Raw genomic sequence first — 56,878 nt, forward strand, 5'->3', positions numbered from 1 at the left:
GCTCGACTTGCATGTGTTAAGCACGCCGCCAGCGTTCGTCCTGAGCCAGGATCAAACTCTCCAAACAATGTCTGTCCGGATGAATCATCCAAGCAAAACCGTCAATAATGACGGGGTCATACATGTGATGCACATGCACTGGCTTTTAACACACTGTTGAGTTCTCAAGAAACGGACGCGTACATCCCCACCAGGATCTCTCGAGATCCAAGTGTGGAGGCTCCTCACACTTCGTTTCCTTTAGACTACCAGACTCGGACGAATCTTGTCAAACCGCCCGTTCCGGGAGCTTCCGGACTTGCCTGTCTTCGAGGCAACCCTGCTAACTTACCCTGACTTTCGGCTCTTGTCCAACCGCGTGGTGGACGCGACCCGAAGCCGGGGTTCGTTCTGAGGGATGCCAGGGCCGACCAGCCCTGCGTTGAAAACTGTAGCAGCCTCAACGGCGTGGAAGGTCCATCTTCGGTAACGAATGGACCTTCCCATCGTACGTACGGTTCAAACCCCGAGCCCGGAGAGCTGTGTCTCCAGCCGCGCGATGTCGGCGGAGGCCTGCTCGGCCCGGCTCCTGACCTTGGCCACCACGTCGTCCGGCGCCTTGGCCATGAACTGCACGTTGCCCAGCTTGGCGGCCACCTGTGCGGCCTCCTTGCGCGCGGTGGCCAGATCCTTCTCCAGCCGCTTGCGCTCGGCCACGACGTCGATGGCGCCGGCGGTGTCGATTTCCACCGTCACGTCGCCCACCGAGAGCCGCGCTGTGGCGTTGAACGACTCCGTCGGCGGCGTCAGGCGCAGCAATGCGCGGGTGGCCGTTTCCTGATCAGCCAGCGGCGTGCCGGCGAGCCCGAGCCGGGCGGCCACCTTCTGGCCCGGCTTGAGGCCCTGGTCTGATCGGAATCTGCGGACCTCGGTCACCAGCTCCTGCAGCGCACCGATCTCCGCCTCGGCGGCGGCGTCGGAGTATCGAGAGTCGGCCACCGGCCACGGCGCCACGACGATCGACTCGCCCCCCGTGACGGCCCGCCACAGCTCCTCGGTCACGAACGGCACCAGCGGATGAAGCAGCCGCAACAGTGCGTCGAACACGTGGCCCAGCACCAGCCGCGTGTGCTCGAGCCCCTCGCCGAGCTGGATCTTGGCCAGCTCCAGGTACCAGTCGCAGACCTCGTCCCACGCGAAGTGGTAGAGCAGGTCGGCCGCCTTGGCGAACTCATAGTCCTCGAAGGCGGCGTCCGCGGCCGTGACCACGGTCTGCAGGCGCGACAGGATCCACCGGTCGGCCGCGGTCAGGTCGGCACCGTCGAGCGACCCGACAGCGGCGCCGTTCATGAGCGCGAATCTGGTGGCGTTCCAGATCTTGTTGCAGAAGTTGCGTGAGCCGGCCGCCCACTCCTCGCTCACCGCGACGTCGGCGCCGGGGTTGGCACCGCGCAGCAACGTGAAGCGGGTGGCGTCGGCGCCGAAGCGCTCGATCCAGTCGAGCGGGTCGACCACGTTGCCGAACGACTTGGACATCTTCTTGCCGTACTGGTCGCGGACCATTCCGTGCAGCGCCACGACACGGAACGGCGGCTCGCCGTCCATGGCGTACAGCCCGAACATCATCATCCGGGCCACCCAGAAGAACAAGATGTCGTAGCCGGTGACGAGCACGGAGGTCGGGTAGAAGCGGGCCAGCGCCGGCGTGGCGTCCGGCCAGCCCATCGTCGAGAACGGCCACAGCGCGGACGAGAACCAGGTGTCCAGGACGTCGGAGTCCTGCGTGTAGCCGGCGGGCGGCTCCTCGTCGGGGCCCACGCACACGACCTCGCCGTCAGGTCCGTACCAGACCGGAATGCGATGCCCCCACCACAGCTGGCGGGAGATGCACCAATCGTGCATGTCGTCGACCCAGTCGAAGTAGCGCTTGGCCAGCTCCGGCGGGTGAATGCGGGTGCGCCCGTCGCGAACGGCGTCACCGGCCTCCTTGGCCAGCGGCCCGACGTTGACGAACCACTGCAGCGACAGCCGCGGCTCGACGACGGTCTTGCAGCGCGAGCAGTGGCCGACCGAGTGCAGGTAGGGGCGTTTCTCGGCGACGATCCTGCCTTCCGCGCGCAGCGCGGCGACGACGGCCGGCCGGGCCTCGAACCGGTCGAGCCCCTGGAACGGCCCGTGCGCGGTGATCACGCCGCGCTCGTCCATGACGGTCAGCGACGGCAGGGAATGACGCCGCCCGATCTCGAAGTCGTTGGGGTCGTGGGCCGGCGTGACCTTGACCGCGCCGGTGCCGAAGGACGGATCGACGTGCTCGTCGCCGACCACGGGGATCATGCGGCCGGTGAGCGGCAGCTCGACCAGCGTGCCGATCAGGTGGGCGTAACGCTCGTCCGAGGGGTGGACGGCCACGGCGGTGTCGCCGAGCATGGTCTCGGCTCGCGTGGTGGCCACGACGATCTCGTCGGAGTAGCGGATCGAGACCAGCTCGCCGTCGTCATCGCTGTGCTCGACCTCGATGTCGGACAGCGCGGTGAGGCAGCGCGGGCACCAGTTGATGATGCGTTCGGCACGGTAGATCAGCCCGTCGTCGAACAGCCGCTTGAAGATCGTCTGCACCGCACGCGACAAGCCGGTGTCCATCGTGAAGCGCTCGCGTGACCAGTCGACGCCGTCGCCCAGCTTGCGCATCTGGCCGAGGATCCGGCCGCCGGACTCCTCCTTCCACTGCCAGACCCGCTCGACGAACGCCTCGCGTCCCAGGTCGTGCCGCGACAGCCCCTGCTTGGCCAGCTCGCGCTCGACGACGTTCTGTGTGGCGATGCCCGCGTGATCCATGCCGGGCAGCCAGAGCGTCTCGCGCCCCTGCATGCGGGCGCGGCGCGTGAGCGCGTCCTGGATGGAGTGGTCGAGCGCGTGCCCGATGTGCAGCACGCCCGTCACGTTGGGCGGGGGCAGGACAATGCTGTACGGCTCGCGCGAGCTGCCCGGGTCGGCGCCGAAGTAGCCTTCGGATACCCAGCGGTCGTAGCTCCGGGTCTCGACGTCGGCAGGTGTGTATTGCGTAGGCAGCTCTGGCGTTGTCACAGTGACCAATTCTAGGGAGGCGAGCGAGCGGAATACGCCCCAAGCCCCGAAGCCTGGCCGCGACCAGCCCTCTTTCAACCGCTCCACGCCCCAAACCACGTCACCGCCCATCGCAGCCTCACGGGTTCGGCGGCCCCCATCGCCCACAAGGGCCTCTCACTCCCAGCGCCACCACGGCTCACACCGGCACCACGCCACACCCTTGCCCCGCCACATCCCCACGCGCCGCGATCGGTACGGCCCGCAGCAAAGGGCCTGCCGGGGTCGGAGAGGCGCCGGCGACGAGTCAGCTCGACACGGTCGGCGTGATCGTGTGCGCGCCCCGGCTCAGCGTGGCGGCCGACAGCGCGTTCGGTACGCCGAGGGCACGTTCAACGCGTCGGAAACGCCCAACTCGCCCTGACGTCCGAGGGTGCGTTCAGTACGCCGAGAACGCGTTCCACGCGTGAAACGCCCATGGCGACGTGCGCCGCTCCTGGGCTGAAAGCCCATGGCGACGTGCGCCGCCCCTGGGCTGAAAAGGGTCCTCAATACGCCGAAAGCGCCCGCGTGGCGGGGGCCACGGGGCGCTCGGTGTGCGAGGAAGGCGGCTCAGGCCGACTTCTCGCGAGGTGTGCGTTGCTGCTTCGCGGCCAGCTGGTCGCGTGGTACGAGCGTCGGGATCGCGTGCTCGAGCACCGACTCGCGGGTGATGACCACTCGGGCGACGTCCTGCCTGGAGGGCACCTCGTACATGACCGACTGGAGCACCTCCTCCAGGATCGCGCGCAGGCCCCGGGCGCCGGTGCCGCGCAGGATGGCCTGGTCGGCGATGGCCTCGAGCGCGCCGTCGGTGAACTCCAGCTCCACGCCGTCGAGCTCCAGCAGCTTGCGGTATTGCTTGACTAGCGCGTTGCGCGGCTCGGTGAGGATCTGGATAAGGGCCTCGCGGTCGAGGTTGTGCACCGAAGTGATGACCGGCAGGCGCCCGACGAACTCGGGGATCATGCCGAACTTCAGCAAGTCCTCCGGCATCACATCGCCGAAGATGTCGGCCGTGTCGACCTCTTCCTTCGACCGGATGATGGCGTTGAAGCCGATGCCCTTCTTGCCGATCCGCGACTCGATGATCTTTTCCAGACCCGCGAACGCGCCACCGCAGATGAACAGCACGTTGGTCGTGTCGATCTGGATGAACTCCTGGTGCGGGTGTTTGCGGCCGCCCTGCGGAGGCACCGAGGCAGTGGTGCCCTCCAGTATCTTCAGCAGCGCCTGCTGAACGCCCTCACCTGAGACGTCACGCGTGATCGACGGGTTTTCGCTCTTGCGGGCGATCTTGTCGACCTCGTCGATGTAGATGATGCCGGTTTCGGCCTTCTTGACGTCGTAGTCGGCGGCTTGGATGAGCTTGAGGAGGATGTTCTCCACGTCCTCGCCGACGTAGCCCGCCTCCGTGAGCGCTGTGGCGTCGGCGATGGCGAAGGGGACGTTGAGCATCTTCGCGAGGGTCTGCGCCAGCAGCGTCTTGCCCGAGCCCGTCGGCCCGAGCAGCAGGATGTTGCTCTTGGCCAGCTCCAGACCGTCGTCTCTACCCCGGTCGCCGGACTGCACCCGCTTGTAGTGGTTGTAGACCGCCACCGAGAGCGCCTTCTTCGCCTTGTCCTGACCGATGACGTAGGCGTCGAGGAACTCGTAGATCTCCCTCGGCTTGGGCAGGTTGTCCCACTTGAGTTCGGAGGACTCAGACAGCTCCTCCTCGATGATCTCGTTGCAGAGATCGATGCACTCATCGCAGATGTAGACGCCTGGACCGGCAATGAGCTTCTTGACTTGCTTCTGGCTCTTCCCGCAGAAAGAGCACTTCAGCAGGTCTCCCCCGTCGCCGATGCGTGCCACCCCAGATACTCCTTTGCGTGGGACCGCCCTGCTCTTGCGAGCAGTGTCTCCGGACATCCTCCGGACTTGGCCGAACCGCTCAGGTTTCGACGTTACCGTCTTCTGGGCCCTCAGTGAGCCCCCTAGCGGCGAGTCGCACCGGAACGTGCCCTATTGGGCAGCGCCCCGGTGCGTCACGTCTCGTCTAGGAAGCTACGGCCTGAGCTCGTTTCTTCCTGGACGGGATGATGTCATCGATCAGACCATACGCCTTCGCCTCGTCCGCGTTGAGAATTTTGTCGCGTTCGATGTCCTTGCGGACTTCGGCGGAGGTCCTGCCCGTGTGCTGGGCCACGATGTCCTCGAGGAGAGTCCGCATGCGCAGAATCTCCCTGGCCTGGATCTCGATGTCGCTGCCCTGGCCGCCGCCCTCGGTGGACGGCTGGTGGATCAGCACCCGGGCGTTCGGCAGCGCGAACCGCTTGCCCGGGGTGCCGCCGGACAACAGCACGGCCGCCGCGGAGGCGGCCTGACCGAGGCAGACGGTCTGGATCTCCGGCCGGACGAACTGCATCGTGTCGTAGATCGCCGTCATGGCCGTGAAGGAGCCGCCGGGCGAGTTGATGTAGATGCTGATGTCACGGTCGGGATCGAGCGACTCCAGCGTCAGCAGCTGGGCCATCACGTCGTTGGCCGACGCGTCGTCGATCTGCACTCCGAGGAAGATGATGCGGTCCTCGAAGAGCTTGTTGTAGGGGTTCATCTCCTTCACGCCGTATGACGTGCGCTCGACGAAGGAGGGGAGAACGTAACGGCTCTCGATGTTCATGTCAGCTCCCCCTAGGAAACCGGGCCCTGTGAGGGCACCTGTCGTGCGCTACGGACGACGTGGTCGATGAAGCCGTAATCCTTGGCCTCCTCGGCCGTGAACCAGCGGTCGCGGTCGGAATCGGCCTCGATCTGGTCCAGCGACTGCCCCGTGTGGAAGGCGATCCGCTCGGCCAGCGTCTTCTTCACGTAGAGCATCTGCTCGGCCTGGATGGCGATGTCGGCAGCGGTGCCACCGATGCCGCCGGACGGCTGGTGCATCATGACGCGGGCGTGCGGCAGGCCGAAGCGCTTGCCCCTGGCCCCGGCGGTGAGCAGGAACTGCCCCATCGAGGCCGCCATGCCCATCACAACCGTCGATACGTCGTTCGGCACGTATTCCATCATGTCGTAAATCGCCATGCCTGCGCTCACCGAGCCCCCCGGCGAGTTGATGTAGAGCGTGATGTCGCGCTCAGGGTCGTCGGCCGCGAGGAGCAGCAGCTCGGCGCAGATGCGGTTGGCGATCTCGTCGTTGACCTCCTGCCCGAGCACGATGATGCGCTCCCTGAGCAGGCGCTGGTAAAGCTGGTCTTCAAGCCGGAAGGCGGAGCCGTTCTCACGGCCTCGAGACTCAGGCTGATAGAAGGTCGGCGGGCTGGTCACAGCGTCACCTTCCGATGCGTCGTAATCGATTGGCTTTGCTTGTGACCCTAACGCGCGCCGCACACAGGTCATGCCCGGTCCCCCGTACTGTTCGCTGACGGCGCATGTTCGGGCTTTCCGCCCGGCCATCGGGGCCACGCGGCCCGCCGGCAGCCCCCCGGCGCGCCCTCAGAAGGCCGTCCTCGCGGGCCGCAAGGCGGTGGGCGGCCGGAAAGCGACCTCGCACCCTCAGCGCTCCTCCTGGGCCGTCTGAGCGCCCCCAGCGCCGCCCGGAGACGCCCGTCGCCCCAGCGACCCGTCGGGGACAGACCTCTTCTGCACCTGCCAGCGGCGGCGTCCCCGCAGCACGCCGGCCCACAGCACGCCAGCGCGGGCACGACGACCCGCAGCACGCCAGCGGGGGGCACAGCGGCGGCAGGCCGGCACAACTCCGATCGGCAGCACCCCAAGCGGCAGGCAGCGGTGATCAGCGGCGTGGCGGTGACACCCAGCAGCGCCACACCGGCAGGCGGCGGTGGCCGGCGGTGGGACCCCCGGCAGCGCCATACCGGCGGTCAGCGGTTGCCCTGGCGCCGCGGCGCGTGCTCTGGCAGCACGGGCCCTGGCAGCGCGGCGGTGGGCGGCGCCTCTGCGGTGATCCGCGGTGCAGCATCCTCGGGGCACGACGACAGGACGGCACGGCGACAGGCCGATGCTACACCGACCCGTGGCACCGCCTGCGGCAAGTCGCGGCGACGGCCAGGCGAACGGCGCCAGCGGATCATGGGGCGACGCCGGAAGGGCCAACGCACCGCGGAAAAGCGGCGGTGCAGCGCAAAGACGGACACACCACGGAAAAGGCGGTGGTGCTGCGAAAGGGCGGCGGGGCCGGGGAAAGCGCCGCCCGCGGAGGCGGTGGGTGGGCCGCGAAAGCGCCGAAGCCCTCGGACCGTTTCGATCCGAGGGCTTCGTGTAGCCCGGCAAGGCGGGAGGCTTACGCCTCGGGCTTGTCCTCGGCCTCGGCCTCTTCCTGAACAGGCTCTTCGCCGTTGATCTCGGTGTAGATCGCCTTGAGGTCGACCTCGTTGCCCTCGGTGTCCACGACCTTGGCGGCGTCACCGAGCACGGACTTGGCCTTGTCGCGGACGATCTCGACCATGGCCAGCGTGAGCTGGTCGTTGTCGGCCAGGTGCTTGGCCAGCTCGTTGGGCTGGACGCCCATCTCCATGGCGCGGCGCACCACGAAGTTGGTCAGCTCCTGCTCGGAGACGCCCAGCTCCTCGGACTTGACGATCTTGTCGAGCACGAAGCCGACCTTGAGCGCGCGGGCGGAGTTCTTCTCGAACTCGGCGAGGCGCTCCTCCTCCGTCGTCTGGTAGAGGCGGAAGAAGGCGTCGCGGCTCAGGCCGCTCTCGGCCACCTGGTGGTCCAGGTTGTGCTTGCGGGCGTCGATCTCGGCCTTGAGCGCGCTCTCCGGCAGCGGGATGTCGATCTGGTCGAGCAGCGCGTCGAGCGACTTCTCGCGGGCCTGCACGACCTGGTCGATGAGCTTGTTGCGGCGGGCCTGCTCGCGGATGCTGGCCTTGAGCTCGTCGAGCGTGTCGAACTCGCTGGCCAGCTGGGCGAACTCGTCGTCCAGCTCCGGCAGCACCTTCTCCTTGACCGACTTGACGCTGATGATCACGTCGGCTTCCTCGCCGGCGTTCTCGCCGCCGACCAGCTCGGTCTTGAAGCTCTTGTCCTCGCCGGCGGACATGCCCTCGAGCGCGGCGTCGAGGCCCTGCAGCACAGAGCCGGCGCCGACCTCGTAGGAGACCTCGCTGGCCTGCTGCTCCTCGATGTTCTTGCCGTCGATCTCGGCACGCAGGTCCATGACGACGAAGTCGCCGTTGGCGGCCGCGCGCTCAACGCCGGTCAGCGTCGCAAAGCGCTGGCGCAGCGCGTCGAGCTGCGTGTCGACGTCCTCGTCGGAGACCTCGGCGGAGTCGACCGTGATCTCGATGCCCGCGTAGTCGGGCACCTCGAAGTTGGGCCGGATGTCGACCTCGGCGGTGAACTCGATCTGCTCACCGTCGTCGATCTTCGTGACCTCGATGTCGGGCTGGCTGACGGGGAAGACGTCGACCTCGTCGACGGCCTGGCCGTACAGCTTGGGCACCGCGTCGTTGAGGGTCTCCTCCAGCACTACCGCCCGGCCGAAGCGCTGCTCGATGATGCGGGCCGGAACCTTGCCAGGCCGGAACCCGGGGACGCGCACCTGCTGCGCGACCTTCTTGTATGCCGCATCCATGCTCGGGCGCAGCTCGTCGAACGGCACCTCGACAGTGAGCTTGACCCGCGTGGGGCTGAGCTCCTCGACAGCGGTCTTCACGGAATGGTCTCCTTGATCAAGCTACGAGTGATCGCGGGCGCGTCCATCGGTACGGCCCACGCGCCGCGCCCACATGTGCGGTGTTGGGCATGCTCCGCCTCGGCGGCATCCAACGCCGATGGTCCAGTCTAGGGCAGATGCACACCCAACAACGACGCCCGCCGCCGTTAGAACTCCTCCGAGATCGTCCGCAGTAGCTCGATCGTCTCGTCAGGGGTGGTGCTCACGGCGCACAGCCGTTCCATCACCTCGGTGTATCGGTCCACATCCTCACGCTTGTCCAGGTAGAGCGCGCTGGCGAGCTGCTCGACGTACACGACGTCGGGCAGGTCGGGATCGGGGAATCGCAGGATGCTGAAAGCCCCGCCCTCGGCACTGTGCCCGCCGAAGCTGAACGGCATGATCTGGATCGTGATGTTCGGCTGGCGCATGAGGTCGATGAGGTGCTCCAGCTGGGCTCTCATCACCTCGGCTCCGCCGATCGGCCGGCGTAGCGCGGCCTCGTCGATCACCGCCCAGAAGACCGGCCCGTCCGGCTTGTCCAAGATCCTCTGGCGCTCCAGCCGGAGATCCACCCTTCGGGCGATCTCCTCCGCTCCGATGCCCGCCGCCCCGGCGGTCACCACAGCCCTTGCATACTCTTTGGTCTGCAACAGTCCCGGCACGAACTGGACTTCATAGGTCCTGATTCTGGCGGCCGCCTCTTCGAGGCCGACGTACGCCTGGAACCACGTGGGCAGGACATCGTTGAACCGGTGCCACCAACCCGGCTCGTTGGCGGTGGCGACCAGGTCGAGCACGGCGGAGCGGGCCTGCTGATCCACGACCCCGTACAGAGTCAGCAGGTCGGCCACGTCGCGTTCCTTGAACCCCACTCGACCCAGCTCCATGCGGCTGATCTTGGATTCGGAGCCACGGATGAGGTGGCCCGCCTCCTCACGAGTGACGTTCTTCGCTTCCCTGAGCTTGCGCAGCTGGGAGCCCAGGAGGATGCGCAGCGCCGTCGGCCCGGAACCCGGCTGGTTCTGCGTCACTTTGCCTCCTATCAAGGTCCGCACACACAGTGACACCACATCGGCTTGAATGACAAGGTCTCAACCTGGTGTCCGATTCCGGGATCTATGCCCAGAAAACGCCGCTTGCTACTGCACATTGCACCTGCACGTGCATTTGGGTCTTGCAGACGCAGCGGCCGTGACCCATGATGGCTTAGTGCATATTGGGCCAAACATGCACTAACCAAGGCTGAACGGGGAGGTATCGGCGGCATGGTGGAGGACCCTCTGGCCACTGCCGATTGCCTCCAGATCACCCGCGAGGTTGGCTTCGACCACCTGCTCATGGGCGGCGGCAAGCCTTACTCGACCGCGTGCCCGTTGCCCTTTCAGGCCGACTCGGTGAAGACCGCCCGAGACGTGACCCGCTCCACACTGCAGGACTGGGGACTCCACGACCTGAGCGACGACGCCGCGCTCGTGGTGTCGGAATTGGTGACGAACGCGGTCAGGTACGCAATGCGCGCAGCCGGGCGGCGGGAGATCGAGTTGCTGCTCATGCGGGTCGCCCCGCACGTGCTGCTGGCGGTGGCCGATCCCAGCGACGAGGTGCCGCGCCCCAAGGAGCCCGATTTCATCTCCGAGAACGGGCGCGGCCTTTACATCGTCGAAACGTACAGCCAGTGCTGGGGCTGGGACCCCCTGGCTCGCGGCGGCAAGGCTGTGTGGGCGCTCTTCCGCACGGAAGACTGACCCAGCCCAACCCTTAGATCTGTTACGGCGTCGCCGAAGTGGGCCGCCACCCGCCCCACTTCGGCTGACAGTGCGGCGAGCCTGGGGCGAGAGCGGCAGCTTGCGTGACCAACGGAGCCCCGTGCGAGCGCGACCATGAGCAGGGCCCTCCAGGAACACGGCCTCTGACCCCCTTCACCGGCGGGCCGCCGTTACGGCGCGCATCGTGGGCCTTCTCCGTAGTCTCGCTCGTGACCAGAATGCTAGATTGGTCACCGGTCAACAGTCACGAGGAGGCCTTTGTGCGTGCCGATCATTGGGAGCGGGCTGACCGGATCCTCGACGCGGCGAAGGAGCTGCTGCTGCGCTGGGGGTACCGGCGGGTGACGATCGACGAGATCGCCAAGCGTGCCGGAGTCGGCAAGGGCACGATCTACCTGCACTGGCGTACCCGCGAGCAGTTGTTCTTCGCGGTCGGCGCAAGGGAGGCGGTCGCCATGCTGGACGCGGTCGTCGCGGGCATGCGCTCGGATCCTGCCGAGATCGCGCTGCACCGGTACATGCGCCGGTTCTTCCTGGAGGCGATGCGGCGGCCGGTACTGCGGGCGATCTTCACCAGGGACGCCGAGACGCTCGACAAGTTCCTCGCCAGCCCGGCCAGGAAACCGCTCGAGGGCGCCAAGCTGCTCGCCTCGCGCGAATACCTGGGTGTGCTCGCCCGGCACGGGTTGCTGCGGGACGGTCTGCGGCCCGAGGACCTGGACTATCCGCTGCCGACGATCGTGTTCGGGTTCTTCGCGATCGAGCCCCTGCTGCCGGCCGAGGTCACGCTCGGCCTGGAGGAGAAGGCCGATGCCTTGGCCGACACGCTGCGCAGGACGTTCGAGCCGGAGCGGCTGCCGGACTGCGCGCCGGCGGCGGAGCGGGTGATCGAGATCTTCGAAGGGCTCTCACGTGACTTCCATGACGCGGCATACGGAGGCGGAAATGGGACATGACATCGGCGGGCTGCACCACGTGGGGCATGTCGTCCATGACCTGGAGCAGGCACTCGAGCGGTACCGGCGGATGGGATTCGTGCTGCCGGGGCCCGCGTACCCGGTGGTGGGCGAGCCGCCCGAGCCGGTCGGGGTGGGCAACACGCACGCGTACTTCACGGGCACCTTCGTCGAGCTGGTCACCGTCGCCGGGGCGGGGCGGGTTCCCGAAGACGCGCGGCTGATCCCGCTGCGGGCGCCCGTGGAGCGGCTGCCCGCGCTCCAGGAGGCCGTCCGCGGCACGGCGGCGAACCTGGAGGCCTGCCTTCGGCGCTTCGAGGGCGTGCACATCCTGATGTTCGACTCGCCCGGCATCGATGGCGCCGCCGCGCGACTGACGGCGAGCGGCGTCGGGCACGGCGGGGTCCAGGCGGCCCAGCGGCCGGTCGAGACGGCGGACGGGCTGCGGATGGAGCCCGTGCGGTGGCTGGAGATCGACGGCGCCGGGCCGGGGCTCGTGCCGGAGGGGCGGGTCGGGCTGGCGGAGAACGCCTCCGCGCATGCCGCGGCCGGCCATCCCAATGGCGCGGTCGAACTGGTCGAATCCGTGTTGTGCGTGGCCGACGACGAGCTGGACGAAGCCGAGCGGCGTTATGAGAGTTATGTGGGGCGTCCGGCGTCGCGGGTCGGGGTCGTGCGGACGTTCACGCTCGGCGATGGCCCGGCTCGCGTCACGCTGGTCGGCGCATCCGGGCTGGACGGGCTGTTGCCGGGCGAGGGCGCGGGGGCGCTGCCCGGGTTCGCGGCGTACGCGGTGGCGGTGCGGGACATCGCGGCCACCGAGCGGTTCCTGGGCGAGGCCGGGGTACCGGTCCGCGAGAGCGCCGCGGGCGAGATCTTCGTGTCCGCCCGCGAGGCGCTCGGCACCGCGATCGTCTTCCGTCAGGCAGGCTGACGGCCGAGACAAGGCTGGGACCGTTACTCTCCGGTAATGCCGTCGATACGCTCGCGTAGAAGATCGGCGTGACCGTTGTGGCGGGCGTACTCCTCGATCATGTGGACGAGGATCCAGCGGTGCGTGCAGTCCTGGCCGTTGCGGTCGCCGACGGCGTCCAGCGGCTTGGCGGCGGAGATGGCGCGGGCGCGCTCGATCTCGTCCTGCCACGTGGCGAACGCCTCCTCGGCCGAGGCGGTGTCGACGTCGTTGAAGTCGGCGTCGTTGTCGCGGTCCTTGTCCCACAGCTTGGGGACGTCCTCGCCGTTCAGCACGCGGCGGAACCAGGCGCGTTCGACGTGCGCCATATGCCTGACCAGGCCGAGGAGGGACAGGGTCGAAGGCGCGGCGGAACGCAGGCGCAGCTGCTCGTCCGACAGGCCCGCGCATTTGACGGCGAGGGTGGCGCGGTGCCATTCGAGCCAGTTGTTGAGCACCGTCAGCTCATCACCGGTGAGGGGTGGCGGGGTACGGGAGTCAATCACGAGCCCTGACCTTACCTTCGGCCCGGTGTGTGCTTTGGAGCAGCCGGTAGACGGCTTCGCGCACTGCTTCGTCCCTTACGTTGCGGATGAGGGCGTCAGGGGGCAGGTCTCCGCCTCCGTCTTGAGGGCGGGATCGCGGAACCATCCCGCCCTCGTCAGGCGGGCCGGCCTGCCCGGCTGTGCAAGTCGCTGTCCGCGCTGCCGTTGCCGCGGGCGCACAACCCTGACCCTGCGGCACTTCTAGTGCATGGAGATGTGCACGTGGTCGAAGTGGTTCTCGGTGATGCTGCCGCGGTTCCCCATCGTGCTCCAGCCGGAGCCATGGTTGATGCGCTGCTTCCAGATCACGTACTTGATCCCGAGCTTGTCCGTGTTCTTGATCGCCCACTCCGCGATCCGGTCGCCGAGTGCGAGGTTCGCGGCCGTCGGCATCGAGCCTCCGGTGCTCATCATGAAGTCGCAGGCGCGTCCGAGCGGGTGCTCGCCGCCTGAGCCTGAGCGGAAGCAACCCACCGTGTACGGCAGCGAGAAGTTCTTCCGCACCTGCTCGCGCATGAGCTGGGTCCGGGGGGTGATGTTGTCGGCTCCGGTGGGAAGTTCGGGGGCCCAGCTGCCGTCGGAGTTGCGGCCGGTGCCGAACGGCACGAGGTCCTCGAGCTTGTTCTTGATGTCCTCGATGACGTCCTCGGCCTCGTCGCGCTGCTCGTCCACCTCGGCCGCGTCCTTGCGGATCTCGGCCGCCAGCGCGGCGGCCTCCTCGGCGGCCTTCTCCTTGTCGTCGCGGGCCTTGGCCACGCCCAGCACGAACGCCTGCTGCTCGGCGGTCAGCTGGTTGAGCACGGCAGCGCTGCCGCCGTTCGCGGGCATCATGAATCCCGGCACCGGGGGGTTGCCGTTCTGGTAGCGGAGCCTGGCGATCTCGGCGACCCGCTGCTGGGCCGCGGTCAGCGTCTGCTCCGCCGTGGCCAGGCGCTCATCTGCCGTCTTGGCGGCCTGCTGGGCCTTGGCCAGCTCGACGCGCTTGAGGTTGTACTGCTCGATGAGCTTATCGATCTTGCTGTTGAGCTTCTTGAGCTGGGCGCGGAGCTCGGACTCCGTCGGTTTGGGGGCCGCCGACGCCGCGGTCGCCGGGAAGAAGGCGACGGCGGCGGCGGTGATGAGGCCGATGGCAAGACTCGCGGGGGACGAAGCCGCCACGTAGATGTTCCTCTCCCTCTGCCGGCCGGGTTAGCTGACGGGTTCGGGCATGGGAGGCCCCTACCACCGAAGTGGATTCACCCCAAGTGCGGTGGGTCCCCGGCTCCCGGGCAACACGCCCGGGATTAGGCGGGCAACGGCCGTTACGGCCGGTGCTTATCGGGATATTAGTGGTAGATCACGGGTCATGCGACCTTAAGTAGAAATCTATTAGTGATCTACTCGTGATCGAAGCATGCGTGCGGCCTCCTCCGGTAGCACGTCGTTGACGAAGGCCCCCATCGCCGACTCCGACCCCGCCAGGTACTTCAGCTTCTCCGGTGCACGCCTGATGCTGAACAGTTCAAGGTGCAGGTACGCCAGCTCACGGTCCCGTCGTACCGGTGCCTGGTGCCAGGCCGCGATGTAGGGCATCGTGACGCCGAACAGCCCGTCGAAGGCCCGCAGCACCGACGTGTAGAGCGGCGCGAACGCGGCCCGCTCCGCCTCTGTCAGCGCCGCCAGGTCGGGCACCTGCCGGTGCGGATAGATGTGCACCTCGAACGGCCAGCGAGCGGCGGCGGGCACGAAAGCCGTCCACAACTCGTTGGCCGCCACCACCCGCGTGCCGGCGGCCCGCTCTGCGGCCAGGACGTCGGCGAACAGGTGCCCCTTGTAGCGAGAGGCGGCGCCCAGTTGCAGCTTGGTCCGCGGGGTGACGTACGGGTAGGCGTAGATCTGGCCGTGCGGGTGCGCGAGCGTGATGCCGATCTCCGAGCCTCGGTTCTCGAAGCAGAAGACCTGCTCCACGCCCTCGACGGCGGACAGTTCGGCCGTGCGGTCGGCCCATGCTTCCATGACCAACTCGACCTGGGCGTCGGACAGCTGAGAGAAGGACGAGTCGTGCTCCGAAGTGAAGCAGACCACCTCACAGCGGCCCGCGGCCGGACGGACCTCACTCAGCCCGCCTACTTGCTCATAAGTCCCGAAATTCCCGGAAAAAGAGGGGAAGCGGTTCTCGAACACCACCACGTCGTAGTCGTACGCCGGGATCTCCGTCGACCGCGTCTCCGACGAGGGGCACAGCGGGCACTCGGCCGCTGTGCCGGTCGGCTGGTGCGTCCGCGTCTGCCGGTGCCCCGCGATCGCGATCCACTCCTCGGTCAGCGGGTCGTAGCGCAGCTCGGAAGCCACCGGCCGGGGGTCGAGCGTCCGCCGGTCGATCGCGCTCCTGTCGGCGTCGTCCCGCCGGTCGAAGTAGATCAGCTCTCGGCCGTCGGCCAGGTGGGTGATGGTGCGCTTCAAAGCGAGCCCTCCGCGATGATCAGTTCACCGGCCGCTTCGGCCAGGTGCGTACGTGCTTCCTCCGGCAGCCCCGCGTCGCTGATGACCACGTCGGCCTCGGTCAGCTCGGCGATGGTGCTGATGCCCACCGTGTTCCACTTGGTGTGGTCGGCCGGGACGACCAGGCGGGTGGCGGCCGCCACCAGCTCCCTGTCGGTCTCGGACTCGAGCAGGTTGGGCGTGGTGAACCCGGCCCGCACGCTCATCCCGTGGACGCCGAGGAAGAGTGTGTCCACGTGCAGGCGGCGGATCGCGGCCACGGCCACCGGACCCACTAAGGCGTCCGACGGCGTGCGTACCCCCCCGGTCAGCACCACTGTGCGGTCGGCGCGCGGATTGCGGTGGAAGACGTCGGCCACGGGGATGGAGTTGGTGATCACGGTGAGCTCGGGCACGCCGATCAGGTGATGCGCCAGCGCCCAGGTCGTGGTGCCCGCGGACAGCGCCACGGCGGTGCCGGGGCGCACCAGTTGCGCCGCGCGGCGCGCGATGGCCTGCTTCTCCTGCTGCTGGCGCGCGGACTTCGCGGTGAAGCCCGGCTCCTCGGTCGATCCCGGGCCGAGGGCGGTCGCGCCACCATGCACCTTTTCCAGCAGGCCCCGCTCGGCCAGCACCTCGAGGTCGCGGCGAATGGTCATGTCGGAGACGCCGAGCTCGCGGACGAGGTCGGCCACCCGGACACCGCCGTTGCTGCGTACGCGTTCGAGGATCGCCTGCTGACGCTGCTGTGCGAGCACGCCCGCTCCTTCCAACAGATTCCACCAAATTATGACACGGATAAGTTCGGGGAATGTTAGGTCGGGTGGCGTCGCTTGCCTGGTCGGCGCAGGCGAGAGACGGTGGGGGATCAATGCCGTAGCACCCGATCATCGGAGGCGAGCGTATGGCCAAGCGCGCACGCAAGGGCAAGGCACGCAAGAAGAAGAAGGCTAACCACGGCAAGCGGCCCACCGCACGCTGACTCGGGTGGCCGCCTCTGCCCGGCGGCCACCCGGTTTCACCCGGGCAGTTCGGTGAGTGCCCGGTCGATGCGGTCCTGCGGGAGCGTGTAGTCCTCCAGCTGCCCGGCCAGGTGGCGATCGTAGGCGGCCAGGTCGAAGTGCCCGTGGCCGCAGAGCGCGGTGAGGATGACCTTCTCCTCGCCGCTTTCCTTGCATCGCAGCGCCTCGGCGATCGTCTCGGCGAGCGCGTGCGTGGGCTCAGGGGCGGGCACGATGCCCTCCGTCCTGGCGAAACGCACGCCGGCCTCGAAGCATTCGTTCTGGGATCGGGTGACGGCCTCGAACAGCCCCAGCTCGTACATGTGCGACAACAGCGGCGACATGCCGTGATACCGCAGGCCGCCCGCGTGGATCGGGTCGGGTACGAACGAGTGCCCCAGCGTATGCATCTTGAGCAGCGGCGTGAGCCCGGCGGTGTCGCCGAAGTCGTAGGCGTAGACACCGCGGGTGAACGACGGGCAGGCGGCGGGCTCGACCGCGCGGAACACGGTCTGGATCCGTCCCGCCAGCTTTTCCCGCAGGAACGGGAACGTCAGGCCGGCGAAGTTGGAGCCGCCTCCGGTGCAGCCGATGACCAGGTCGGGCATCTCGGGGAGCTGCTCGAGCGCCTCCTCGCCGATCACCGTCTGGTGCATGAGCACGTGGTTGAGCACCGAGCCGAGCGCGTAGCGGGCATCCGGGGTCGCGGCGGCCACCTCGACGGCCTCGCTGATCGCGATGCCCAGGCTGCCCGGCGAGTCGGGGTGATCGGCGAGCACCTTGCTGCCCGCGCCCGTCACGGTGGACGGGCTTGCGTGCACGGTGGCGCCGTACACCTGCATGAGGGAGCGGCGGTACGGCTTCTGGTCATAGGAGGCGCGGACCATCCAGATCTGGCATTCGACGTTGAACTGGGAGCACGCGAACGCCAGCGCCGATCCCCACTGCCCGGCGCCCGTCTCTGTGGTGAGCAGTCGCACGCCCTCGCGCGCGTTGTAGAAAGCCTGTGGCACGGCCGTGTTCGGCTTGTGCGAGCCCGCGGGCGAGACGCCCTCGTACTTGTAGTAGATCCTGGCCGGCGTACCGAGCGCCTTCTCCAGCCGCCGCGCCCGGATCAGCGGCGTCGGCCGCCAGAGCCGGTAGACGTCGAGCACCTCCTGCGGGATCGCGACGAACCGCTCCCCGCTGACCTCCTGCGCGATCAGCTCCATGGGGAAGAGCGGGGTCAGATCGTCCGGTCCTATGGGCTGCCTGGTGCCGGGATGCAGCGGCGGAGGCGGCGGGGCCGGCAGATCAGGAACGATGTTGTACCAGTTGCTGGGGATCATCGATCCAGTCTGCGCCCAGAACGGGCCGCATTCCAGCATTCCCCACAAGGTTGGTTGAATGACTTCACAGGTGCCCTACTCGGCCGCTGACGACCAGGACGGCGAGCCGATCCGGATGATCGGCCCGGACGACGACGTCCGCCGCTTCCTGAGGGCGGACCTCCCGCTCGTACCGCTCGTAGGCGGGCAGCCGCCACCGCTCGCTGTCGAGCGTTCCGCGCTCGAGGGCCTTGGCCGACAGCCATAGGTGCACGCTGAGGTCGAACGTCAACCCGCGCCCCAGCAACAACGTCCCATCGACGAGCACCACCCCGCCCTCGGGCAGCTCCTGGTACCGCACCCGGTACGCCCGATCCACCCGGCTGTCCCAGAGCGCCGGCAACACCCGCCCCGACCCGCCCGCGTCCAGCGGCTCGAGCACCTCCCTCCGCAGGCCCTTCACGTCGAGCCAGTCCTCGTAGAAGGCGTCGGGATCGGTCCTGCCGTGCTCCAGGCGCAGCGACGCGGGCCGCAGGAAGTCGCCCGCCGACACCCGCACCACGGGCCGCCCGCGCAGCCTGAGCGGCGCGACGAGCTCGTCAGCGAGCGTCTCGGGCCGGGTGGCAGGCGCCCCGTCCACGGCCACCCGCACCCATTCGCCCCGCGGCCGTCTGGAGACGAGCTCGGCCAGTTCCTCTACGAGGAGGTCATGGGAGATCGGTCGCGCACGCATCATCCCTAGCTTACGATCGCCGATTCCGCGACAGCCTTGTAGGCATGCCCCTGATGCGCTGAGGATGTGCGCATGGATGAGCAGGAATCAGCGGAGGTCTTCCGTGGCACGAACCTCGTTCCCGCCGCTGGCGAAACGGTGGTGCACAAGGGGGTGGCGAACCTGTGGGCGGGGCCAGAGGCGGTGGGCGGCCGCCTGTGGCTGACCAGCCGGTCGCTCGTATTCCGTTCGCATGCGGTGAACGTCCAGAGGGGTGTTTGGGCGTGGCCTCTGGAGGAGATCGTGTCGACCGCACCAGTCAACACGCTCGGGATCGTCCCGAACGGGATGGAGGTCGTGCTGCGGAACGGGGAGCGGGTGCGATTCGTCGTACGCAAGCGACGTGTCTGGATGCAGGCCATCGAGCACGTAAAGGACTGAGCTCCGAGCCGCCCGGCTCAGCCGGGTGCGTCTATGGCGCGGCGCGTGTCCCTCGCGCGCCAGGCGGTCACCACGGACTGCGCGAGTGCGGATGTGACTCCCTGACTGGCGTCCACCTCATAGTCGTACGGACCGAACGTGTGGATACCGTCCGACTCGACGTGACTGCGGCCCTCCCCGATCCACCGATCCCCACGCTCACGCTCCCTCCGGTCGATCTCCGCGAGCTCGCAATGAACCCCAACGAGTAGGACGTCGAACCCCGCCAGCAGGCGGGCCAGGTCTTGCCGCCACTCCGCGAACTCGATGACGTGCTCCACGAGCAGATCGTTGCCCGCACCCGCCAGAGCAGGCAAACACCGATGAAAGCCGTCGAAGAACCGCGGCCGCATCTCCTCCCACCATGCGAACGGCCCGACGCGGTCGCGCCGCTCGGGCAACATCCCGCTCTCCACGAACCGGTCGGAGGAAACATGCAGAAACGGCTCGTCCAGCGTGCGCTGCGCCATTCAAAACGCTGCCACGTGCCAAGATGGCACCATGACGACTTCCAGAAAGGACGATGGCGCGTAGGCCGCCCGCGCGAGTGCGCGCCGACCTTCCTCGCCACCGGAGGTCCACCGACGAACCCGTCCCCGCCATCCCCGGCGTGTCCCCACGAGGCCGTGCGGCCGTCGCCCGCCTCGAACGCACCCGCTTCTGGGCCGGCGCCGCCGCCGAGGCGCTGCGTGCGTGGTCGCTCTTCATGAGGGATCCCGCATACCGCCTGTTCGACCCCAGTCCTGGATGCGGCCTGATGATGTGCTGCCCCGACCCGGTGGAGCTGCGCGCCATCCTGTACGCGGTCCTCACCGTCCTCCCGCCCCGGGACGCTCGTGCCTTACGCAAACGCGTCCACGGATTTGACGGGCCGTGGTGACTTGATCGGCGGGGTCAGGGGGTACGGGCCCTCAACGCTGCCGAATCACGCTCCCCGACCATCGGACCGTATCGACCTCGTCCGCATCGCCGGGCGGCGTTGTGTGCAACACGGTCTCGTTCTCTCATCGCTCGATCGCAGTGGAGAGCATGCCATGTCGATCTGTGCACGCAAGATCTGAAAATGTCGTGGAGATCACGAAGGCCAGGCCGCCTCATGAGGTGACCTGGCCTTTCGCCGTCAGAGCGGACGACGGGAATCGAACCCGCGTAGCTAGTTTGGAAGACTAGGGCTCTACCATTGAGCTACGTCCGCGCGAACCGGTCGAACTCTGGTCTAGACTTCATCCGGTCGTCAGGGCGTAAGCGTACCGGAGTCCCGGGGCGCATGCGCACTCGGCGAAACGGGGCGTGGCGCAGCTTGGCAGCGCGCTTGCTTTGGGAGCAAGAAGTCGCAGGTTCAAATCCTGTCGCCCCGACTTCAGGACCAGCAGGAAGGCCCCCTCCAAGATCGGAAGGGGCCTTCTGAGTGACAAACTGAGTGACATGTCCGCAGGCAGCGCCTACGACGCGCCGAAAATGCGATCCATAGCCACAGCTCCGGACTGGACCACAGGCCGGATCTGCATACGGTAGACCGCTTCAGTCGTCGCCGTGCTGCTGTGGCCGACCAAACGAGAGATCTCTTCCAGCGGTAGGCCGCTGTCGGAGAGCAGCGACACGAAACTATGCCGCAGCTCACGAGGAGTCCACTCCTTGGGGTCCAGTCCCTTGGCCTTCTTGATGACAGCGCGGAATGCGCGCCGGATATTGGCGGCGTCCAGTTCGGTGCCGTTCTCCGAGGGGAAGACCAGACCGCTGTCTGACCATGAATCCCCTTGAGCCTGCTGTTGGCGAGCGCGGTGCTCGGTCAGCACCTCGACACACTTCGTGGGCAGCGCGAGCGTCCGTCGAGACCGGGGGGTCTTGGTGTCACCACCAGCCCGTACAGATCTCCAGACCGCCATGTAGGGCGGAACCAGCGGAGTGGCTTGAGGATCCCCGTCGAGATCTACGTGATCCCATGTGAGGGGCCGCAGTTCCTCGGTGCGTGCTCCCGTGAGGAGCGAGAGCACGATATAGGCGTGCATGCGGGTGCCTTCTGCGGCAGTGAGTACGGCTTCCGCTTGCGCGAAGGTGAGTGCCTTCGAAGGCCGTCCCGCCGTACCCGTGGGCACGCTGCACAATTCGACCACGTTCCGCTTCACCTTGTCGCGCGCCATGGCTCGCTTGATGGCCCTGTTCAAGCATGAGTGCATGATCTGCAGCGTCCGGGTGCTCAAACTGCCGGACTTGCTGGCGAGCCATTTGTCGACATCTTCGGCGCGGAGATCCCGAAGCTTGCGCTTGCCCAGCGCCGGGACAACGTGAAGACGGCAGATGTTCGTGTAGAGCTTGATTGTGTCCTCGTCGCGTCCACTGAGCCCGTAGGACAGCCAGTCATTTACGGCTCGTTCCACGGTGTAGTCGCTGGGAGCGATCGCAAGGCCGTCCTCGTGATCGCGTAGAACCTCCTTGAGTTTGGTCTTGGCTTCGGTCTTGGTTCGTCCGGCGGCTTTGCGGGTGATGCGTCGGCCTGCCGGGGTGTAGCCGATGGTGATTTCGGCGATCCATCGCTGGCGGGTTTCGCTCCAGTACAGCCCACCGTCGCCGTGTGCGCGTTGCTTGGGCATCAGGCCGCCTGCGCTTCCTGCTCCAGGAGCTTGATGTACTCGGCGATGGCGTCGGCCGGGACGCGTCGGGCACGTCCGGCCTTGACGGTGCGCAGGCGTCCGGCGCGGATCTCTTGGTAGAGGTAACGCCGGGACAGACGCAAGACGACGCCAGTTTCGTTGACGTCGTAGAGCGCTTGGCCCGGGTAGTGGACGGTCTTGCCGTTGGTGAGCATGGTGGTAGTCCGTTCGCGTTCTGAGGTTGGTCAGGCGGCGAGCGGTGTGGACGAACTGCGTACCTGTTCGTAGGCGAGTTCTTCGCGTCCTGCTCGAGTGCGTTCGCGGGCTTGTGCCGATGCCGTGTTGGCGAGGAGTTGGTCACCGGTCGTGTGCCAGCCGGTGCCTGCGTAGGTGAGCCCTAGCAGACCAGCCGCGGGGCCGCCTCCGCTCCATCGCGATCGTGGCACCAGGCGCGCGGGTTGGGCAGCCCCGCGGCTGGCCCGCTACCCTGCGGGTGGGACGACGGCAGACGGGCAGGCCAGTCTGGAGGATGCAAGGTTGAGTGCCAACTCGTCGAGTACAGACCTCGTCGAAGCCGGATGGAACGATGTTCGGGCAGATGGACGGTTGCGTCCCGAATTGATCGAAGCAGCCTATGCAGAACCGCGCCTTCGCCAGCTCTTTCCTTGGACAGGAATGGGCGAACTTCATTTCAGTCGCTGTACAGGCAAACGCTGGACTTGGGACATCCCTTATGTTGCCGCTGATCCGGCAGGCGGCTATCAAGTATCAGGCCCTCTTCGGGGTCAGACAGTGGGATCAGCGGCGACACCTGTGGAGGCCATAGCCATGGTGGTGGAACGTCTCCCGGTCAGATGTGGGCCCGCCTTCATCGGGACACCTGAAGACCTGGCGGCGCACGAGGCAGCGTCCGCAAGACAGGCGCGATTGGCTGAAAGTCCGGAAGGGGCCGAGTGACAAACCAAGTGACATGCCGTGTGCCCAATCAGGTTCGATCATGCACGTCAGTGCACATCAATCAATGACTCGACCAGCCAGAACGCCAGCTCTCAAGATCGGTACCTGTGATTTGGGAGCAAGAAAGTCGCAGGTTCAAATCCTGTCGCCCCGACCAGCTCAAAGGCCCCTTCCGAGGTGGAAGGGGCCTGCTGCTGGTCCGTGTGACGGCCCTCGGCCTCAGGTCATGCGGGCGACGAGGGACTTCGGGGCGATCTGGCGGTAGGCGTCGGCGACGATCTCCGCAATCTCCGCCCAGTCCAACTCCGGCACGTCCAGATAGACGCCCAGCCAGCCGCGATGACCCACGTACGGGGGCCGGAAGAAGCGCTCGGGGTCCTCGGCCACCAGTTCCTGCTGCGCCCCGGCCGAGGCCGCGCACCAGAACGCCAGGCGGTCGTCGTGGTGGTGGTCAGCGAACATCACGAACGTCTTCTTGTCCCGGACGAACCAGGTCGGCTCCCCATGGCTGAGTCGTTCGGTGACCTCCGGGAGCGCCAGGCAGAGCTCGCGCAGCCGGTCCAGGGCGGCGGTGTCCACGGAGGGTCAGCCCGTCAGCGTGAGGGGGTTGACGAGGTCGGCGTAGACCAGCAGGCCCGCCATGATCATCATGACGATGGCGATCGCGTACGTCAGCGGCAACACCTTCGCGATGTCCACGTACTTCGGCTCGGGCCGACGCATGATCTTGGCGAACGCCCGCTTGATGCCCTCCCACAGGCCCCCGGCGATGTGGCCGCCGTCCAGCGGCAGCAGCGGGATGAGGTTGAACATGCCGATCGCCAGGTTGAAGCCGGCCAGCAGGTTGACGAAGATGGCGATCTTCTTCTCGTTGGACAGGTCGGAGGCGAGGATCTCGCCGCCCATCCGGCCCGCGCCCACGACGCCGACCGGGCCCTCAGGGTCGCGTGCCTCGCCCGAGAAGGCCGCGTGCCAGACGCCGACCATCTTCTCCGGCAGGTTGAGCAGGGAGCCCGCCACGCGGGCCGTCAGAGCGCCCATGTAGCCGACGACCTCGCCCATGCTCTGTTGCTCCATGACCTCCGTCGGCAGGACGCCGAGGAAGCCGACGTTCTTGTCGATCTTCTGGGGGTCCTGGAGGTTGGGGCGGTCCTGGGCGATGAGGGTGACGTCGAGCGTCATCGGCTTGCCGTCGCGGACGATGCCGAGCTGGACCGGGCCTGGGCCGTGGCCGCGGATCAGGCGGGTGGCGTCCTCCCAGGTGTTGATCTTCTGGCCGTCGAAGGAGACCATGCGGTCGCCGGGCTTCATCTTGGCCTGGGCCGCGGGGGTCAGCTGGTCGTCGGGCTTGCACGTGGTGCGCTGCTCCGAGATCGGGATCACGCACGTGTTGGTCTCGGGGGACACGACCGGGGCCCAGGTGGGCAGGCCGATGCCGACCAGCAGGATGCTGAAGAACACGAACGCCAGCACGAAGTTCATCATCGGGCCGCCGGACATGATGATGACCTTCTGCCACCACTTCTTGCGGTAGAAGACGCGGTCCTCGTCGCCGGGCCTGACCTCCTCCTGGGCGGCGTCGCGGGCCGACTCGATGAGGGCCTGGAACGGGCCTGTCGAGGTGCTCCTGACCTTCGCCGGGTCATCGCCGGGACGCGGCGGCAGCATGCCGATCATGCGGATGTAGCCGCCGAACGGGATCCACTTGATGCCGTATTCGGTCTCGCCCTTGCGCCGGGACCACGCGGTCGAGCCGAAGCCGACCATGTATTGGGTCACCTTGACACCGAAGAGCTTGGCGGGCACGAGATGGCCGACCTCGTGCAAGGCGATGGAGAGCATCAACCCGAACAGGAAGATGAGGATCCCCACCAGATAGAGCCAGTTCATCTATGCGCGCTCCAGGGCAAGGCGGACGGTCCCGACAGCCCCAGGGTAGTCGAACTCCTCCGACGCGACGTGGCGCCGGCGCAGCCAGGCATGGCCGGCGCCCGGCGAACCAATCGTTATGGGCGCCAGATCAGGACGAGGGCGCAGTCGTCGTTGTGGCCGGAGGCCATGGCGTTGACCAGGGCCCTGGCGCCGTCGCGGAACCCGGACGGCAGCAGCCGCTCCGCCTCGCCGAGCAGCCGGTCCAGCCCTGCGTCGATGTCGCGGCCGGGCTGCTCGATCAGCCCGTCGGTGAAGAGCAGCAGCGCGTCACCCTTGCGCAGCGTGCCGCTGTCGGGCTCGCAGTGCAGGTCGGGCACCACGCCGAGAACCACGCCCTTGGCCGAGGCGACCTGCCAGTTGCCCGTGCCCGCGTCGAACTTCACCACCGGCGGATGCCCGGCCGAGGTGATCGTGTAGTCGCCCGTGGCCAGGTCGAGGCGCAGGTGCACGGCGGTCACGAAACCCTCGTCGCCCCGCTGGCGGTGCAGGTAAGCATTGCAGGCAGGCAGGAAGTCGTCGACCGAGCCGAGCAGGCCACCGAACGTGCCGGACAGCAGCAGCGCTCGGGTGCCCGCGTCCACGCCCTTGCCGGACACGTCCACGAGGGCGATCTCGACGGTGTCCCCGTCACGCATGGAGACCAGGAAGTCGCCGCCGAACGAGGACCCGCCGGCCTGCTTGAGCACCACCTTGGCGCCCCAGTCCTTGGGCAGCGGGGGCAGCTCGCCCTGACTCTTGAGCCGGTCACGCAGCTCCAGCAGCATCGCGTCGCCACGCAACCCCTGCACGCCCAGCTTGCCCCTGGTCCGGGCCATGAGCAGGGCGAGCACGGTGGTGAACCCGATGGTCACGGTGAGCCCCAGCCCGATCCTGGCCACGCCGAGCGTGATCGCGATGAAGCCGAGCGCGGTGCCCACCGCCACGAGCAGCTTGACCAGGCTGCACAGCCGCAACTGGAGCCCGCCGATCAAGGTGACGAGGATGAGCAGCGAAGGCGAGAACCATTCGGTCGAGACCTTCGCGGCCAGCGCGCCGATGACGATCGAGAGCGTGGAAAGGGCGATGAGCAGGTTGCGCTCGCGGGCCAGCGGACCTCTGCGGACGAAGCGGACAATGGGCACGAGGAAGGGCACCCGCACCAGGACCGCACGGACCCGTGGCGGGATCAGCGGCGCCGGACGGGAACTCATGATGCGCCTGACTGTATCGGTCTGGCCCGTGTTTGGGCAGCCCACTTGACCAACACCTTGATCATTAAGCACGGATATTCAGTGGCCTTCCCCCTTTGCGCGCTCATACCTTGGACTGATGACGTACCCGATCCGTCCGATTGGTGAGGCCGAGTGGCCGGCGTTCACCCAGGTTCTCGAAGAGGGGTTCAACTGGACCCCACATCCGCAGCAGGCCGAGCGGTGGAAGGCCGAGACGGAGTTCGACCGCACACTCGCCGTCTTCGACGGCGATCTCATGGTGGGGGTCACCTCGGTTCTCAGCTTCAGGATGACGGTGCCAGGCGGGCAGCTGCCAGTCGGCGGCGTGACCTCCGTCAGCGTGCTGCCCTCGCACCGCCGCCGCGGGGTGCTGTCCTCGATGATGCGCAGGCAGCTGGCCGACATCCGCGAGCGCGGTGAGCCGGTCGCCGCGCTCTACGCCGCCGAATCGGGGATCTACGGCAGGTTCGGGTACGGCAGGGCGGCGAGTTTGCTGTGGTTCCGCATCAACAAGCACGCCTCGGCGTTCGTCAAGAACGCCCCGGCCGACCCGTCGCTGAGGATCAGGGTGGCCAAGCCCGCCGGCGTGCGGGCCGACCTCGAGAAGTTGTACGCGTCCGTGGTGACCGCGCGTCCAGGACGCTACGCGCGCACGGCGGCGTTCTGGGACAGCTCGCTAGCAGACGAGGAGTTCGATCAGCGGGGGTCGGGGCCGCTGCGGGCGGTGCTGGCAGCGGACGACCGAGGGGTGCGCGGATACGCGTTGTTCAGGGTCAAGGGCTCATGGGACGACAACGACCTGCCCGCCGGGGAGCTGCAGCTGCAGGAGCTGGAGGCGGCCGACCCGGCCGCCTATGCCCTGTTGTGGCGCAGCATCCTGGACCGCGACCTCGTCACGACGGTGCGGGCGGCCAGGCCGGTGGACGACCCGCTGGTCGCGTTGCTGGCCGACCAGCGGCAGCTGCGCGCGGGCTGGAGCGACGAGCTGTGGGTACGCGTGGTCGAGGTGGACCGTGCGCTGGCCGGCCGCGCCTACGCCGCGCCGGTCGATCTGGTGATCGAGGTGGAGGACGAGGTGTGCCCGTGGAACGCGGGCCGCTGGCGGCTCACCGCGGACACGACGGGCGCCGAGTGCAAGCCGGTCGACGAGGAGCCCGACGTGACGGTGCCGGTGGCCGCGCTCGGGTCGGCGTACATGGGCGATGGGCAGCTCGTCCAGCAGCTCGAGGCGGGGTTGCTACGCGAGCACCGGCAGGGCGCGGTGCGGTCGCTGGCCACGGCCATGTCCTGGAGTCCGAAACCGTGGGCCGGCCGGGTCTTTTGACGTAGGGTCGATGAATGGCGCTGCAAAGCTTGCAGATCACCGCGACCATCGCCATGCGGGCCCGCGAGGTGTCGAGACCGTCGAAGGAGCAGCAGGAGGCCGCCGACCGGCGGCCCCTGCGCGATGAGATGCCCAGGCGCGAGCCCAAGCGCAAGGGCCAGAAATAATCACGGCAGCGAGGGCAGCTGGCCGATCGTCTCGTAGGTGGCCAGCTGGGCGATCCGCCTGCTGTGCCGCTCGCTGCCGGAGAACGTCGTGGTCAGGAAGACCTCGACGAACCTGGTGGCGTCCTCGGTGGAGTGCATGCGGGCGCCGATGCTGATCACATTGGCGTTGTTGTGCTCGCGAGCCAGGCTGGCGGTCTCCTCGCTCCAGGCCAGGGCCGCGCGGATGCCGCGCACCTTGTTGGCGGCGATCTGCTCGCCGTTGCCCGAGCCGCCGATCACGATCCCGAGGCTGGCGGGGTCGCCGGCGACGCCCTCGGCGGCACGCAGCACGAAGGCGGGATAGTCGTCCTCGGCGTCGTAGACGAAGGGACCGCAGTCGGTCACGTCGTGCCCGTGGTCCTTCAACCAGGACACGAGGTGGTTTTTGAGCTCATAGCCGGCATGGTCGGCACCGATGTAGACACGCACCCGACCAGTCTTCCACAGCCCCGCCGATCAGGATCGCGGGCTAGAGTAAGGACCTGACCCGTGCTCAGTCCTTACGAAGGCAGAAACCCATGCGAGAGATCCGCGTCATCGGCGATCCGGTCCTGCGCACGCCCGCCGAGCCTGTCACGGATTTCGACCGCGAGCTGCGCCGCCTGATCGAGGAAATGTTCGAGGCGATGTACGCGGTCAACGGCGTGGGTCTGGCCGGTCCGCAGATCGGCGTGTCGCGACGGTTGTTCGTGTACGACATCAACAAGCGCAAGGGCCACGTGATCAATCCGACGCTGACGGTCGACGACCCCGAGGAGATCGTCGACGAGGAGGGTTGCCTGTCGGTGCCCGACCGCCGGACGCGCCTGCCGATCTACGCCCCGGTCGCGCGCGCCGCGGGCGTGACCGTCGAAGGGCTCGACCGGCTGCAGCGGCCGGTGCGGATCAAGGCCCGCGGCTCACTGGCACGCTGTTTCCAGCACGAGACCGAGCACCTCGACGGCAAGCTCTACGTCGACCGCCTTCCCAAGAACGAAGCACGCAAGATCGTCCTCAAGGCGTAGGTTGGGCGCATGAGCGTACTTTCTGGAAAGGGCGCATTGGTCACAGGGGGCTCCAGAGGCATCGGCAAGGCCGTCGTGGAGCGGTTGCGAGAGGACGGCGCCGAGGTCGTCTTCTGTTACGAGCACTCGGAGGAGGCGGCGCGGCAGGTCGCCAAGGAGACCGGCGCGCAGGCCGTACGGGCGGATCTCGGCAGCAAGGAGGACCTGGAGCGGCTGTTCGCCGAGGCGCAGGCACGGCTGCCTGGGCTGGACATCCTGGTCAACAACGCCGCGACCACCGCGGGGCAGAAGCCCATGGCGGAGGTCACGGACGAGGACTACGAGCGGGCGTTCGCGGTGAACACGCGGGCGGTGTTCCTGGCCATGCAGTGGGCGGCGCGGGTGATGCGTGACGGCGGGCGCATCATCAACATCTCCACGCTGAACACCCAGGTGCCCGCGCCCGCGCTGGCGCTCTACTGCGGCAGCAAGGGCGCGATCGAGCAGTTCGCCAAGGTGGCGGCGCGGGAGCTGGGCGGGCGCGGGATCACCGTCAACGTCGTCTCCTCCGGCGCCACCGACACCGACATGTTGCGGAACGCCAATCCGCCGGAGGCGCTGGAGCAGACGCAGGCGTTCACGGCGCTGCAGCGGCTCGGCCGGCCCGACGACATCGCGGCCGTGGTCGCGTTCCTGGCTGGTCCCGACGGCCGGTGGGTGACCGGCCACAATCTCCTCGCCAGCGGCGGGTTGATCGTCTAGAGCTGGAGCGACTTGATCTCCAGGTATTCCTCCAGGCCGTACTCGCCGAGCTCCCTCCCCACGCCGGACTGCTTGTAGCCGCCGAAGGGGGCCAGCGGGTTGAACTTGCCGCCGTTGATGGCGACCTGGCCGGTGCGCAGCCGGCGGGCGACCGCGACCGCGTGGTCCTCGGCGCCGGACCAGACCGCGCCGGCCAGGCCGTATTTGGTGTCGTTGGCGATCTTGACGGCCTCGTCCTCGTTCCTGTAGGGAACCAGCGCCAGCACAGGGCCGAAGATCTCCTCCTGCTCGATCGTCATGCCGGGCTCCACGGCCGCGAACACGGTGGGCTCGACGTAGTAGCCGCGCTCGTGCGGCCGGTCGGTCCCGCCGGCCACCAGCCGGGCGCCCTCCTCCTGGCCCCGGTTGATGTAGCGGATCACGCGGTCGCGCTGCACCTGGGAGACCAGCGGGCCGATCCTGCTGGACTCGTCGAACGGATCGCCGACGGTGTACTTGCCCGCGGCCTCGACGGACAGGCGGACGGCGGTGTCGTACTGGTCGCGGTGAACGAGCATGCGGGTCCACGCGGAGCACGTCTGGCCCGCGTTGACGAAGCAGTTGGCCACGCCGACCTTGACGGCCGTCTCCAGATCGGCGTCGGGCAGGATGATGTTGGCGGACTTGCCGCCGAGCTCGAGCGCGACCCGCTTGACCGACTCGGCCGCCAGCGAGGCGACCCGGCGTCCTGCCGCCGTCGAGCCGGTGAAGGAGACCATGTCCACTTCGGGGTGGGCGGCCATGGCCTCGCCGACGATGGGGCCGCGCCCGCTGACCAGGTTGAACACACCCGGGGGCAGGCCCACCTCGTGGAAGATCTCCGCCAGCGCGTACGCCGCCAGCGGCGCGACCTCGCTCGGCTTGAGCACCACGGTGCACCCGGCGGCCAGCGCGGGACCGACCTTGCAGATGATCTGATGCAGCGGGTAGTTCCACGGCGTGATCGCCGCGACCACCCCGATCGGCTCCTTGACCACCAGCGAGTTGCCGACACGGGACTCCCGCGGGTGGCCTTCGGCGAGTGTGGCGTAGGAGGCCAGCACACCGGCGGGCATCAGCGTCTGGACCTTGAGCGCGAAGCCCAGCGGCGAGCCCATGTCCGTCGCGATCGTCTTGGCGATCTCGTCGGAACGCTGTTTGAGCAGCTCGGCCGCCTCGCCGAGGAGCTTGCCCCGCTCCGCGGCAGCCGTCTGCGACCAGGCGGGGAAGGCACTCCGCGCGGCGTTGGCGGCCGATTCCACATCGTCGGGGGACCCTGCGGGCACGCGGTCGATGATCTCTTCCGTGGCCGGGTTCACGACCTCGATGGGCTCGTCGGACGCCGACGCGGTCCAGGAGCCGCCGATATACAGCTGACGCATGGCCACCATCCTGACAGTGCTTCAGACCGGCCGCGAGGGCCGGTCCGAGCGCGGGATAAGTCTTCTACACCGCTACCAGCTTCTTTTCCCCCGTCAGGGTACGGCTATTGCTCTGACAAAGAGGGATTCGTCAATCAAAGGCCGGACGGCGCGTACGGGTGCGCTTCAGTTCGAAGAAGTCATCGAACTCCGTGACCGCCAGCACCCCGTCCCACAGCCGGCCCGCGTCCTCACCTCTGATGATCTTGGTGATCACCGGCCCGAAGAAGGCGTTGGCTCCGACGCGGATGATCGGCGTGCCGACCTCCTGGCCGACGAGCGTGATGCCCTCGTCGTGCGAGGCGCGGATGGTCTCGTCCCACTCCTCGGACCCCATCGCGTCCGCGAGATTCCTGTCGAGGCCGACGGCCTCGAGCGCGGCCTCGTTGACCTCGCGCAGGCGCTCCGGCTCCTTGCTCATCCCCTGGTTGTGCAGGCGTGTGCCGAGCTCGGTGTAGAGGCGCCCGACGTACTCCTCGCCGTGCTTGGCCGCGGCCGCGGCCACCACCCTGATCGATCCCATGGCCTTGGCAGCCCGGGCCTTGTAGTCCTCCGGAACGTCTTTGTCCTCGTTGAGGAAGTGCAGTGACATGTACCGGAAGCGGGGCTCGATGGGGCGGACCTGCTCGACCTCGAGCAGCCATCGCGACGTGACCCAGGCGAACGGACACGCGGGGTCGAACCAGAGGTCCACGGGAATCTTCTCAGCCATGTCTGGCCATAACCTGAAGGGGTTCGGGTCCTATTCCCGCCGTGACAGGATGACGGACAACCCCGACGAAGTGGTGAAAAGGAGCGCAACTTGGCAGGCAACCTGACCCGGGACGAGGCACGTGAGCGCGCCCGGCTGCTGAAGGTTGAGTCGTACGAGGTCGCACTCGACCTGACGGAAGGGGAGGAGCGCTTCGAGAGCGTCACGACGGTCCGCTTCAGCAGCGCCACCGCGGGCGCGTCCACCTTCATCGACCTGCACGGCGCGCAGGTACGCAAGGTGACGCTGAACGGCCAGGACCTCGACGTGGCCGCCTACGACGCGGAGCAGGGCCGTTTCCCGCTCCCCTCGCTCGCCGAGTCCAACGAGCTGCGGATCGACGCCGACTGCGCCTACATGCGCACCGGCGAGGGCCTGCACCGTTTCGTCGATCCGGTCGACCAGCGTGTCTACCTGCACAGCCAGTTCGAGACGGCCGATGCTCACCGCATGTACGCGTGCTTCGACCAGCCTGACCTCAAGGCCACGTTCCAGCTGACCGTGCTGGCCCCCGCCGACTGGGAGGTGATCTCCAACGCCGCCGCCGTCAACGCGGAGGACCTGCCGGAGCAGGCCGGCAAGCACGGGACGGTGCACGCCGCCAAGCGGTGGGAGTTCGCGGTCACGCCGGTCATGTCCACGTACATCACGGCGTTGGTGGCCGGGCCGTACCACAAGGTCACCTCGGAGCACGACGGCATCCCGCTCGGCCTGTACTGCCGGGCCTCGCTGGGCGAGCACCTCGACGCCGACAACCTCTTCGAGCTCACCCGGCAGGGCTTCGACTTCTTCCACCGGGTGTTCGGCGTGCGTTACCCGTTCGGCAAGTACGACCAGCTCTTCGTGCCCGAGTTCAACGCCGGCGCCATGGAGAACGCCGGCTGCGTGACGTTCCTGGAGGACTACGTCTTCCGCTCCCGGGTCACCGACGCGGTGGTCGAGCGGCGCGCGGAGACGATCCTGCACGAGATGGCGCACATGTGGTTCGGCGACCTCGTCACCATGCGCTGGTGGGACGACCTGTGGCTGAACGAGTCGTTCGCCACCTACATGTCCGTGCTCGCCCAGGCCGAGGCCACCAGGTGGGGCATGGGGGCGTGGACGACGTTCGCGAACGTGGAGAAGGCCTGGGCCTACCGCCAGGACCAGCTGCCGTCGACGCACCCGATCGCCGCGGACATCCCGGACATGCAGGCGGTCGAGGTCAACTTCGACGGCATCACGTACGCCAAGGGCGCCTCGGTGCTCAAGCAGCTGGTCGCGTACGTGGGGCTGGACAACTTCCTGGCCGGCGTGCGTGACTACTTCGCCGAGCACGCCTGGGGCAACACCGAGCTGAAGGACCTGCTCGACGCCCTGGAGCGCACCTCGGGGCGAGACCTGTCCGCCTGGTCCAAGGAGTGGCTGGAGACCTCCTGGGTCAACACGCTGCGGCCCTCGTTCGAGGTGTCCGGGGGCCGGTTCACCCGGTTCGAGGTGCTGCAGGAGGCGCCGGCCGACTATCCGACGCTGCGCTCGCACCGCGTCGCGATCGGCCTGTACTCCCTGGTGGACGGCAAGCTGACGCGGACCAAGCGGGTCGAGCTGGACGTGGTGGGCGCGCGGACGAACGTGGCTCAGCTGGTCGGCGAGGAGCAGCCCGACCTGGTGCTGCTCAACGACGACGACCTGACCTACGCCAAGGTCCGGCTCGACGAGGACTCGCTGCGGACGCTGGTGGACGACGGCATCGTGAAGTTCACCGAGTCGCTGCCGCGGGCGCTGTGCTGGTCGGCGGCCTGGGACATGACCCGCGACGGCGAGATGTCCACGCGCGACTACGTCAAGCTGGTCGTCTCGGGCGCGGGCACGGTCACAGACCTCACGGTGCTCCAGACGATCCTGCGGCAGGCGCGCATGGCCGCCCAGCAGTACGCGGACCCGGCGTGGCGGCCGGAGGGCCTGGCGCTGCTGGCCGGCGAGCTGCGCTCGCTGCTCGGCGCGGCCGCGCCGGGGTCGGACCACCAGCTGGCGTTCGTGCAGGCGTTCGCGCCCGTGGCCACGTCGGCGGAAGACCTGGACCTGCTGCAGCGCATCATGGACGGCACGGAGGTGCCCGACGGGCTGAGCGTGGACGCCGATCTGCGCTGGACGCTGCTGCACGCGCTGGTGACCGGGGGCCGGAGGGGCGAGGCCGACATCGCGGCCGAGCTGGAGCGGGACCCGACGGCGACGGGTGAGCGCTCGGCCGCGCAGTGCCGGGCCGCGATCCCGACGATCGAGGCCAAGAACGCGGCGTGGGAGCGGATCGTGGGCGGCAAGCTGGCCAACGCCATCGCCAGGGCCACGATCGGCGGCTTCCAGGACCCGCACCACCCCGAGTTGCTCGAGCCGTTCCGTGCGACGTACTTCGCCGAGGTCGGGCGGATCTACAAGGAGTGGACGTTCGACCAGGCGTCGTCGTTCGCGGTGGGGTGCTTCCCCTCGCTGCTCATCGAGCAGGCGACCGTGCAGGCCGCGGAGGACTACCTGGCGGCCGAGCAGCCGCCGCAAGCGCTGCGCAGGATGATCCTGGAGGGCGCCGACGGCGTCCGCCGCGCGCTGCGCAACCGCGAGAAGGACGCCGCGTCCGCCTGATCCTCTGCCGAAGGCCCCCGCCACGCCTGGCGGGGGCCTTTCGCGTTTCCGGGACGTTTCCGGCTCTTGACAGGGAGGCCTGGCGGAGACATATTTCGGTACTAACTTTACTTCTAAAGAAAGCCTTGGAACTTCATGGCAGCCACTGACCGCGGCGACCTCACCAGGACGGCGATCCTGGCCCTGCTGGGCACCGGCGGGCCGCTGAGCCGGACCGAGATAGCACGCGAGCTGGACCTCAGCCCCGCCACCGTCACGCAGCTCACCCGCGAGCTCATGGGGCACGGAATGCTGGAGGAGCTCGACCTCAAGCCGTCGCGTGGCGGGCGCCCCGCCGTGCTGCTCGGGCTGGTGGGCGGAGCCGGGCGGGCGCTTGGCGTCAAGGTGACGGCCGATCATCTGGTGCTGGTGGACGTCCGCCTGGACGGCGAGGTGCTGGGCTCGTGGGAGCAGCCGTTCGACCCGTCCGCGCCCGACGCGCTGGACGAGCTGGCGGCGGCCGTGGAGTCGGCGGTGCCGGCCGACGGGCCACCGCTGCTGGGGGTCGGGGTCGGGGTGCCGGGCAGCGTGGAGGACCAAGCGGTCGGCACGGTGAACGCGCCGACGCTCGGGTGGCAGGCGATGCCGGTCGGCGAGCGGCTGCGGCGCCGGCTGCCGCTCCCCGTGCTGGTGGAGAACGACGTGAACGCGCTGGCGGTGGCCGAACGGCTGTACGGGCGGGGGCGTACGCACCGGGACTTCCTCGTGGTGACGATCGGCCGCGGCGTCGGCGCGGCGATCGTCGCCGACGGCCGGGTGTACCGGGGGGCGCGGGGCGGCGCGGGCGAGTTCGGCCACCTGCCGGTGGACCCGGAGGGACCGATGTGCGGCTGCGGCGCGCGCGGCTGCCTGGAAGCGTTCGTGGGGTCGGCCGGCCTGCTCTCGGCGGCCCACGCCAAGACGGCCGATCGTGGGGACGCCCGCGCCGCGCCCGACGGGAGGGACGGGCACGGCGACGGGCGTGATCTGCTCGGGGCGGTGGCGGCGCTCGGGCGCGCCGCCGCGGCCGGGGACGCTGTGGCGCGGAGGGTGTTCGAGGAGGCCGGGGCCGTTCTGGGGCGGGCCACGGCCGGGCTGATCAACGTCGTGGACCCGGAGGTGGTGGTGGTGCTCGGCGAGGGCACCGCGGACTGGCCGCTCTGGCAGGACGGGTTCGAGCGGGCGCTCAGGGCGCAGCTCTATCCGGGGCGGCGCGACATCTCGATCGAGGTGGAGAGCTGGGATGACACCAGCTGGGCGCAGGGGGCGGCGGCGCTGGTGCTGGCCACGCCGTTCGACGCCGCCGGGGCCGCGGGCGAGCAGGGCCGCCTGGTGCGTGCCCGCCTGATCGGAGCCACGCCATGAGCCACGCCATGAGCCACGCCATGAGCCACGCCATGAGCGCCCGCGCCAGTTCCGGATGCGTGAGCGAGGAGACGACCCCATGACCCTCACCGCGGCCCCGCCGAAAGCGCGGGCCACGCACGAGCGCGCCAAGCCGCGCAAGGGCTGGCGGTACGCCGGGACCGTTGCGGTGTTCCTGCTGCCGAGCCTCGTCCCCTTGACGCTCTACACGATCGTCCCGATGCTCGGCTCGCTCTGGACGAGCCTGCACGAATGGGACCTCATCACCGAGATGCGCTGGGTCGGCCTGGGCAACTACGTCGAGCTGATCGGCGATCCGGAGACCCGGGCGGCCTTCCTGCACACGCTGTACTTCATCGCCGGCTACCTGCCGCTCGTCTATGTGGGCGGCCTGGGCCTGGCGGTGCTACTCAACCGCGCGATGGCAGGGCGGGGCCTGATGCGCGGCATCTACTTCCTGCCGGTGATCACCAGCTGGGTCGTCGTGGCGCTGATGTGGAAGTGGCTGCTCAACCCGGCGAGCGGCATCGTCAACTGGGCCCTCGGCCTGTTCGGGGTCAGCGGGCCCGGCTGGTGGACCGACCCGGACTGGGCGATGCCGTCGATCATCCTGGCCTCGGCCTGGAAGGACCTGGGCTTCGTGATGATCATCCTGCTGGCCGGGCTGCAGGCGATCCCCCGCGAGTACCAGGAGGCCGCCATGGTGGACGGCGCGACGGCCTGGCGCAGGTTCCGGCACATCACGCTCCCGCTGCTGTCTCCCTCGACGTTCTTCGTGGTCGTGATCTCGCTGATCAACGGCTTCCAGGTCTTCGACCAGGTCAAGATCATGACGGGTGGCGGGCCTGGCGGGGCGACGCAAGTGGTCGTGTCGCAGATCTACGACCTCACGTTCCGGTACGGCCGGGCCGGCGCGGCCTCGGCGCTGTCCTGGTTGCTGTTCGCGGTGGTGCTGATCGTGACGATCGTGCAGATCCGGGGCCAGAGGCGGTGGGTGACGTATGGGTAAGACGCGAGGATCAACCAGAGCCCGCCGGGCGGAGCTCGGCCAAATAGCGCGCTACCTGCTGGTCGGGCTCGGCGCGCTGGTGATGTTGTTCCCGTTCGCGTGGGCGGTGATCACCTCCATCACGCCGAGTGACGCGGTGCTGGCCGTGCCACCTGACTTCACGCCCGAGGGCGCGAGCCTGGACGCGTACGGCAAGCTGCTCGAGACGCTGCCGTTCTGGCGCATCGTGGCCAACAGCGCCTGGATCGGCGCGGCCTCTACCCTGTTGCAACTCATCACCAGCGCGATGGCCGCCTACGCGTTCGCCCGGCTGCCGTTCCCCGGCCGGGGCGCGTTGTTCGCGGTGTACCTGGCGACGTTGATGATGCCGCTGCCGGTGCTGGTCGTGCCGCTGTTCATCGAGATGCGCACGTTCGGTCTCGTCGACACGTACTTCGCGTTGCTCGCGCCGACGATCGCCTCGGCATTCGGCGTGTTCCTGCTGCGGCAGGCGATCAACCAGGTGCCCCGGGAGTTCGACGAGGCGGCCGTGCTGGACGGCGCCGGGCATTTCCGGATCTTCCTGTACGTGGTGCTGCCGCTGATCCGGCCGGCGCTGGCCACGTTCGCCATCTTCGGCTTCATGGCCAGCTGGAACAGCTACCTCTGGCCGCTGATCATCATCAAGTCGCCCGAGTTCATGACGCTCCCGCTGGGCCTGGCCACGCTACACGGCCAGTTCACCACGCAGTGGGACGTGGTCATGGCCGGGTCGGTGATCAGCGTCGTACCGATCCTCATCCTCTATGTCTTCGCGCAGAAGCACGTCATCGCCAGCGTCGCGCAGAGCGGGCTCAAGTAAAGGAATCCCCCCATGTCCAATTTTCCAGGGTCCACAAAAGTCACCATCGTCACCATGGCGGCCGTAGCATTGCTGGCCTCCGCCTGCTCCCAAGGGTCGGCCACCAGGGCCACCACCGGCGCCGACGGCAAGAGCACGGTGCGGTACTTCACGTTCTCCGCGGCCCCCGACCACCTCAAGGACCTCGACACGATCGAGAAGGCCTTCGAGAAGGAGAACCCGAAAGTGGACGTGGTCGTCGAGACCGCGCCTTTCGAGGAGTACTTCACCAAGCTCCAGACCAGCATCGCAGGCGGCACGGCGCCGGACGCGTTCGAGCTCAACTACGAGAACTTCGTCACCTACGCCAGCGCCGGATCCCTGCTCGACCTGGGCACGGTGGGCGGTGACGGCGACACCTCGGTCTACGCGCAGGAATCGCTCAACGCGTTCAACCGGGACGGCAAGCAGTACGCGCTGCCGGCCTCCTTCTCCACGGTCGTGCTCTTCTACAACAAGGACCTCTTCAAGAAGGCCGGGGTGGCCGCGCCCACGGCGGACTGGACCTGGGCCGACGAGCAGGCCGCCGCGGCCAAGCTGACCGACAGGAAGAAGGGCGTGTACGGCGACTTCCAGCCGGTGCAGTTCTTCGAGTTCTACAAGACGCTCAAGCAGGCAGGGGGCGAGTTCCTGTCGGCCGACGGCAAGAAGGCGGCCTTCAACAGCCCCGAGGGCATCAAGGCCGCCACGTGGCTGGTCGCCAAGGTCGGCAAGTCGATGCCGACCGAGGCCGAGATCGGCGGAGCCGCCGACTACGACACGAACCTGTTCAAGTCCGGCAAGCTCGCCATGTGGCACAACGGGATCTGGCAGTTCGCGGGGCTGAAGGACGTGCCGTTCGAGTGGGACGTGGTCGTCGAGCCCGGTGACGCCGGCAAGGCCAGCGCGGTCTTCCACAACGCCGTGGCGGTCTCCTCCGGCACCAAGAACGGCAAGGACGCCTACGCCTGGGCCCGCTTCCTGTCCTCGTCGAACGTCGCCGCCACCACGCGCATCCAGTCATCCTGGGAGCTTCCGCCGGTCGCCGACCAGCAGGTGCTCTCCGGTTACCTCAAGGACCCGAAGCCGGCCAACCGGCAGGCCGTGTTCGACTCGCTCAAGTCGATCGCGCTGCCGCCGGTCATCAAGCGTCAGCAGGAGATGCAGGACGCGGTGACCAAGCAGCTGACCGAGGCCGCCGCCGGCCGCACGTCGGTGGAGGACGCGCTCAAGGCCGCGGCCGCCGACGTCGATGCCCTGCTCTCGTAATTCGTAAGGAGAAGACCCGTTGTCCCTCGTCGCGCACAGCCTCGACGTGATCAAGAGATTGCAGTCGCCCACCGGGGCCTATCCGGCCTCGCCCACCTTCTCCGCCTACCGCGGCTACTCCTGGCTGCGGGACGGGGCGTTCGTCGCCGAGGGGGTGAGCAGGCACAGCGACGTGGCCGGAGCGGACGCCTTCCACGCCTGGTGCGCCCGCGTGGTCGGCGACCGGGCGGGCCAGGTCGACTCGCTGGTCTCCCGGGCCGCGCGCGGCGAGAGCGTGCCCGTCTCCGAGATGTTGCCGACCCGCTTCACGCTCGACGGGATGGACGGCGCGGATGACTGGTGGGACTTTCAGCTCGACGGGTACGGCACGTGGCTCTGGGCGCTGCGCGAGCACGCCGTACGCCACGGCAGGGCGGTGCCCGGGGTCGAGAAGGGGGTCAGGGCGGCGGCCAGATACCTGACGGCGTTCTGGCACCTGCCCTGCTACGACTGGTGGGAGGAGCACGTCGAGCAGCGGCACGTGGCCACGCTCGGCTCGATCCACGCGGGCCTGCGGGCCGCCGTCGCGCTCGGCGTGCTGAGCGCGGCCGAGGAGGCGGCCGCGCTGGAGACGGTCGAGGGCGTCGCCGGGCTGGTCGAGCGCGAGGGCGTCACGGGCGGACGGCTGCGGAAGTGGCTGGGGAGCGACGCCGTGGACGGCAGCCTGCTGGCGTGCGTGCAGCCGTTCGGGCTGTATCCGGCCGGGCATCCGGTCGGGGCGGCGACGGTGGCCGAGGTCGAGCGGCAACTGGCGAGGGACGGCGGCGTGTACCGCTACCTCGCCGACACCTTCTACGGCGGGGGCCGGTGGGTGCTGCTGGCCGGGTTCCTCGGCTGGAACCACGCGGCGGCGGGACGGCCCGCCGAGGCCCACCGCTACCTGGACTGGATGGCCGCTCAGGCGACGCCGGAGGGGGATCTGCCCGAGCAAGTGCCGGACCTGCTGCTGGCCCCCGGGCGGCTCCAGGAGTGGCTCGACCGGTGGGGGCCGGTGGCGACGCCGCTGCTGTGGTCGCACGGGATGTATCTGATCCTCGCGGATGAGCTGGAGGTGCGGGCATGATCCGGCATCGGCCGTTCGGGTCGGGGCATCCGTATGCGACGACCGAGGACCAGCGGGTGCCCGCCCGGCCGCTGGACGGCGAGGCGGTGGAGTTGCGCATCCGTGCCTCGGCGAGCGTCGAGGCGGTGGTGTGCGAGTGGGCCGTGGACGGGGGCGCGCCGGTGGAGCTGCGGCTGGCCCGCCGCAACGGCGAAGCGGAGGCTCAGCCGGGCGCAGCGGGGGCTGAGCCGGGCGCGAGCGCCCCCGCCGAGCCGGGAGCCGGCGCCGAGTCAGGCTCGGCGGTCGATGGCGGCCATCTCGCCGCCGCTCAGGCCAGGGCCGCTCGCGCCGCCGCCGGATCGTGGGCTGTGCGGACGCCGGTCCTGGAGGCCGGGCACCGCTATTCTTACCGCTTCCACGCCACCCTTGCCGGCGGCGGGAGCCGTACGAGCCGGTGGTTCGAGGTGTCGGCGGCGAGCTGGTCGAGTGACGGCGGGAAGGTCGACGTCGAGGGCGCCGATCGGATCGTGCCGGGCACCGTGCGGTGGCTTGCCGACGCGGACGGGCCACTGCGGGTGCGGTTCGAGGTGGCGCTCGGGCCTGAGGATCACGTGGTGGGGTTCGGCGAGCGGTTCGACGCCGTGGACCAGCGCGTGCGCGACGGAGCTCGGCTCGACGCGGTCGTCTTCGAGCAGTACAAGGCGCAGGGGCGGCACGGGCGCACCTACCTGCCGATGCCGTTCGCGCTGGTCGTGGGCGGGGAGGTGAGCTGGGGGCTGCACGTGGCGACCTCGCGGCGCACCTGGTACGACGTCGGCGAGCGGCTCCGGGTGGAGGCCGAGGTGGGCAGGGACGGCGTGCTCGGGGTGCGCTTCCACGACGGGCCCGAGCCTGCAGGCGTGCTCCGCGGGTTCCTGGACGAGGTGGGGCGGCCGGTCGAGCTGCCGTCGTGGGTGTTCCGGCTGTGGGCCAGCGGCAACGAGTGGAACACGCAGGAACGGGTGATGGCCGAGATGGACCGGCACCGCGAGCACGGCATCCCGGTCGGCGCGCTGGTCGTCGAGGCGTGGAGCGACGAGACGACGTTCACGGCCTTCCGCGGGGCCACGTACGAGGCATCGGAGGAGCCGCATCGCCTGGCCGACTACACCTTCCCGGCCGACGGCCCGTGGCCCGATCCCAAGGGCATGGTGGAGGAGTTGCACGGCCGCGACATCAAGGTGCTGCTCTGGCAGATCCCGCTGCAGAAGATGCGCCCGCATCCGCGGCATCAGGCAGCCGTGGACGCCCGGCAGCTCGTCGAGCGTAGCCACAAGGGGAGCGGAGCTCCCGAGCTAAAGAGAGCGGTGCGTGAGGCGGACGGCCGACCGTACCGGAACCGGGGATGGTGGTTCCCGCTCGCGCTCATGCCCGACCTGTCGTCACAGAAGGTCCGCGACTGGTGGACGGCCAAGCGCCGCTACCTAGTCGAGGAGGTCGGGATCGACGGGTTCAAGACCGATGGCGGCGAGCACGCCTGGGGCCACGACCTGCGATACGCCGACGGGCGGGACGGCGCTGAAGGCAACAACCTCTTCCCCGTCCACTACGCCCGCGCCTTCGGCGACCTGCTGCGGGAGTGCGGGAAGGCGCCGGTGACGTTCAGCCGGGCCGGGTTCGCCGGGTCGCAGCCGCACGGGGCGTTCTGGGCCGGGGACGAGGACTCCACGTGGGAGGCGTTCCGGTCCTCCGTCAGGGCCGGGATCACGGCCTCGGCCTGTGGGATCGTGTACTGGGGGTGGGACCTGGCCGGGTTCTCCGGCGAGGTGCCGGACGCCGAGTTGTACCTGCGGGCGGCGGGGGCGGCGGCGTTCATGCCGATCATGCAGTACCACTCGGAGTTCAATCACCACCGCACGCCCATCAGGGACCGCACGCCGTGGAACGTGGCCGACCTGACCGGGGACGAGCGGGTGATCCCGGTGTTCAGGCGGCTCGTGGAGGTGCGCGAGCGGCTGGTGCCGTACCTGGCGGAGCAGGCGCGGCAGGCCGTGGGCGGCGGGGCGCCGCTGATGCGCGGGCTGTTCTTCGACCACCCGCACGACCCGGACGTGTGGCGGTATCCGCTGCAGTACAAGCTCGGTGACGCGCTGCTTGTCGCACCTGTGACAGAGCCGAACGTCGCGGAGATTTCCGTGTACCTGCCGGAGGGCGAGTGGATCGATGTCTGGACCGGACGCGCCCTCGCCGGCAGGCAAGAGGTCAGGCTGCCCGCCCCGCTCGACCGCCCGCCCGTACTCTGCGCGGCCGAGCACTGGTCTGATCTCTCCCCCGTGTTCGGAGCACCCTTGTGAGCCGGTTACGGCCGGCCGTCGTCGTGGTGGTGATGGTCTTGTTAACGTCCTTCGTCTCCTCCGTTCCCGCCCTCGCGCTCGCGGGCGTGCACCACAACCCGACCGGAGCCGACGACCTCTACTCGGCCGAGCCCACGGAACGGGTGCCGCGTGACCCGATGGCCGGCGAGGCGGTCCAGATCAAGGCCACGACCTGGCCGATCGAGCCGGGCCAGACGGTCTGGATCACCTGGACCAAGAACGGGGCGTCCCAGACCCCGATCGGCGCGGCCTGGGACTACAACAGCGGCAACAACAGCTACTGGAAGATCAACTTAGGCACGTTCACCCGTGGCGACAAGATCTCCTACACGGTCAACGCGGACGTGAACGGGGGCGGGCAGAAGAGCGTCGGCCCGTTCTCGTTCACGGTCACGTCCTGGAGCACCGTGACGAACGTGACCGGCTTCGCCGACAACGGCACGTCGGTGGACGTCACGACCGGGGACAGCGCGGGGAGCTTCACGCCGAAGATCCGCTTCGCGTTCCCGGCGCTCGACCGGTTCAGGACGCAGATCGCCCCCAGCGGGCAAGGTCTGAACATTTCCGGAGTGTCCGGCTACACGGTGACCGACTCGGCGAGCACGCTCACGATCTCCACGAACTCGCTCGTGCTGAAGATCCAGAAGTCGCCGTACCGGCTGTCGGTCTACAAGGGCGACGGCACGACGCTGATCACCCGCCAGTACGATCCCGCGACGTTCAGGAACATCGGCTGGGCCAGCGACGGCGCCACCACGATCACCAGGATCGAGGACCACTTCATGTCGCCGGCCGGCGAGCGCTTCGAGGGCTTCGGCGAGCGTTACGACCGGCTCGACCAGCGCGGCACCGATGTGCACAACTATGTCTACAACCAGTACAGGGACCAGGGAGCCACCCGGCGCACCTACTTGAGCGTGCCGTTCTTCCTCAACTCGGCGGGCTATGGGATCTATATCCCGACCCATCGATACGCGCTCTTCAACCTCAACACCCATCTGCCCGACCTGGCCGGGTTCACGGTGGACACCGGCGGCGGTCTCGACTCGACGCTGGACTACCACTTCTACGCGGGCACCCCCGCCGAGATCCTGGACGACTACACGGCGGCCTCGGGCCGTCCGCTGCTGCCGCCGAAGTGGGCGTTCGGCGTGTGGATGTCGGCCAACGAGTGGAACACCCAGGCCGAGGTGAACGCGGAGCTGGCCAACGTGGCGGCGCACAAGATTCCGCACACGGCGATGGTGCTGGAGCAGTGGAGCGACGAGGCCACCTTCTATGTCTGGCATGGCGCGACGTACACCCCCAAGCCGGGCAGCGGCAAGCTCGCCTACAGCGACCTGTCCTTCCCGGCAGGCACGGCCTGGCAGGACCCGAAGGCCATGGTGGACAACGCCCACAGCAAGGGGATCAAGATGATCCTCTGGCAGATCCCGGTGTTCAAGGAGAATTTTGACACCAACCCACCGACCGCGCCACAGCAGCACCTCAACGACAAGGCGTACGCGGAAGCGCAGGGCTATGTCGCGAAAAATCCAACTAACGGCCCTTATCGCATCCCGACCGGCCAGTGGTTCGGCGACAGCATGGTGCCCGACTTCACCAGCACGGCCGCGACCACCTGGTGGATGAGCAAGCGCGACTACCTGATCGACGAGATCGGCATCGACGGCTTCAAGACCGACGGCAGCGAGGCGATCTTCGGGCGAGGCGTGCAGTTCGCGGACGGCCGCAAGGGCGACGAGATGCATAACGCCTATCCGAACAGCTACACAGGCGCATACAACACCTACGTCAAGGGCAAGAGGCCGGACGGCACGGTCTTCAGCCGGGCCGGTACGGCAGGCGCCCAGACCAGGTCGATCTTCTGGGCCGGCGACCAGAACTCCAGCTTCTCGGCTTTCCAGGAGGCGGTCAGGGCGCAGCTCAGCGCCGGGCAGTCCGGGGTGCCATACACCGCCTGGGACCTGGCCGGCTTCACCGGCACCTTCCCGAGCGTGGAGCTCTACCTGCGTTCTGCGGCGCAGGCGACGTTCTCGCCGATCATGCAATATCACTCGGAGAAGGCGAACCCGGGCACGTCGGAGGCCCGCACGCCGTGGAACGTGCAGGCCCGCACCGGTGACACCAGCGTGGTGCCGGCCTTCCGCACGTTCGCCAACGTGCGCATGAACCTGATCCCCTACCTCTACACCGAGGCCAAGGCGAGCGCGGCTACGGGCGTGCCGATGATGCGCGCGATGAGCTTCGCCTTCCCCGGCGACGCGACGGCCGCGGCCCTGGACCAGCAGTACATGTTCGGCTCGCAGCTGCTCGTCGCGCCGATCACCACCCAGGGCGCGACCTCGAAGAACGTGTACGTGCCCGCCGGCGAGTGGTACGACCTGTGGAACGGCGGCCGCTTCACCGGCCCCGGCACCAAGACCTACAACGCCGGCCTGGACACGATCCCGGTCTACGCCAAGCCGGGCGCGATCATCCCGCTCAACCTCAACGCCGACTACCAGCTCGGCGGTGAGATCGGCAACAGCGTGGACGACTACACCAACCTGACCTTCCGGATTTATCCGTCAGGCACCACGTCCTACGCCTATTTCGAGGACTCCGCGAACGCCACCCGCACCGTCACCTCGGCGGAGAACTGGGCCGGGCACGCGGTGACCGTCACCGTGCCGTCGCTGACCACCACCAGCACCCTGCAGGTGGCGAGCACCAAGCCCGCCTCCGTGACCGGCGCGACCGCCCGCGCCACCCTGGCCGACCTCAAGGCCGCAGCCGAGGGCTGGTGGTGGGACCCGGTCCAGCAGCTCACCCACGTCAAGCTCACCGGCAACGTCGCCACCAGGACGGTCACGCTCAACGGCGTGAACAAGAGCGCCTACGAGGCCGAGTTCGCGACCGGCGCCGGCACCTCGACCAACACCGACCACCCCGGCTACACGGGGACCGGCTTCGCAGACGGCTTCACCACCTCGGGCGACGCGCTGACATTCCACGTCAAAGCCGATGCGGGCGGCAGCCACCAGCTCACGTTCCGCTACTCGACCACCGTGAACGCCACCAGGACCGTCTACGTGGACGGCGTGTCCGCCGGCACGCTGTCGCTGCCCGCGCTGGCGAACTGGGACACGTGGGGCACGGCCACGCTCACGACGTCCCTGACGGCGGGCGCCCACACCGTCAAGATCGCCTATGACGCGGCGAACACCGGTGGAATCAACCTGGACAACCTGGTGGTGGCCCAATGAGCGGCGCCATGACACGTGCGCTCGTCTTCTTGGCGGCATTGCTCATGCCCTCGCTGGTGGCGTCCTCCGCCCAGGCGGCGGTTCAGCGCGTGGAGTTCACCAGCGGCTCGGCGTACCTGATCGTGGAGTTCCTGGACGACGACCTCGTGCACTTCGAGCTGGCCAACGGGACGAGCCCCGGCGTGAACGACTCGATCTTCACCACGCCGCAGGTCGCGAAGAAGGACTATCTGGGCCCGAGCGACTTCACCCGGTCGGGCGACACGTTCACCACGCCCGCCATGAAGGTCGAGGTGACGGCCGGGACGTTGTGCGTCAAGGTCTCCGACCCGGCAAGGCTGCTCTACGAGGCGTGCCCGCGCAACCTCGCCCAGCCGTGGAAGGGCCTGACCATCGCCAAGGGGTCGATCCAGAACGCCTACGGCCTGGGCGAGCAGTTCTTCATGGGCGGCAGCGCCGACGGCGACTGGGCAGGCCGCACCCGCTCCCCCGGCGGGACGTACGGCAACGCCATGGTCTTCGACACCGACAACGGCCCGGTCGGCAACACGCAGATCCCGGTCCTGTTCGCGGTGGGCCCAGCCACTGTGAACGCGGCGAACCTGAACTACGGCCTGCTGCTCGACCAGGTCTACAAGCAGGAGTGGAACCTGACCGGCGATCCCTGGACCGTGGACACCTGGGGCGACCAGCTCAGGTGGTACACGATGACCGGGCCCGACCTGCCGGACCTGCGCAAGGACTACATGGAGCTGAGCGGCAGGCCGCCGGTGCCGCCGAAGAAGGCCTTCGGCATGTGGGTGTCGGAGTTCGGCTACGACAACTGGGCCGAGATCGACAACCGGCTCACCGGGTTGCGGGCGGACGCGTTCCCTGTGGACGGTTTCGTGCTGGATCTGCCGTGGTTCGGCGGGGTGACGGCCGGGTCGGACAACACCCGCATGGGCACGCTGTCCTGGGACACGACCGCCTTCCCCAACACCTCGGCCACCATCGCCGACTACGCCGCCACCAAGGGCATCGGCCTGATGACCATCGAGGAGTCGTACGTCGGCAAGAACCTGCCCGAACACGCCGACCTGGCCGCGCGCGGCTATCTCGTCAGATCGGGCTGCCCGGGCTGCGCCCCCGTCTACCTGACGACCAATGACTGGTGGGGCCGGGGCGGCATGATCGACTGGACGCAGGACGCGGCCGCCGACTACTGGCACACGCTCAAGCGGCAGCCCCTCGCCGACCAGGGTGTCCAGGGCCATTGGCTGGACCTGGGCGAGCCGGAGATGTACGACGCCGGGGACTGGACCTCCGGCGTGCTGCCCGGTAAGCACGCCCACGGCGACTACCACAACGTCTACAACCTCAAGTGGGCCGAGAGCGTGGCCCGCGGCTACGCCTCCGGCACCAAGCGCCCGTTCATGCTCGCCCGCTCCGGCGCGGCCGGCATCCAGCGGCACGGCGTCGCCATGTGGTCGGCCGACATCGGCTCCAAGCTGACCGCGCTGGCCCAGCAGCAGAACGTGCAGATGCACATGTCGATGTCCGGCATCGACTACTTCGGCTCCGACATCGGCGGTTTCCGCCGAGAGATGCTCAATTCAGAGCTGAACGAGCTTTACACCCAGTGGTTCGCGAACGGCGCCTGGTTCGAGGTGCCGGTGCGACCGCACACGGAGAATTTGTGCAACTGCGCCCAGACCTCACCGGACAAGATCGGCCACAAGCCGAGCAACCTGGCCGGCCTCCGCCAGCGGTACGAGCTCGCGCCCTACTACTACTCGCTGGCCCACCGCGCCCACCGCTTCGGCGAGCCAGTGGTGCCGCCACTGGTGCACTACTACCAGAACGACCCGAACGTACGCGAGATGGGCCATGAAAAGCTCATCGGCCGCGACCTGCTGGTCGCGGTGGTGGCAGGCGCCGGCGAACGCGATCGCGACGTGTACCTGCCTGCCGGCACCTGGTACGACTACGCCACCGGCGAGAAGCTCACCAGCACCGGCCAGTGGTTCACCGACCGCCCGCTGTGGGTCAACGGCGTGTTCCGGCTGCCAGTCTTCGCCAGGGCGGGGGCAATCATCCCAAAGGCGCACGTGGACGACAAGACCATGAACGTCATGGGCAAGCGGACCGACGACTCCACCAGGAACGAGCTGATCACCCGCGTATACCCGCACACCACGTCCACCGATTTCACCCTTTACGAGGACGACGGGGCCACGTCGGCTTACCAGAGCGGCTCCGTCCGCACGACGCAGATCAGCCAGCAGCTCAGCGGCGCCACGGCCACCGTCACCGTCGCCGCCTCCAGCGGCGGCTACAGCGGCGCACCGTCCAGCAGGCCGACCGTGGTGGAGCTGATCGCCGACACCCAGGCGTCGGCCGTCACGCTGAACGGCTCCCCGCTCACCCAGCACGCCACCAAGACCGCCTTCGACGCCGCGGCCAGCGGCTGGTACAACGCGGGCGGCAATCTCATCGTCGCCAAGGCGGCGAGCTCGAGCGTCACTACGGCCAAGACGTTCGCGTTCACACTCGGCCAGGCGGCGGCGTCGATGACGTTCAGATGCGACAACGGCACCACCACGCCCGGCCAGTCGGTCTACGCCGTCGGAAGCGCCCCGCAGCTCGGCTCCTGGTCCGTGGCGAGCGCGGTCAAGCTGTCACCCACGGCATATCCGACCTGGACCGGCACCATCGGCAAACTACCGCCGAACACCACCGTCGAGTGGAAGTGCGTCAAACGCCAGGAATCCAGCTATCCCGACACTGCTGACCTGTGGCAACCAGGCGCCAACACCTCCTTCACCACCCCCGCCACCGGCAACGGCGGCACGACCACCGGCGCCTTCTGAAACCGACGGCGACATCGCCGTTACGCTCCCCCGAGTTTGGCCATGTCATCGAACGCCCGGTGTTAGCCTCGATGGCGTGCTAGGCGCGGGGACCACCCTCAATGACCGCTACGTGCTGGCCCACCGCCTCGGCGGTGGGGGCATGGGTGAGGTGTGGCGTGCCGACGACACGGTTCTCGGCCGCGCCGTCGCGGTCAAGGTGCTCATCCCGGCCCTGACCGAAAACCCCACGTTCGCCCAGCGCTTCCAGAACGAGGCCAGGGCCATGGCCACGCTGACCCACCCCGGCGTGGTCGACGTCTACGACTACGGCGTCGCCGACGTCAACGGTCGCCAGGTGAGCTTCCTGGTCATGGAACACGTGCCGGGCGAGTCGCTCGACCGCGTGCTGCGCCGCGGCCCGCTCGGCCGGGACGCCACCATGCGCCTGGTCGCGGAGGTCGGCGACGCGCTGGCCGCCGCGCACGCGCAGGGCATCGTGCACCGCGACGTCAAGCCCGCCAACCTCATGATCAGGCCCGACGGCGGGGTGGCGCTCACCGACTTCGGCATCGCCCACTCGGTCTCGGCCGGCCACCTGACGGCCACGGGCACGATGTTGTGCTCGGCCGGCTACTGCGCGCCGGAAATGGCCACCGCCAGCGAGGTGACCCCGGCGGTGGACGTATACGCGCTGGGCGTGGTGGCGTACGAGTGCTTGACCGGGCACCTGCCGTTCCAGGGCGATACGCCCGTGCAGATCATCTTCAAGCACCTCAACTCTCCTGTCCCGCCGCTGCCGGCCGACGTGCCGCCGGGTCCGCGGCAGGTGGTCGAGCGTGCGCTGGAGAAGACGCCCGACCGGCGCTGGCCGTCGGCTGCGCTGATGGCCGCGGCCGCGCGCAGGGCGCTGGCCACACCCGGCACGGCACCCGCGCCGCGCCGCGGCCGCGCCATGCGAGCGGCGCTCACCGCGGTCGCCGCCGTGGTCGTGTCCGCGGCCGTGGCAGGCGCCGTCTGGCTGCGCCCGGCCACGCCCACGGTCATCGATGAGGTGCTGCCGACCGTGCAGGGCACCTCGGTCACGGCCTCACCCACCACGCCGACCGCCACCAGGCCGCAGTCCGCGCGCCCGACCAAGCGCGCCCCGAGCGCCAGGCCGACGCGGGCGACGACCCCGGCGCCTACCCCTTCGGCCACGGTCACGACCACGACGCCGACAAGCACGCCCACCTCCAAGCCCACCACGTCCGAGCCCACGCAGGAGCCGTCACAGGAGCCGACCACGCCCGGCCCCGAGGAGCCGTCGTCCGAGCCCACCGAGGGCAAGCCGACGAGCGAGATCCAGTGCATACGTGCGCCATGTCCGTAATCGCTCCCTGCTCGTGAGAAAGTCGTCGCGTGGATACCACTCGTGACCTACTGATCGCCCTCGCCCGCCGCTACGCCTTCGCCGACCTCGGCGCGCTCGCGCCGGCGGCGGAGATCGCCGAGGTGTGCGAGTTCGGGCACCGGTTGCTCTCGCTCGACGCGGAGGACTTCGCGGCCGAGGCCAAGGTGGTGCCCGCCGAGCTGAGGCGGCGGGCGCGGGCCTGCCACATGCCGCAGACGCCGCGTGAGCAACCGCGGGGGGCGCTGGAGTCACTGCGGCCGGCGTACGGGCTGCTGCTGGAGGTGATCGCCGTGCGGTGGCACCGGCGGGAGCTGAGCCCGATGATCGCGGCCGTGCACATCGCCAGCGAATACCTGCCGCTGCTGGCCTTCGAGCCGCAGCTCGGTCATGCAGGGGACCCCGCCCGCTGGCCCGAAGGGCTGAGCGCGACCGGCAGCAGGTTCGGCGTGATCGGCGACCGCGAGTGCGACCACACCAAATCCGAGCAGTCCGCCACCAACCGGACGCTGCGGGTCTCCACGGAGCCGAACGAGGGCTGGCGCGCGTATTTCGACCGCCAGCACAGCCAGGTGGCCGGAGCGCTCGCCGTATGCGTCGCCGCCTGCCGCAACCCCTGCACGGCCATGGACTGGATCGCCCCGGAACCACGCGACGACCTCCAGCTCCGCGCCCGCACAGCCCTGTCCTTCGCCGACACCCCACTGGTAAGGCTGCGCCACGCGGCACCGGTAGGCCACGGCTTCGGCGTCCCCTCCCCAGAGGAGGTCCTCGACGCCTGGGAACGCAGCCGCGCAGCACTGGACAAGAACCCCGTAGGCGGTGCCGCCATGAAGGACGACGGCTTCCCGCTTTCAGGCCTGCCGTCCCTCTTCTCGGCAATCGCCGCTGCCGACATCGAGCCCTCCACACTGCTGAACGGCGTGAGCAACCACATCGTCACGCTGCTCGAACGCCTCTGAGCCACGGAGCCGGTCACGTATGCGCTCGTTACGGCGAGCACCCGTGAGCCTTCACGACCGGCCATGACAGACGGCAACGGTCTACGGCGCGTGCGGTGACGCTGGGCGACCGTAACACATGATGTTTTTGGGGCCGGCGCGTGCGGCGACGCTGGGCGACCGTAAAAGATGATGCTTTTGGGTTTCAGGAACGGCGAGATGTCGCTGCCTCGCCGAGAGACGCAATGCCGTACAGGATGCCGCCGATCACATCGCCGACGCTGAACGCGGTGGCCATGGACATGGCGGTGAGCCGGCAGGCGTTGTCGCTCAGCCGCCGCCTGGCGCCCTCCCCGGTCACGATCTCCAACCCTCGCCCCTTGACGTCCACCAGGATCACCACGGCGTCGTCGGCCTCCTCGCCGAGTGCGGCGTGCAGGCGTTCGGCGAAGTGGCGCCGCCCGCCGACCGGCTCCCCGAGGAACAGCGCGAATCTGAGCCCGCTGCGCTGCTCGGCAGTGCGCAGGGCCTTCCTGATGTCGTCCGCCTGAGCGGTGGTCAGTCCTCGCATCGTCAGCCTCACCATCCGGCGGACGCGCCGCCGACGTGCCGACCCGGCTCCGCCATCTCGGCCGCGGCCACCCAGTCGGCCTCGGGAACGGTGGTCCAGTGCGCCACCCGGTCGGCCAGCACCAGACCCGAGGTGCTCACGCCGCGTTCGCTGCCCGACGGGCCCCCCAGCCACACGGGGCCGGACTCCATGCGCCGCTGCACGCCGCGTCCCGGCACCATGACCAGCAGGCTGATCAGCACGAATAGCCCCGTGGACACCCCGATGAGAAAGAGCAGGATCTCTGCCGCGCCGTTCACACCATGAACGTAAACCTCGCGAGCGGGTCCGGCCAGACCCCATACGGACGAGGAGTTAGGATCTTGTACGACCCGTAAGCTTCTCTAGAGAAGAACGTTAGTAATACCCCGAAACCGGGCGTAGAACACGGTGAGCTGGGCCATAAAACTATGGACAGGGCAACACTAGGAATCAGTCAGATGCGCGGGCTACGGTGAGTTACGTGGACTCCGACAATCAGCGAGAAGACGGTCACAACGCGTCACCGATCTGGGTGAGCGACCGGCCAGAAAGCGAGCAGACCGCCGCCGCGAAGCCATCGGCGCCCACCTCCACGTACGCGCCGGTAGAGCGCGCGTCCGTGCGTAGCCTGCTGCAACAACCGCGTTTCCGCCGCCTGCGCAACCGCGTGCTGGTGGCCGTCGGCGTGGCCTTGGTGGTGGGCTTCCTCGTGGCCGACTGGCGGGTCGGCGTGACCGCGGGCGTGGTCGCGGCGATCCTGGAGGCGATTTACCGCGCGCGTTCCAACTCGTCCGTGCCCGCCTGGCGGCGCGCGTCCGTGGCTGAGCGACGCACCGAGGCACAGCTGCGCAAGCTGGAGCGCCTGGGTTACCGCACGCTGCACGCCAGGGCGATCCCGAACAGCGAGGCCCAGATCGATCACCTCGTGGTGGGCCCCACCGGCGTGTACGCGGTCGACTCCGAGAAGTGGGACAAACGCCTTCCGGTACGCGTGCAGATGGGCAAGAAGCTGTTCCACGGCCCCTTCGACCAGAAGGCCAGGCTCAACGAGGCCAAGTGGGAGGCGTCGCAGGCCGGCGAGCTGATCAGCAAGTCGTTCGGCCGCGAGGTGTCGGTCGTGCCCTCGCTCGCCATCTACGGACCGGCCGTCCCCTGGAAGATCATGACGATCCGCGGCGTGGACGTCTACCAGGGCGACCGTGCCCGCAAGTGGATCACCAAGCGGGAGCGGGCGCTGACCGCCACGGAGATCGACCGGATCTACGACATCGCCGCCAGGGAACTTCCCGCCCGGTACGGCGAGGACTGAACCACCAGCCCGCTATGAGGCGTCCCTGAGTCGTGCGCCGAAGTCGTCGAGCGCGGTGACCAGGTCCGCGCTCGACGGGAGGGTCCGCGGCAGGCGGGAGTACACCGCGGCGCCGAAGCCCGCGATCCGCATGATGTGGTCGATGAGCGCCTCTCTGTCGCGCGGCCACGGGAACGACGGCTGGGCGATCAGCAGCGAGACGCACCCGTGCACGGCCGACCAGAGGCCGAGCGCGAGCTCCTCCGGGTCGCCCTCGAGCACGCGGGTCTCCACGCAGGCCGCGACGGCGTTCACCATGTGGCGGAAGCACTCGGCGGCAGCCGGCGGCACTCCAGGCGCGGCCGAGGGCCGCATCATCAGCACCCGATACTGCACCGGATGGTCGAGGGCGAAGCGGGCGTAGGCGCGCCCGCACCGGCCCAGCGCGAGGAACGGGTCGCCGCCCAGGTTCTCGCTGAACAGCCGGCCAAGCTCGTCCCACACCCGCATACAGACCGCCTCGACCAGCACCTCCTTGTCGGCGAAGTGCAGGTAGACCGACGGCGTGGACACCCCGGCCCGCTCGGCGACCGCGCGGAGCGTGAGCGCGTCCTCGGTGCCCGCCTCGGCCAGAAGATCTTCGGCCGCGCGCAGGATCTCCTCGCGGAGCAGCGCGCCTTCGCCGCGCCTGGCGCGTACCCGTCTGGTGGTCATGGATCTCACATTGACGCCGTTAGGTTAACGCCGTCAATATGCGTCAATGGGGACTTTTCAGGAAGCGACGGCGTTGACCTCCCGTGGTGGCGGCGAGTTCGGCACCGTGCTGGACGCCGAGTGGAGCGTCGGGACGCGACTGCATGGGGGCTACCTGCTGGCCGTGCTCGGGCGAGCCGCCTGTGAGAGCGTCGGCGGGGACGGCCATCCGCATGTCACCGCCGTCAGCGGCACCTTCGTCGAGCCGCCCGAGCCGGGCAACGCGCTCGCGCGCGTGGAGACGCTCCGCGTGGGCAGGAGCGTGGCCCAGGTCAGGGCCGCGCTCGTGCAGGAAGGCCGGACGCGGGTGGAGGCGCACATCACGCTCGGCCTGCTGGACGACGCCGATCCTTGGTGGTCGGCTCACGAGCCGGTCGACATGCCGCCCGAGGAAGCCTGCTTCCGGGTTCCCATCGAGGCGCCGGGCGCGGGGTTCGCCGTTCCACTGATGGCGGTGGTCGAGGAGCGCATCGATCCCGCGCACATGGGCTTCGCGTTCGGCGCTCCCACCGGGCATGGCGTTATCGCCACGTGGCAGCGGCTGGCCGACGGGTCGGACTGGGACCCGTTGAGCCTGCTGGTGGCGCTCGACCCGGTGCCGCCGGTCTCGTACGAGCTGGGGCTGCCCGGCTGGGTGCCGACCATCCAGCTGTCGGCGTATATCCGCAGGCTGCCCGCACCGGGCCCGGTCCGGGTGCGGTTGTCGGCCACGGACGTCGGCGGCGAGCGGATGGACGAGGTCGCCCACGTCTGGGACGACAAGGGCCGCCTGGTGGGCCAGGCGACCCAGCTCGCGGCCGTGCGGATTCCCTCTTAGCCTGGCTTCGGTCGCGCCACGATCCGGTAACCGGCCGTCCGATGCGTGGACGGTTGTCTCAGTTGCCGGGCGGTGGTCGTAACATGTGAAGACTTGCTAGCGATGGGAGAAGCCCAATGCCCGCCCTCAGGTCACGTACAGTCACCCACGGCAGGAACATGGCCGGTGCCCGGGCCCTGCTCCGGGCGACCGGCGTAGCCGGGAGCGACTTCGGCAAGCCCATTATCGCGGTGGCCAACAGCTTCACCCAGTTCGTGCCGGGTCACGTGCATCTCAGGGAAGTCGGCGACGTCGTCTCGGCGGCCATCAGGGAGGCAGGGGCGATCCCCCGCGAGTTCAACACGATCGCCGTGGACGACGGCATCGCGATGGGCCACGGCGGCATGCTCTACTCGCTGCCGTCGCGCGAGCTGATCGCCGACGCCGTGGAATACATGGTCGAAGCGCACTGCGCGGACGCGTTGATCTGCGTCTCCAACTGCGACAAGATCACGCCGGGCATGCTGCTGGCGGCGTTCAGGCTGAACATCCCGACGATCTTCGTTTCCGGTGGGCCCATGGAGGCCGGCAAGACGCCCGGCAAGAAGCTCGACCTGATCGACCCCATGATCGCCGCCGCCGACGACTCCGTCTCGGACGCCGAGCTGCTGGAGATGGAGGAGAGCGCCTGCCCCACCTGCGGGTCCTGCTCCGGCATGTTCACCGCCAACTCCATGAACTGCCTGGCCGAGGCCATTGGGCTGGCGTTGCCCGGCAACGGCACGATCCTGGCCACGCACAAGGCGCGCAAGACGCTCTTCGAGGACGCCGGCCGGCAGCTCGTGGAGATCACCCGCCGCTACTACGAGGACGGCGACGAGTCGGTGCTGCCGCGCTCGATCGCCACCCGCGAGGCGTTCGAGAACGCCATGACCCTCGACGTCGCCATGGGCGGCTCGACCAACACGATCCTGCACATCCTGGCCGCGGCCCGCGAGGCGCAGGTGGACTTCGGGCTCAAGGAGATCAACGAGATCTCGCTGCGGGTGCCGTGCCTGTGCAAGGTCGCCCCGGCCACGAACAAATACCACGTCGAGGACGTCCACCGCGCCGGCGGCATCCCGGCCATCCTGGGCGAGCTCGACCGGGCCGGGCTGCTGCACCGCGACGTGCCGACCGTGAACGGCGGCACCCTCGCCGACATGCTGGCCGCCTGGGACGTCAAATCACCGTCGGCGAAGCCCGAGGCCGTGGAGCTGTGGCACGCGGCGCCCGGCAACGTGCGCACCGTCAAGGCGTACTCGCAGGACAACCGCTGGGACGACCTCGACCTCGACCGGGCGGCCGGATGCATCCGCGACCTCGAGCACGCCTACACCGTGGACGGTGGGCTGGCCGTGCTCTACGGCAACATCTCGCGGGACGGCGCGGTGGTGAAGACGGCCGGGGTCGACGAGTCGATCTGGACGTTCAGCGGGCCGGCTGTGGTGTTCGAGTCGCAGGAGCAGGCGGTCGAGGGCATCCTCGGCGGCCGAGTCAAGGCGGGCGACGTGGTGGTCATCCGCTACGAGGGTCCCAAGGGCGGGCCGGGCATGCAGGAGATGCTCTACCCGACCTCGTTCCTCAAGGGCAAGGGCCTGGGCAAGGTGTGCGCGCTGATCACCGACGGCCGGTTCTCCGGCGGCACGTCGGGGCTGTCGATCGGCCACGCCTCACCGGAGGCGGCCGAGGGCGGCGCGATCGCGCTGGTCGAGGACGGGGACATCATCGACATCGACATCCCCAACCGGTCGATGGAGCTGCGCGTCCCTGAGGCCGAGCTGGCTGCCCGGCGCGAGCGGCTGCTGGCCGACCTGGGCGGATACCGGCCGCGGGACCGCACCCGGCCGGTGAGCGTGGCGCTGCAGGCCTACGCGGCGATGACGACGTCCGCCTCGACGGGCGCCTCCCGCGACCTGTCGCAGTTGTCGAAGTAAGGACATCCATCACAGGACGCCGAGCTTGTCTTGGCCAATCGGACGCTGTACGGCAGGCGACAGGGTTCTCGCCTGCCGTACAGGTTTTCGAAAAATGTCGGTGGTCGTCCCTATTCTTGGGGTATGACGACAGTCGTGAAGCACGATACTCGCCCGCTGACGACCGCCGAGATCGCCGCCCTCGCACTCTCCCTCGCCCACCTCGGAGCCGGCCCCCAGGCCGTCACCGCCCGGCGCGGACTCCAGCTCGCGCTCGAGCACCTGGAGCTCGACGACGACGTCATCACCACCACGCTCACGACGCTGACCGAGCCGCTGCCCGTGGAGGTCGCCTCCAGGGCCAGGCTCATGGCCGACGCCATCACCAGCCGGCTCATGATCCGGCTGCACTACCGGGACGCCTCCGGAGCCGTCACCTCGCGTGACGTCGAGCCGGTGACATGCCTGGTCCACCGCGAATACTGGTATCTGGTCGGGGTGTGCAGGATGCGCCGGGCGATCAGGGCCTTCCGGTTCGACCGGATCATCGCGGTCGAGCCCACACTCACGCCCTCCCGCCCGCACCTCGCCGACCGGTTCCTGCCGTTCCAGCGCCGCAGGCGCAGCAGGGCCGCGTAAAGAAACTGGCCTGCTCTTGACCCTTTACACCCCCGGCCTTTGGGGTCGGGGGTGGCAGGCTCCCGCACATGCGTGTACGGGGGATCTGGCCCTTTGCCCTACTGATCATGGCGCCCGGGTGCGCCGCGCCGTCGTCCGGCACGCCGCGCCCGGCCGTCGCGGCGACCCATGAGCCGGCCCCCAAGGCCGTCCAGAGCGCGCTGCCGGCGGACGAGCAGCGCGCCCTCGACCGGGCGCTGGAGCACTATCTGCGCAAGCGGCCGGGGCGGGCTTCGGTGGCCGTGTACGACAAGACGACCGGCGCCAGGTACGCCTTCCGCGAGCGCACGCCGTTCATGCTGGCCAGCGTGGCCAAGGTGGACATCTTGCTGGCCTTCCTGCTGACCAAGCAGCGCGAAGGGCGGCTTGTGTCCGCGTACGAGCACCGGCTGGCCGACCGGATGATCCGCAACAGCGACAACGACTGCGCGCACGAGCTGTACATGACGATCGGCGGCCAGGACGGGCTGACCCGGGTGCTGCGCAAGCTGGGCGTCGAGCACGCGCGGCCCGGGCCGGGGCTCTCCTGGGGATCGACCCGCAGCCGCCCTTCCGATCAGGTGAAGGTCCTGGAGCGGCTCACCGATCCGAGCGGCCCCCTGTCGGCCCGGCACCGGCGTTACGCGCTGAGGCTCATGTCGTCGGTCGCGCCCGAGCAGGCGTGGGGCGTCAGCGCGGCCGACGGCGAGGCGGCGCTGAAGAACGGATGGCTGCCCGCGCAAGTGCACGGCGGGCTGTGGACGGTCAACAGCGTGGG

General features: G+C 68.7%; 51 protein-coding genes, 2 tRNA genes, 1 rRNA gene and 1 riboswitch (1 of these 55 cut by a window edge). Of the genes, 28 read left to right on the plus strand and 26 right to left on the minus strand.

Translation table 11 applies throughout. The features are described from left to right. The 7 genes from ACTWPT_RS36225 to ACTWPT_RS36255 all read right to left on the minus strand — a co-directional run. Positions 1-67 (minus strand): 16S ribosomal RNA (locus ACTWPT_RS36225); the annotation flags it as partial. Between the two features lie 431 nt (positions 68-498). Continuing rightward, entirely contained in the window at positions 499-3,072 is a 2,574-nt protein-coding gene (locus ACTWPT_RS36230) for a valine--tRNA ligase (protein WP_443182025.1), read from the minus strand. 582 nt (positions 3,073-3,654) lie between these two features. Next, the gene (gene clpX, locus ACTWPT_RS36235; protein WP_185067261.1) at positions 3,655-4,938 is read right to left on the minus strand and encodes an ATP-dependent Clp protease ATP-binding subunit ClpX; all 1,284 of its coding nucleotides are present in this window, start codon (positions 4,936-4,938) and stop codon (positions 3,655-3,657) included. 184 nt (positions 4,939-5,122) lie between these two features. Beyond that, a complete protein-coding gene (locus tag ACTWPT_RS36240; RefSeq protein ID WP_443182026.1) occupies positions 5,123-5,746 on the minus strand; it encodes an ATP-dependent Clp protease proteolytic subunit in 624 nt (207 codons plus the stop codon). Between the two features lie 11 nt (positions 5,747-5,757). Further along, positions 5,758-6,390, minus strand: a complete 633-nt coding sequence (locus ACTWPT_RS36245) for a ClpP family protease (RefSeq protein WP_443182183.1) — start codon at positions 6,388-6,390, stop codon at positions 5,758-5,760. Between the two features lie 973 nt (positions 6,391-7,363). Continuing rightward, positions 7,364-8,740, minus strand: a complete 1,377-nt coding sequence (gene tig, locus ACTWPT_RS36250) for a trigger factor (RefSeq protein WP_443182027.1) — start codon at positions 8,738-8,740, stop codon at positions 7,364-7,366. Positions 8,741-8,907: 167 nt separating this feature from the next. Continuing rightward, positions 8,908-9,774: a helix-turn-helix domain-containing protein gene (locus tag ACTWPT_RS36255; protein ID WP_138665869.1), complete on the minus strand. Its 867-nt coding sequence runs from the start codon at positions 9,772-9,774 to the stop codon at positions 8,908-8,910. A 234-nt stretch (positions 9,775-10,008) separates the two neighbouring features. Here ACTWPT_RS36255 and ACTWPT_RS36260 point away from each other — a divergent pair, with 234 nt between their 5' ends. The 3 genes from ACTWPT_RS36260 (at position 10,009) to ACTWPT_RS36270 (ending at position 12,399) form a co-directional block, all read left to right on the plus strand. Beyond that, positions 10,009-10,488, plus strand: a complete 480-nt coding sequence (locus ACTWPT_RS36260) for an ATP-binding protein (RefSeq protein ID WP_443182028.1) — start codon at positions 10,009-10,011, stop codon at positions 10,486-10,488. A gap of 281 nt (positions 10,489-10,769) precedes the next feature. Continuing rightward, positions 10,770-11,465 (plus strand): TetR/AcrR family transcriptional regulator, encoded by a 696-nt coding sequence (locus ACTWPT_RS36265; protein WP_443182029.1) that lies wholly within the window; start codon positions 10,770-10,772, stop codon positions 11,463-11,465. After that, positions 11,455-12,399, plus strand: coding sequence for a VOC family protein (locus tag ACTWPT_RS36270; protein ID WP_443182030.1), 945 nt, complete (start codon positions 11,455-11,457; stop codon positions 12,397-12,399). Before ACTWPT_RS36265 ends, ACTWPT_RS36270 begins: the two co-directional genes overlap by 11 nt. A gap of 23 nt (positions 12,400-12,422) precedes the next feature. Here the strand turns inward: ACTWPT_RS36270 and ACTWPT_RS36275 are convergent, their stop codons facing one another. From ACTWPT_RS36275 to ACTWPT_RS36290, 4 genes are all read right to left on the minus strand, one after another. Further along, the gene (locus ACTWPT_RS36275) at positions 12,423-12,923 is read right to left on the minus strand and encodes a DinB family protein (protein ID WP_443182031.1); all 501 of its coding nucleotides are present in this window, start codon (positions 12,921-12,923) and stop codon (positions 12,423-12,425) included. Between the two features lie 240 nt (positions 12,924-13,163). Then, positions 13,164-14,120 (minus strand): coiled-coil domain-containing protein, encoded by a 957-nt coding sequence (locus tag ACTWPT_RS36280; RefSeq protein WP_443182032.1) that lies wholly within the window; start codon positions 14,118-14,120, stop codon positions 13,164-13,166. Between the two features lie 5 nt (positions 14,121-14,125). Then, a riboswitch (cyclic di-AMP (ydaO/yuaA leader) is annotated at positions 14,126-14,262 on the minus strand. 68 nt (positions 14,263-14,330) lie between these two features. After that, positions 14,331-15,404, minus strand: coding sequence for a galactose-1-phosphate uridylyltransferase (gene galT / locus ACTWPT_RS36285; RefSeq protein WP_443182033.1), 1,074 nt, complete (start codon positions 15,402-15,404; stop codon positions 14,331-14,333). Then, positions 15,401-16,180 carry a DeoR/GlpR family DNA-binding transcription regulator gene (locus ACTWPT_RS36290; protein WP_443182034.1) on the minus strand — a complete coding sequence of 260 codons (780 nt, stop codon included), beginning with the start codon at positions 16,178-16,180 and terminating at the stop codon, positions 15,401-15,403. Before ACTWPT_RS36290 ends, galT begins: the two co-directional genes overlap by 4 nt. 146 nt (positions 16,181-16,326) lie before the next feature. On the opposite strand from ACTWPT_RS36290, the gene ACTWPT_RS36295 reads away from it, so the two are divergent. Next, positions 16,327-16,404, plus strand: coding sequence for a 50S ribosomal protein bL37 (locus tag ACTWPT_RS36295; RefSeq protein ID WP_371825749.1), 78 nt, complete (start codon positions 16,327-16,329; stop codon positions 16,402-16,404). Between the two features lie 36 nt (positions 16,405-16,440). Here the strand turns inward: ACTWPT_RS36295 and ACTWPT_RS36300 are convergent, their stop codons facing one another. Both ACTWPT_RS36300 and ACTWPT_RS36305 read right to left on the minus strand, forming a co-directional pair. Further along, on the minus strand, positions 16,441-17,751 hold the full coding sequence (locus ACTWPT_RS36300) for a TrpB-like pyridoxal phosphate-dependent enzyme (protein ID WP_443182035.1): 1,311 nt from the start codon (positions 17,749-17,751) through the stop codon (positions 16,441-16,443). Positions 17,752-17,815: 64 nt separating this feature from the next. Continuing rightward, entirely contained in the window at positions 17,816-18,463 is a 648-nt protein-coding gene (locus ACTWPT_RS36305; protein WP_443182036.1) for a uridine kinase, read from the minus strand. Positions 18,464-18,535: 72 nt separating this feature from the next. On the opposite strand from ACTWPT_RS36305, the gene ACTWPT_RS36310 reads away from it, so the two are divergent. Then, on the plus strand, positions 18,536-18,883 hold the full coding sequence (locus tag ACTWPT_RS36310) for a hypothetical protein (RefSeq protein WP_443182037.1): 348 nt from the start codon (positions 18,536-18,538) through the stop codon (positions 18,881-18,883). 17 nt (positions 18,884-18,900) lie between these two features. Here ACTWPT_RS36310 and ACTWPT_RS36315 read toward each other — a convergent pair whose 3' ends face one another. Next, the gene (locus ACTWPT_RS36315; protein WP_443182038.1) at positions 18,901-19,392 is read right to left on the minus strand and encodes a phosphotransferase-like protein; all 492 of its coding nucleotides are present in this window, start codon (positions 19,390-19,392) and stop codon (positions 18,901-18,903) included. A 140-nt stretch (positions 19,393-19,532) separates the two neighbouring features. On the opposite strand from ACTWPT_RS36315, the gene ACTWPT_RS36320 reads away from it, so the two are divergent. Then, positions 19,533-19,802 carry a hypothetical protein gene (locus tag ACTWPT_RS36320; RefSeq protein WP_443182039.1) on the plus strand — a complete coding sequence of 90 codons (270 nt, stop codon included), beginning with the start codon at positions 19,533-19,535 and terminating at the stop codon, positions 19,800-19,802. A gap of 244 nt (positions 19,803-20,046) precedes the next feature. Here the strand turns inward: ACTWPT_RS36320 and ACTWPT_RS36325 are convergent. Further along, a tRNA-Gly gene (locus ACTWPT_RS36325) sits at positions 20,047-20,117 on the minus strand. Between the two features lie 89 nt (positions 20,118-20,206). On the opposite strand from ACTWPT_RS36325, the gene ACTWPT_RS36330 reads away from it, so the two are divergent. Beyond that, positions 20,207-20,280, plus strand: a tRNA-Pro gene (locus tag ACTWPT_RS36330). Positions 20,281-20,364: 84 nt separating this feature from the next. Here ACTWPT_RS36330 and ACTWPT_RS36335 read toward each other — a convergent pair. Both ACTWPT_RS36335 and ACTWPT_RS36340 read right to left on the minus strand, forming a co-directional pair. Next, positions 20,365-21,513 carry a site-specific integrase gene (locus ACTWPT_RS36335; protein ID WP_443182040.1) on the minus strand — a complete coding sequence of 383 codons (1,149 nt, stop codon included), beginning with the start codon at positions 21,511-21,513 and terminating at the stop codon, positions 20,365-20,367. Then, positions 21,513-21,728, minus strand: a complete 216-nt coding sequence (locus tag ACTWPT_RS36340) for a helix-turn-helix domain-containing protein (RefSeq protein ID WP_443182041.1) — start codon at positions 21,726-21,728, stop codon at positions 21,513-21,515. Before ACTWPT_RS36340 ends, ACTWPT_RS36335 begins: the two co-directional genes overlap by 1 nt. A gap of 175 nt (positions 21,729-21,903) precedes the next feature. Here ACTWPT_RS36340 and ACTWPT_RS36345 point away from each other — a divergent pair, with 175 nt between their 5' ends. After that, positions 21,904-22,470, plus strand: coding sequence for a DUF6193 family natural product biosynthesis protein (locus ACTWPT_RS36345; protein ID WP_443182042.1), 567 nt, complete (start codon positions 21,904-21,906; stop codon positions 22,468-22,470). Between the two features lie 219 nt (positions 22,471-22,689). On the opposite strand, the gene ACTWPT_RS36350 is transcribed toward ACTWPT_RS36345, so the two are convergent. The 3 genes from ACTWPT_RS36350 to ACTWPT_RS36360 all read right to left on the minus strand — a co-directional run bounded on the left by ACTWPT_RS36350 (position 22,690) and on the right by ACTWPT_RS36360 (position 25,592). After that, positions 22,690-23,049, minus strand: coding sequence for an MmcQ/YjbR family DNA-binding protein (locus ACTWPT_RS36350; protein ID WP_443182043.1), 360 nt, complete (start codon positions 23,047-23,049; stop codon positions 22,690-22,692). A gap of 6 nt (positions 23,050-23,055) precedes the next feature. Then, on the minus strand, positions 23,056-24,360 hold the full coding sequence (locus ACTWPT_RS36355; protein ID WP_443182044.1) for a M50 family metallopeptidase: 1,305 nt from the start codon (positions 24,358-24,360) through the stop codon (positions 23,056-23,058). 116 nt (positions 24,361-24,476) lie between these two features. Beyond that, on the minus strand, positions 24,477-25,592 hold the full coding sequence (locus ACTWPT_RS36360) for a PP2C family protein-serine/threonine phosphatase (RefSeq protein ID WP_443182045.1): 1,116 nt from the start codon (positions 25,590-25,592) through the stop codon (positions 24,477-24,479). A 118-nt stretch (positions 25,593-25,710) separates the two neighbouring features. Between ACTWPT_RS36360 and ACTWPT_RS36365 the strand changes: the two genes are divergently transcribed. Continuing rightward, entirely contained in the window at positions 25,711-26,937 is a 1,227-nt protein-coding gene (locus ACTWPT_RS36365; protein ID WP_443182046.1) for a GNAT family N-acetyltransferase, read from the plus strand. Between the two features lie 14 nt (positions 26,938-26,951). Beyond that, positions 26,952-27,104 (plus strand): hypothetical protein, encoded by a 153-nt coding sequence (locus ACTWPT_RS36370; protein ID WP_443182047.1) that lies wholly within the window; start codon positions 26,952-26,954, stop codon positions 27,102-27,104. On the opposite strand, the gene ACTWPT_RS36375 is transcribed toward ACTWPT_RS36370, so the two are convergent. After that, positions 27,105-27,572, minus strand: a complete 468-nt coding sequence (locus ACTWPT_RS36375; RefSeq protein ID WP_443182048.1) for a ribose-5-phosphate isomerase — start codon at positions 27,570-27,572, stop codon at positions 27,105-27,107. A gap of 89 nt (positions 27,573-27,661) precedes the next feature. On the opposite strand from ACTWPT_RS36375, the gene def reads away from it, so the two are divergent. Continuing rightward, positions 27,662-28,147 carry a peptide deformylase gene (def, locus tag ACTWPT_RS36380; protein ID WP_443182049.1) on the plus strand — a complete coding sequence of 162 codons (486 nt, stop codon included), beginning with the start codon at positions 27,662-27,664 and terminating at the stop codon, positions 28,145-28,147. A 9-nt stretch (positions 28,148-28,156) separates the two neighbouring features. Next, positions 28,157-28,888 (plus strand): SDR family oxidoreductase, encoded by a 732-nt coding sequence (locus tag ACTWPT_RS36385; RefSeq protein WP_443182050.1) that lies wholly within the window; start codon positions 28,157-28,159, stop codon positions 28,886-28,888. On the opposite strand, the gene ACTWPT_RS36390 is transcribed toward ACTWPT_RS36385, so the two are convergent. Together ACTWPT_RS36390 and ACTWPT_RS36395 are read right to left on the minus strand one after the other, a co-directional pair. Then, a complete protein-coding gene (locus tag ACTWPT_RS36390) occupies positions 28,885-30,288 on the minus strand; it encodes an aldehyde dehydrogenase family protein (RefSeq protein WP_443182051.1) in 1,404 nt (467 codons plus the stop codon). The two genes, ACTWPT_RS36385 and ACTWPT_RS36390, sit on opposite strands and share 4 nt — an antisense overlap. A 130-nt stretch (positions 30,289-30,418) precedes the next feature. Further along, positions 30,419-31,039 carry a mycothiol-dependent nitroreductase Rv2466c family protein gene (locus ACTWPT_RS36395; protein WP_443182052.1) on the minus strand — a complete coding sequence of 207 codons (621 nt, stop codon included), beginning with the start codon at positions 31,037-31,039 and terminating at the stop codon, positions 30,419-30,421. Between the two features lie 90 nt (positions 31,040-31,129). Here ACTWPT_RS36395 and pepN point away from each other — a divergent pair, with 90 nt between their 5' ends. From pepN to ACTWPT_RS36450, 11 genes are all read left to right on the plus strand, one after another. Continuing rightward, entirely contained in the window at positions 31,130-33,694 is a 2,565-nt protein-coding gene (gene pepN, locus ACTWPT_RS36400) for an aminopeptidase N (RefSeq protein ID WP_443182053.1), read from the plus strand. 135 nt (positions 33,695-33,829) lie between these two features. Continuing rightward, positions 33,830-35,077 carry an ROK family protein gene (locus tag ACTWPT_RS36405; protein ID WP_443182054.1) on the plus strand — a complete coding sequence of 416 codons (1,248 nt, stop codon included), beginning with the start codon at positions 33,830-33,832 and terminating at the stop codon, positions 35,075-35,077. Between the two features lie 79 nt (positions 35,078-35,156). After that, complete coding sequence (locus ACTWPT_RS36410) at positions 35,157-36,086, plus strand: carbohydrate ABC transporter permease (RefSeq protein WP_443182055.1); 930 nt, start codon at positions 35,157-35,159, stop codon at positions 36,084-36,086. Then, positions 36,079-36,927, plus strand: a complete 849-nt coding sequence (locus ACTWPT_RS36415; protein ID WP_443182056.1) for a carbohydrate ABC transporter permease — start codon at positions 36,079-36,081, stop codon at positions 36,925-36,927. Before ACTWPT_RS36410 ends, ACTWPT_RS36415 begins: the two co-directional genes overlap by 8 nt. A gap of 54 nt (positions 36,928-36,981) precedes the next feature. Next, complete coding sequence (locus ACTWPT_RS36420) at positions 36,982-38,214, plus strand: ABC transporter substrate-binding protein (protein WP_443182057.1); 1,233 nt, start codon at positions 36,982-36,984, stop codon at positions 38,212-38,214. Between the two features lie 19 nt (positions 38,215-38,233). Next, positions 38,234-39,316, plus strand: a complete 1,083-nt coding sequence (locus ACTWPT_RS36425; protein WP_443182058.1) for a glycoside hydrolase family 15 protein — start codon at positions 38,234-38,236, stop codon at positions 39,314-39,316. Continuing rightward, positions 39,313-41,628 carry a glycoside hydrolase family 31 protein gene (locus ACTWPT_RS36430; RefSeq protein WP_443182059.1) on the plus strand — a complete coding sequence of 772 codons (2,316 nt, stop codon included), beginning with the start codon at positions 39,313-39,315 and terminating at the stop codon, positions 41,626-41,628. The genes ACTWPT_RS36425 and ACTWPT_RS36430 overlap by 4 nt, the downstream gene beginning before the upstream one ends. After that, positions 41,625-44,897 (plus strand): TIM-barrel domain-containing protein, encoded by a 3,273-nt coding sequence (locus tag ACTWPT_RS36435; RefSeq protein ID WP_443182060.1) that lies wholly within the window; start codon positions 41,625-41,627, stop codon positions 44,895-44,897. Before ACTWPT_RS36430 ends, ACTWPT_RS36435 begins: the two co-directional genes overlap by 4 nt. Positions 44,898-44,905: 8 nt before the next feature. Continuing rightward, positions 44,906-47,749 (plus strand): TIM-barrel domain-containing protein, encoded by a 2,844-nt coding sequence (locus tag ACTWPT_RS36440; RefSeq protein WP_443182061.1) that lies wholly within the window; start codon positions 44,906-44,908, stop codon positions 47,747-47,749. A gap of 76 nt (positions 47,750-47,825) precedes the next feature. Beyond that, complete coding sequence (locus ACTWPT_RS36445) at positions 47,826-49,100, plus strand: serine/threonine-protein kinase (protein WP_443182062.1); 1,275 nt, start codon at positions 47,826-47,828, stop codon at positions 49,098-49,100. Between the two features lie 29 nt (positions 49,101-49,129). Continuing rightward, the gene (locus ACTWPT_RS36450; protein WP_443182063.1) at positions 49,130-50,080 is read left to right on the plus strand and encodes a hypothetical protein; all 951 of its coding nucleotides are present in this window, start codon (positions 49,130-49,132) and stop codon (positions 50,078-50,080) included. A gap of 184 nt (positions 50,081-50,264) precedes the next feature. Here ACTWPT_RS36450 and ACTWPT_RS36455 read toward each other — a convergent pair whose 3' ends face one another. Both ACTWPT_RS36455 and ACTWPT_RS36460 read right to left on the minus strand, forming a co-directional pair. Further along, positions 50,265-50,630, minus strand: a complete 366-nt coding sequence (locus ACTWPT_RS36455) for a TPM domain-containing protein (RefSeq protein ID WP_443182064.1) — start codon at positions 50,628-50,630, stop codon at positions 50,265-50,267. Between the two features lie 8 nt (positions 50,631-50,638). Then, positions 50,639-50,929: a hypothetical protein gene (locus ACTWPT_RS36460; RefSeq protein ID WP_443182065.1), complete on the minus strand. Its 291-nt coding sequence runs from the start codon at positions 50,927-50,929 to the stop codon at positions 50,639-50,641. Positions 50,930-51,132: 203 nt separating this feature from the next. On the opposite strand from ACTWPT_RS36460, the gene ACTWPT_RS36465 reads away from it, so the two are divergent. Next, the gene (locus ACTWPT_RS36465) at positions 51,133-51,960 is read left to right on the plus strand and encodes a nuclease-related domain-containing protein (RefSeq protein ID WP_443182066.1); all 828 of its coding nucleotides are present in this window, start codon (positions 51,133-51,135) and stop codon (positions 51,958-51,960) included. A 12-nt stretch (positions 51,961-51,972) separates the two neighbouring features. On the opposite strand, the gene ACTWPT_RS36470 is transcribed toward ACTWPT_RS36465, so the two are convergent. After that, positions 51,973-52,653 (minus strand): TetR/AcrR family transcriptional regulator, encoded by a 681-nt coding sequence (locus ACTWPT_RS36470; RefSeq protein WP_443182067.1) that lies wholly within the window; start codon positions 52,651-52,653, stop codon positions 51,973-51,975. Positions 52,654-52,699: 46 nt separating this feature from the next. On the opposite strand from ACTWPT_RS36470, the gene ACTWPT_RS36475 reads away from it, so the two are divergent. From ACTWPT_RS36475 to ACTWPT_RS36490, 4 genes are all read left to right on the plus strand, one after another. Then, positions 52,700-53,509: a thioesterase family protein gene (locus tag ACTWPT_RS36475; protein WP_443182068.1), complete on the plus strand. Its 810-nt coding sequence runs from the start codon at positions 52,700-52,702 to the stop codon at positions 53,507-53,509. Between the two features lie 116 nt (positions 53,510-53,625). Beyond that, entirely contained in the window at positions 53,626-55,464 is a 1,839-nt protein-coding gene (gene ilvD, locus ACTWPT_RS36480; protein ID WP_443182069.1) for a dihydroxy-acid dehydratase, read from the plus strand. Between the two features lie 123 nt (positions 55,465-55,587). After that, positions 55,588-56,082 carry a WYL domain-containing protein gene (locus ACTWPT_RS36485; protein ID WP_443182070.1) on the plus strand — a complete coding sequence of 165 codons (495 nt, stop codon included), beginning with the start codon at positions 55,588-55,590 and terminating at the stop codon, positions 56,080-56,082. A 68-nt stretch (positions 56,083-56,150) separates the two neighbouring features. Continuing rightward, positions 56,151-56,878, plus strand: partial view of a serine hydrolase gene (locus ACTWPT_RS36490; RefSeq protein ID WP_443182071.1) — the 5' portion only. It continues 154 nt past the right edge of the window; the window shows 728 of its 882 coding nt (coding positions 1-728); it begins with the start codon at positions 56,151-56,153; the stop codon falls past the right edge of the window.

Source organism: Nonomuraea sp. 3N208 (genome assembly GCF_052245935.1).
Classification (GTDB): Bacteria; Actinomycetota; Actinomycetes; order Streptosporangiales; family Streptosporangiaceae; genus Nonomuraea.

Coding starts and splice junctions, on each gene's coding strand:
- ACTWPT_RS36415 (WP_443182056.1), top strand. CDS start 36,079: ATGGGTAAGACGCGAGGATCAACCAGAGCCCGCCGGGCGGAGCTCGGC.
- ACTWPT_RS36240 (WP_443182026.1), bottom strand. CDS start 5,746: ATGAACATCGAGAGCCGTTACGTTCTCCCCTCCTTCGTCGAGCGCACG.
- ACTWPT_RS36420 (WP_443182057.1), top strand. CDS start 36,982: ATGGCGGCCGTAGCATTGCTGGCCTCCGCCTGCTCCCAAGGGTCGGCC.
- ACTWPT_RS36365 (WP_443182046.1), top strand. CDS start 25,711: ATGACGTACCCGATCCGTCCGATTGGTGAGGCCGAGTGGCCGGCGTTC.
- ACTWPT_RS36355 (WP_443182044.1), bottom strand. CDS start 24,360: ATGAACTGGCTCTATCTGGTGGGGATCCTCATCTTCCTGTTCGGGTTG.
- ACTWPT_RS36440 (WP_443182061.1), top strand. CDS start 44,906: ATGACACGTGCGCTCGTCTTCTTGGCGGCATTGCTCATGCCCTCGCTG.
- ACTWPT_RS36395 (WP_443182052.1), bottom strand. CDS start 31,039: ATGGCTGAGAAGATTCCCGTGGACCTCTGGTTCGACCCCGCGTGTCCG.
- ACTWPT_RS36405 (WP_443182054.1), top strand. CDS start 33,830: ATGGCAGCCACTGACCGCGGCGACCTCACCAGGACGGCGATCCTGGCC.
- ACTWPT_RS36385 (WP_443182050.1), top strand. CDS start 28,157: ATGAGCGTACTTTCTGGAAAGGGCGCATTGGTCACAGGGGGCTCCAGA.
- ACTWPT_RS36370 (WP_443182047.1), top strand. CDS start 26,952: ATGGCGCTGCAAAGCTTGCAGATCACCGCGACCATCGCCATGCGGGCC.
- ACTWPT_RS36335 (WP_443182040.1), bottom strand. CDS start 21,513: ATGCCCAAGCAACGCGCACACGGCGACGGTGGGCTGTACTGGAGCGAA.
- ACTWPT_RS36470 (WP_443182067.1), bottom strand. CDS start 52,653: ATGACCACCAGACGGGTACGCGCCAGGCGCGGCGAAGGCGCGCTGCTC.
- ACTWPT_RS36475 (WP_443182068.1), top strand. CDS start 52,700: ATGGGGACTTTTCAGGAAGCGACGGCGTTGACCTCCCGTGGTGGCGGC.
- ACTWPT_RS36455 (WP_443182064.1), bottom strand. CDS start 50,630: ATGCGAGGACTGACCACCGCTCAGGCGGACGACATCAGGAAGGCCCTG.
- ACTWPT_RS36360 (WP_443182045.1), bottom strand. CDS start 25,592: ATGAGTTCCCGTCCGGCGCCGCTGATCCCGCCACGGGTCCGTGCGGTC.
- ACTWPT_RS36300 (WP_443182035.1), bottom strand. CDS start 17,751: ATGATCCCCAGCAACTGGTACAACATCGTTCCTGATCTGCCGGCCCCG.
- ACTWPT_RS36485 (WP_443182070.1), top strand. CDS start 55,588: ATGACGACAGTCGTGAAGCACGATACTCGCCCGCTGACGACCGCCGAG.
- def (WP_443182049.1), top strand. CDS start 27,662: ATGCGAGAGATCCGCGTCATCGGCGATCCGGTCCTGCGCACGCCCGCC.
- ACTWPT_RS36340 (WP_443182041.1), bottom strand. CDS start 21,728: ATGCTCACCAACGGCAAGACCGTCCACTACCCGGGCCAAGCGCTCTAC.
- ACTWPT_RS36310 (WP_443182037.1), top strand. CDS start 18,536: ATGGATGAGCAGGAATCAGCGGAGGTCTTCCGTGGCACGAACCTCGTT.
- ACTWPT_RS36390 (WP_443182051.1), bottom strand. CDS start 30,288: ATGCGTCAGCTGTATATCGGCGGCTCCTGGACCGCGTCGGCGTCCGAC.
- ACTWPT_RS36305 (WP_443182036.1), bottom strand. CDS start 18,463: ATGCGTGCGCGACCGATCTCCCATGACCTCCTCGTAGAGGAACTGGCC.
- ACTWPT_RS36430 (WP_443182059.1), top strand. CDS start 39,313: ATGATCCGGCATCGGCCGTTCGGGTCGGGGCATCCGTATGCGACGACC.
- ACTWPT_RS36410 (WP_443182055.1), top strand. CDS start 35,157: ATGACCCTCACCGCGGCCCCGCCGAAAGCGCGGGCCACGCACGAGCGC.
- ACTWPT_RS36295 (WP_371825749.1), top strand. CDS start 16,327: ATGGCCAAGCGCGCACGCAAGGGCAAGGCACGCAAGAAGAAGAAGGCT.
- ACTWPT_RS36260 (WP_443182028.1), top strand. CDS start 10,009: ATGGTGGAGGACCCTCTGGCCACTGCCGATTGCCTCCAGATCACCCGC.
- ACTWPT_RS36315 (WP_443182038.1), bottom strand. CDS start 19,392: ATGGCGCAGCGCACGCTGGACGAGCCGTTTCTGCATGTTTCCTCCGAC.
- ACTWPT_RS36270 (WP_443182030.1), top strand. CDS start 11,455: ATGGGACATGACATCGGCGGGCTGCACCACGTGGGGCATGTCGTCCAT.
- ilvD (WP_443182069.1), top strand. CDS start 53,626: ATGCCCGCCCTCAGGTCACGTACAGTCACCCACGGCAGGAACATGGCC.